The organism is Streptomyces sp. NPDC058308 (genome assembly GCF_042880275.1).
In the GTDB taxonomy this organism is placed as follows: domain Bacteria; phylum Actinomycetota; class Actinomycetes; order Streptomycetales; family Streptomycetaceae; genus Streptomyces.
In genome coordinates this window covers 114079-169834 of sequence record NZ_JBHVZA010000021.1, presented here as the reverse complement: position 1 = coordinate 169834, position 55756 = coordinate 114079, and the positions used below count along the sequence as shown (strand labels likewise).

The following is a 55756-nucleotide window of genomic DNA, read 5'->3' as shown; positions in this document are numbered from 1 at the left end:
GATGAAGGAATCCTTGCGCCCGACGAGGTGCAGATGGCCCAGGGGGTCGAGGCGGGCCACGTCGCCGGTGCTGTACCAGCCGTCGCGGAGGACCCGCCGGGTGGCCTCGGGGTGACCGAGGTAGTGCGTGAACATCGCGGGTGTCCGTACGAGCAGCGAGCCCTCGCTGCCCTGGGGTACCTCGTATCCCCGCTCGTCGACGACGCGGATCCGTACGCCGGGCAGGGGACGGCCCACACCGAGGTCCGCGCCGGGGTCGTCCTCGGGGCGGCGCGCGGCGATGACTCCGGCCTCCGTGCAGCCGTACACCTGCTGGATGTCGAGGCCGAGCCGTTCCTTGGCGCGCCGCGCCACGGCCGGTGGCAGGGCGGCGCCCGAGGAGAGGCACAGCCGCAGGGCACGCGGCGGTCGCGGCGGTGACGATCCGGCGCCGGCCGCCCGCGTCGTCAGGTCGTAGGCCATGGGGGCGGCGACCAGCACCGTGCAGTCGTGCCGGTCCAGGGTCCGCAGGAGCCGCGCGGGGGCGAAGCGGCCGAGGAGGACCAGCTGGGCCCCGGCTCGCAGGGCGGTGACGAGCCCGGCGACCAGGCCGAAGGAGTGCAGCAGCGGGACGGCGGCGAGGATGCGGTCGTCCTCGGTGATGCCGTAGGCGCGCGCGTAGATCTCGCCGCCGTTGGCGAGGTTGTGCTGCGTGTGGACGGCCGCCTTGGGCTCTCCCGTCGAGCCGGAGGTGAACTGGTAGAGGAAGGGGGTGTCGGGCGCGACGGTCGTCGGGGGCTCGTCGCCGGAATCCTCCAGTGGGGCGCCGGAGTCCTCCACGGGGACGAGGACGCAGTCGAGCGGTTCCTCGTCCTTGTCCTCTTTCAGCGCGGAGATTCTCGCTGCGTTCCCCACGACGGACAGGGGGCCTAATTGCCGTGCCTGCGAGGCGAGTTGGGGTCGAGTCGTGCTGGGTTCCAAGGGGGTCACGCGCATTCCGAGGCGTGCGGCGGCGAGGAGGGCGATGACGAAATCCGGGGTGTTCTCCATGAGCAGGCCCGTCGTGCCGGGTCCGGTGAGTCCGAGCGAGCGGAAGCGGCGCGCGGTGGCGCGTACCTTCTCGTGCAGTTCGCCGTAGGTGAGGGCATCGTCCTCACAGCGGAGGGCGACGGCGTGGGGGCGGGCTCGGGAGGCGCTGTCGAGCAGCCCTGCGAGCGTGGCGGGGGCCGGGTTCGCCGTGGTGTCAGACGCGGTGGCCATCGATCACGCTCTCCTCTCGGTCCGGCGCGGGCGCTGCGGACCGGATGTCCGGGGCGTCGGCGGGGTCGTCGTAGGGCTGCTGGTGGCGGAAGTAGCGGTCGTAGAGGTGGCGGTAGGCGCCGCCCCGGGCAAGGAGGGTCGCGTGGTCGCCCTGCTCGATGATCCGGCCGTCGTCGACGACGACGATCGTGTCCGCCTTGCGGACGGTGGGCAGGCGGTGGGCGACGACGATGGTCGTGCGGTCCGCGGCGAGTGCCTCCAGGCCCTCCTGGATCTGAGCCTCCGTCAGGGGGTCGATGCTGGCGGTCGCTTCGTCGAGAATCAGTACGGGGGCGTTCTGGAGGAAGACCCGGGCGAGGGCGACGATCTGCCGCTGGCCCGTGGAGAGGTTGCGCCCGCCGTCGTCGATGGGGGTGTCCAGGCCCTGCGGGAGCGGGAGGAGCCAGTCGCCGCCCGCCACCGCGCGCGCCGCGGCCTCGATCTCGTCGCGCCCGGCGCCCGGCCGCCCGCGGGCGATGTTGTCCGCCACCGTCCCCGAGAAGAGGAACGGCGTCTGGGTCACCACGCCGAGGCAGCGCAGGTACTGATCGAGGTCCAGGGTGCGTACGTCGAGGCCGTCGACGTCGATGCCGCCCTTCTGGAATTCGTACGCGCGCATGATCAGCCGCACCACGCTGGACTTGCCTGCCCCGGTGTGACCCACGAGCGCCACGGTGTGGCCTGCTGGCACGGTGAGGCTCACACCGCTGAGCACGGGATGCCCCGCGTCGTAGCCGAAGTGGACGTCGCGCAGCGTGATCTCGCCGCGCAGACGTGGCACCGGGACCCGGTCGCGCTGGCGCACCGCCGACTCGCGGTCGACGAGCGCGAAGACCCGCTCTCCCGCGGCCAGTCCCTGCTGGAGCTGGCTCCAGAAGGAGGCGATGCTGGTGAGGGGCGACCAGAACAGGGCCAGGGCCTCCAGGAAAAGCACCCACTCGCCCGCCGACACGGAGCCCGCGTCGACGCCGTGGCCGCCCACCAGGACCACCGCGACCGTGCCCAGCCCTGTCAGGGAGATCAGCAGCGGGAAGATGCCGCTGAACAGGCGGTTCAACCGCACACTGGCCCGGAACCACTGGTCGTTGACCTCGTGGAGCCCGGCCTGCGCGGACTCCTGGTGGCTGTGATTGCGGGCCACGGCGATGCCCCGCAGCGTCTCCTGGACGTATCCGTTGACCTCGGCCAGCGCCTGCTGCTGCCGTAGCGAGGCGCTGCGCGCGGCGCGCCGGAAGGCGAGGCTGACGGCGACGATGACCGCGGCGACCAGAGCCGTCACCAGGGCGAGCGGCACATTGATCACGAAGAGGGCGGTCAAAAGCAGCCCGATCATGAGTACTTGGCCGAGCAGGCTGAGCATCAGGCTGATCAGCGTCGCGAACGCCTGGGTGTCGTTGGTGACGCGGCTGACCACCACACCGGTGGCGTGGGCGTCGTGGAACGCCATGTCCTGGCGCATGACCGCGGCGAACGCCCGCTCCCGCAGTGCGAGCACCACGTCACCGGCCAGCGTTCCGCTCACGCGCTCCTGGAGAAGGGTGAGCAGCCAGGCGGCGACGCCCGCGACGAGGATGGCGGTGACCAGCAGCGCCAGCCGGCCGTCGCCGTCGTCCTCCAGGGCCGAGTCCACGGTCCGGGCCAGCAACAGGGGTACGGCGCTGCCCGCCGTCGCGGCGACGATCACGGCGACGACCACGAAGGCGACCGCCTTGCCCCGGCCGCGGAAGAACGGGGCGATGCGGCGGGCCAGTTCGCGGTCGCCGTACCGGCGCCCGTAGTCGTCCGGCTCGATGCCCTCCAGCAGATGGGCCATCAGTGGCTCTCCTCCTTGGCGCCCGAGGCGTCCGGTCCTGCGGGTGCCTGCTTGCCCAGGTAGGGCGCGAAGATCCGTCGGTAGAGAGGGCAGCCCCGCAGGAGCTGTTCGTGACTGCCCTGGCCGGCGATCCGGCCGGCGTCCAGAACGATGATGTGGTCGGCCGCCCGGATGCGGGACAGCCTGGGGGTGACCAGGAATGTGGTGCGCCCGTCCGATGCCTGGCGCATCGCGCGCTGCACCTCGTACTCGGTGGCGCTGTCGACGGCGCTGGTCGCGTCGTCCACCGCGAGGATGCGCGGGTCGGCGACCAACGCGCGGGCGATGGCGAGGCGTTGGCGCTGCCCGCCGGAGAGGGTGACGCCGCGTTCGCCGATGACGGTGTCGTAGCCGTTCTCGGTCGCCGTGATGAAGTCGTGTGCCTGGGCGATACGGGCCGCGGCCTCCACGTGGGCGCGGTCGGTGCCGTGGTCCGAACCGAGGCTGAGGTTCTCCGCGATGGTGCGGGAGAAGAGCACCACGTCCTGCTCGATGACCGAGATGCGCGAGCGCAGCGACCCGGTGTCCCAGTCGGTGGTGGCGACGTCGTCGATCAGGACGCGCCCCTGGTCCGGCGCGTAGGTGCGGTTGAGGAGATGCAGCAGGGTGGACTTGCCGCTGCCCGTGGCGCCGACGATGGCCACGGTGGTGCCCGCGGCGACACGGAACGACACGTCGTGCAGCACCGGCCTGTCGGGGTCGTAGCCGAACGTGACGCCCTCCATGGCGACTTCACCGCTGATGGGCGCGGTGTGTTTGCCGCCCCGCTCGTCCTCGCCCTCGGGGTCGTCGAGGACCTCCTTGATGCGCTGGGCCCCCGACATGCCGAGGTAGATGAGGCCGAGGCTGAAGGAGGCCAGCTGGGTGGGGGCTCGCAGGGTTCCCATCAGCCCCAGGACGGCGACGAGTTCGCCGATGCTCAGGGAGCCCGCGCGCAGCAGGATCACGGCGTGCACCAGGGCGCCGACGGTGGCGAGGGCCAGCAGCAGCGGGGAGAGGGCCAGCGCCTGGGTGCGGATCTGGCGTACGGAGGCGTCCCGGTACTCCCTGGCCAGCGCGGCGAACCGGGTGCGTTCCTGGTCGGCGCCGCCGGTCGACCCCACCACCTCGATCCCGGCGATGCTCTCCGACGCCTGCGCCGTCATGGCGCCGAAGCGCTCGCGTGCGACGTCGGACACGGGTTCCAGGCGCCGCCCGTGTTCGGCGAGGGCCACCGCGAACAGTACGACGAAGGCGACAGGGGAGAGCAGCAGCCGCGGGTCCACCAGGGCGATGAAGACGATCGGCATCAGGATGTTCAGCGCGAGGTCGACCGCCAGGTCGAAGCCGGGCGACACCATCAGGTTCAGCGATTCCGCGTCGCCGGTGGCCCGGGCGGAGAGGTCGCCGACCCGCCGCCGGTTGAAGTAGCCCTGGCCCTTGCGGAGCAGACTGGCGAAGACCTGGGAGCGCGCGTTGCGTTCGAGTCCGCTGGCGAAGGACTCCAGGCAGTACGTGGACATGATGCCGCCGAGCGCCCGGACGACCACGAGGGCGAGGAGTCCGGCCACGGTGGCGTGGAAGGCACCGAAGTCCGGCGACCCGCCGTCCTGGTCGAGCACGGCGTCGAAGGCCAGCCCGGTCACCAGGGGGATCGCCGCGTTCAGCGACTGCCAGGCCAGGCTGCCGAGCAGGAACAGGGCGATGTACGGCCTGAAGGGCCGCATCTGCGCGAGCAGCCAGCGGGGCACGCTGTCCGATGCGACAGCGCCGGGATCGGGCCGGGGCGGGGCCGTCGGGCCGGCCGGATCCTCCCTCTCCGGGATGGTCTCGGCGGTCATCGGCTCTCCTTCTCCGTGTCGGGGGCCGTAGCGTCCGCCGGCCCGGAGAGGTCCGGAAAAGACAATCGACGCATGGTTTTCGGCCACAATTCATCGAATTTCTGGGTGTGCGGCGCACAGGGCTTTCCGGCCCGGCGTGAATTCAGCAGGGCAGGCGGCGGAGTACCGCTGGAGGCGGTTGCCGACAGGTGCGTTCGCGGGCATGCCACGGGCGCGGGTCGGGCAAAGGAATCACGCGCCGGCCGGGGTGCGGCCGCCGCGGATCACCGGGCGCGCAGCTGGGCGGTGTGACCGAGGAGGCCGCGGGCGAGCGGGGGCGGATGAGGGTCGTCCCTGCTCAGTATGGTCTTGCGGGGGTCGGAGGCGGGGTCTGCGGCATCGTGGATTCCTGGCACGCAAACAAGCCGATGGCGTGCCGTGGCATGGAAGCTACTTGTTTTCACGCGAAAACGAAAGTCTGCCTCTGGTCGCACAAATAGCCGTTTGTTGAAAATTAAATCCCAGGACTTTGGGTCGCCTGCCCGAACGGGCGTTGCCAAGTTGAATGGTTGATCTCGCTGGAATCGTCTGGGTACTGTGACGAGCGTCCAGTGCTTTAACGGGCGTTCAAGTGAACCGCTATTGCATGTATGCCGTGGCGGTCGGCCACAGCCTGCCGGCAGACGGTGCGGGGCGGCGTCATTGCTCCGCGCTGGACACGCCTGGGCGCGTGGCGACAGTGAAGAGGAGTACGAGTGAACCAGACGCTGTGCCACCCCCCGTTCCAAGGAGAGCAGCTCGTGGTGACCACCCTGGTACGCAACGGCTTTCTGCAGCTCGGGCTGCGGGCCGTCCTGTCGACCACACCCTTGGTGAGGGAGGCCAGACACTGCGGTGACTGGAGCGAGGTGGAGGACTCTTTAGGCGCCGACAAGGTGGACGTCCTGTTCCTGCACGAGAAGGACTACAGCCCGACTCGAGGCGTACTCGCCGACGTTCCGCACCGACGTCCGAAGGTGCTGCTGCTCCTCAGTGGCACCGCCGTGTCCGAGGAAATCCTCGCGGGTCCCTCGGTTCCCGATGGATTTCTGGTCGAGAGCGAGTTGACGGCCACCGCGGTCGAGGACGCGCTCCAGCGAATGGTGGCGGGGGAAGTGCCCATGCCCACCTCCGTCACGCGGGCGTTGCTGCACCGGGTCCGTGAGCCGGAACAGCGGCGCCGGCAACGCGACGTCTCACTGACGGGCCGTGAGAACGACGTACTGCCGCTGCTCGCCCAGGGTCTGAGCAACAAACAGATAGCCCGGCGCCTCGGCATCTCCAGCCATGGAGTCAAACGCATCGTCGCCAGTCTGCTGCTCAAGCTCGGCGCGCCCAACCGGACGGCCGCGGTGGTCACCGCCATGCAGAACGGCCTCATCCCCGACTGAGTCATTCCCGGCTGACCGGCCCTCTCCTCCGCGGGCCGCGATGCCGCCGCCCGCCGGGTGGCCCGCGCCGCTCCTCCCGCGGCGCTCGGCCACCCCTGCACCGCGCGGCGTCGGCGCGGTGCGTGGGAGGACTCGCATGTGTCGATGCTCGTCGTGCCCGAGCTCTGTGGGAAGCGTCCGGTGGGCGCCCGTTCGGGGTGACCGAACGGGCAGCCCCCAAGAGCGCGGGTGACGCGTCCGCGGAGCCGCCACTACGGTGAATTCGGTCCGGCCGGACAGCGCACCGCACACCCCCACCTCCTCTGCCCATGCCTCAAAGTGCTGGAAAGGAGCGAGCCGTGGCGGAATTCGTCCGGCACCGTATCCCCTTCGAAGGACGGCGGGCCGTCACGGCGCCGGCCACCTGCGCACAGCGCCACATCTGGAAACTGATGCAGAGTCAGTTACCGGACGCCGCCTTCTACGACGTGTGTTACTGGACGGCTCTGCCCGGCCACGGCACCGTGCAGGACCTGCTCGATGTCCTCGCCGAACTGTTCAGGCGCCACGAGTCGCTGCGCACCGGTTTCCGCTGGGACGCGGACGGCGGCCTGTTCCAACAAGTGGTGGACTCGGGCGAGTTCGTGGCCGAGGTGTGGAGCCTCCACCGTGACGAGGACCCGGACAGCGTGCTGCGGGCCTGGCGGAGCCGGATGCGGCACACCCCTTTCGAGTCCGCGCGGGCCCCGCTGATCCGGTTCCTGGTCACCGTCGTCGACGGCGCACCCGTGCTCGCCGGGTTCTGCGTGTCCCACCTCGTGGCGGACCTGACCTCCCTGCGCCTGCTGGCCGACGAGGTGCCCCGGCTGCTCGACGCCCGCGTGGCCGGCCGCTCGCTGCCGCCCGCCGTGCCGTCGCGACAGCCCGTGGAGCAGGCGCGGTTGGAGCATTCGCCGCGCGGCCGGGCCCTCCTTGCGCGGGCACGCACCTACTGGGAGCGCCAGCTCGCGAGCGCGCCCGCCACTTTGTTGCCGCCGCGCGACGGGGCCGACGGAGCCGACGGAGTCGACGGGGCGGATAGAGCCCACGGAGTCGACGGTCAGGCGGTACCGGTCCGCTACAGCGCCGTCATGGACTCCCGGGCGGTGGGCCTCGCGGTGCCGGTCCTCGCCCGGCGCTGGCGGGTGAGCACCTCCGCGGTTCTGCTCACCGTCGTGGCGAAGCTCCTGGGCCGCCGCGCCGGGCTGCCGACGTGCGCCCTGCGTCTGCTCAGCGCCAACAGGTCGGACCCGGAACTGCGCGCCACCATCGGCAATCTGCACACGGAGGTGATCGTGACGATCGGCCTCGAAGGCGACCGGATCGAGGACGTGGCCCGCCGCGCCTTCGCCGCGTGCACCACCGCGTACGCGAACGCTCTCCACGACCCCGACGACGTGGCGGAACTGATCGCCTCCGCCCACGGCCCCGGTGTGCCCGTCGACCTCTCGTACTGCTTCAACGACGTCCGGGAGGCACATGCCCTGCCGGACGCGGCCGAGGGGCGGGGCCGGGCGCCCGACGACGCCGCGCTCCTGCGGGCCGCGATGGCCGACACCGTCGTCGCGCCGGGCGAGTTCGAGGAGGGCGAGACCTTCTTCCTCGTGATCGACGACGAGGACCCGGGCTGGATCCGCCTGGTCCTCAACGCCGAACGCCGGGCGCTCACACCGTCCGAGGTGCATGGGTTCCTGTACGAGGTGGAGCGCTCGCTCGTCGAGTACGCCGGAGCCGCCGAGCGCATCGGGGAGGAGGAGGCCGGGGGCGTCGGGTCACAGGCCACGGTGGCCTAGGGCCTTCTGACGGATCCTGGAGCCGCCGGGGGCGGACGGACCACGTCGGACGTCAGGGAGGCGCATCCCTCTTCGCGAGGGGTGCGCCTCCCTCTTCATGAAGCGTGCGCCACCCCTGTTCGTGCTTCGGCGGGGCCGGGCGGGGCCCTCGCAGGAGGCCGGAAGGAGAGGCCGTACGCTCGATGTTCCCCCGGGGCCGCCGCACCCGCCATGCGCATCCGGCCGGGCGTTTGGTGTAGCCGATCGACTCTAGCCCAAAGTGGGGGTGTTCGATCACCGGGGCCCCGGTGAGACTGGTTTCCGGTCCACTTAGCCCACGGTAGGCGCAGCGGACGGCAGCCGGACGCCGGACGTTCGGAGAGCGCTCCCGGCGCCCCACCCCTGCCTGCCCCTCTCACTCCCTCCGTTCTCACCCGCTCCTTTCAGCAGTCGGCAACCACCCCTACGCGACCCCCTCGTGACGGGAAGACATGTCCGCATTTGTTGATCAACTCGCCCCCTGCACCGCCGGGTCGGCCCGGTGAGCGCCCCTGTCGTCGGGTCGACGGCCACGGCCCCCGGCCACCCCGGAGCCGCCCGGTACGGACCGAGGCCGGTCGAGAATCCCGCGCTCGGTGAGGCGTTCGCCCAGGCCCCGGGGTGCACACCCGAACAGCTCGACGGGGTCATCGACGACGCGGCCCGAGCCTTCCCCGGCTGGGCGGCGACACCCCTGGACGCCCGCCGTGAGCGGCTGCTCGCATGCCATCGGGCCCTGCTGGCCGCCGTGGAACCGGTGGCCGGACTGCTCACCCGTGAGCAGGGCAAGCCCCTGCGGCACGCCCGGGCCGAAGTCCGCCTGGCGGCCGACTGGTTCGCCCACACCGCGCGGCTGGAGCTCGCGCCGGAGCGGCTGGTCGAGGAGCCCGCCGCCCGCGTCGGCCTGGAGCGGGTCCCGCACGGCGTGGTCGCCGCGATCGCGCCCTCCAACTACCCCGTCCTGCTGGCCGTCTGCAAGATCGCCCCCGCCCTCCTGGCCGGCAACACCGTGGTCCACAAGCCCTCCCCGGACACGCCGATGTCGAGTCTGATGATGGGCCGGATCCTGAGCGAGGCCCTGCCGGCCGGTACTTTCGCGGTCGTGGACGGCGGCGCCGAGCTGGGTGCCCGGCTCACCGTCCATCCCGCCGTTCGGCTGGTCTCGTTCACCGGATCGGTGGACGCGGGCCGGGCCATCGCCCGGCAGGCCGCGGCCGACCTCAAACGGGTCGTGCTGGAACTCGGCGGGAACGACCCCGCCGTCGTCCTGCCCGGCACGGACGTGGCGTCCGTGGCACGCGACCTGTTCGCCGGAGCCATGACCAACAGCGGGCAGTTCTGCGCGGCGGTCAAGCGTGTCTACGCCCCCCGGACCGAGCATCGCCAACTCGCCGATGCCCTCGCGGAGATGGCGCGGTCGGCCGTCATGGGGGACGGGCTCGACCCGGCCACCGAGTATGGGCCGCTCGTCAGCCGCGCCCAGCTGGAGCGGGTGGCGGGCATGGTGGACGAGGCCGTGGCCGGTGGGGCCCGCGTCCTGGCCGGCGGACGGGTCCTGGACCGGGCGGGCCACTTCTATCCGCCCACCGTCGTCACCGGTCTTGCGCCCGGGAGCCGCCTCGAAGTGGAGGAGCAGTTCGGGCCGGTGATCCCCGTCATCCCGTACGACGACGACCCGGAACAGGTCATCGCGCGGGCCAACACCTCGCCGTACGGGCTGGGTTGCTCTCTGTGGGGCGACGAGGGCCGGGCGCTGGTCCTGGCCGGACGGCCCGCGTGCGGAACCGTGTGGATCAACACCCACGGCGCCCTGCGGCACGACGTGCCGTTCGGCGGTCACCGGCACTCGGGGATCGGTGTCGAGTACGGCGCCTGGGGTCTGCGGGAGTACACGCAGCTCAAGGTGCATCACATCGCGCTTCGCCAAGCAGATCGGGAGATGTCATGACTGACAGCACGGTGGCCGGCGTCGACGGGACGGAGGGCATCGACCTGACGGGCGTCAGCGTCTTCGTCGGCGGCCCCATCCAGCACGCGATCCGTGACGACGGATTCCATCAACCGCTGCGGCACGCCATCCGGGACGTCATCGGTGCCGTCTCGGCCGTGCACGGCACGGTGTTCTCCGCCCATGTCGTCGAGAAGTTCGGCGTGGACACACCGCTGTACTCGCCCGACGAGGTCAGCGTGCGGGACTTCGACTGGATGCGCCGCTGCGACGTGTTCGTGCCGGTGCTTCCCGTGGACGTGGCCGGTGAGCTGATGCGCACGGACGGCACCCACGTCGAGCTCGGCTGGGCGTCCGCGCTGGGCAAGCCCATCGTCGTCGTCACCCCGATGCCGATGGCGGCCAACGCCAGCCACCTGCTGCGCGGGCTGCCCTCCGTCGCCGACGTCACCGTCTTCGACCTGGCCGAGGCGGCCGCGCACCCCACCCAACTGCTGCGGCTGCTTGAGAAGCTGGGCCAGGAAGTCGTGATGTCGAAGTGAGGAGCACCAAGGACGGGGGAAACTCCCCCGAGGGTGCCGATGCCGTACGGGCAGGGCCAGGGTCAAGGCCAGAGGCAGGGGCAGGAACCGGAGCCGGTGTCAGGTCCGCTCCAGCAGCCGCGCCCGTTCCCGCTCCCGCACCCGTGGAGATGCTCGGGCTGCGCCTGAAGTCCCCCGTCGTCGTGGGCTCCGGTCTCCTCACCGACCAGGAGCGCAACATCCGTCGGCTCCTTGAGGACGGGGCGGGGGCCGTGGTCACCAAGACCATCCACCCCCACCCCGGCCCCTCGGGCGACGAACGCCTGCTCCGCCTGCCCACCGGCATGCTCAACAGCACCACGTACTCCCGCAGGTCCGTGGACGACTGGTGCGCGATGCTGCGCCGGTTCGCCGAGGACGGGCTGCCGGTGATCGCCTCCGTGCACGCGGACTCCCCGGCCGGGCTCGCCGACCTGGCTGAGCGCGTGACCGTCGCGGGCAGCGCCGCCCTCGAGCTCGGCATCTCGTGCCTGAACGAGGAGGACGACGGCCCGGCGGACACTCCGGAGCGCGTCGCCGCGTACACCGAGGCGGTGCGGCGCCGTACCCCGGTGCCGTTCAGCGTGAAGCTGGCGATCGGAGAGCGGGTGCGCGAGCGCATCGACGCCGCCATGGCCTCGGGCGCGGACGCGATCACCCTGAGCGACACGATCGCAGGCCTGGCCGTTGACGCGGACACCGGTGAGGTGCGCCTGGGAGGCGCCTTCGGCTACTCGGGGCCCGGCATCAAGCCGCTGGTGCTCGCCGAGATCTTCGGGCTGCGCCGCGACGGGGTGACCGTGCCGGTCATGGCGAGCGGCGGGGTCAAGGAGGCCGCCGACGTGGCGGAGTACCTGAGCGTGGGCGCCGAGGCCGTTCAGGTCTACACCGCTCTGCACCGGAACATGCACGCCACCCTGCGCGGGATCCGCCAGGACTTCGACGACTGGCTGGCCTCGCACGGCGGCACGGTGGCGGACCTGGTGGGACGGAGCATCAAGAGGCCATGAGGTGAAGGCGATGCGGCAACGCACCACGAACGTACCCCGGTACGGCGACCTGACCAGTCCGCAGGTGCCCGGCGCCATGGCGGGCGCCACCCTGGTGTGGCCGGTGGGAGGGCTGGAGCAGCACGGCCCCCATCTCCCGCTCTCCGTCGACATGGACATTCCGGAGGCTCTGGCCCGGCAGGTGGTCGCGGAGACCGGCGGTCTGCTGCTGCCCGGCCAGCCGGTCTCGGCCAGATCGCTGCCGCAGAGCGGCGGCGGACCGCACTTCCCCGGCACCGTGCACATCGGCGGCAGCACGTTCATCGACTACCTCACGGACTGCCTGCGCGGCCTCTCCCGCCTCGGCCCCGGCCGGCTCGTCGTGGTCAACGGGCACTACGAGAACGAGGGGTTGCTCTTCGAGGCGATCGACGGCTGCACCGAGGCCGCCCTGTTCGCCGACGTCGAGGTGGTCGCGTTCAGCTGGTGGAGCCTGGTCACCGATGACTGGCTCGGCGAGCACCTCCCGCGGTTCCCGGGGTGGCACGCGGAGCACGCGGGCCTGACCGAGACGAGCCTGATGATGTATCTGCGCCCCGACGTCGTCCGCCCGGAGCGCCCGAGCCATACCGGGCCACCGCCCGCGGGGGTGTACCGGCACCCCGTCGACGCGGCCGAGATCTCGAACCAGGGCGTGCTGTCCTCCGCCGTCGGCGCCTCCGCGGAACTGGGGGAGCGGCTGTTCTGGCACCTGGTCGACGGCGTCGTCGAACTCCTCGGCAAGCCGCCCGGCGACACCTGTACGTGAATCGATCCACCGGCGTTTCCACCTTCCCCCGCCACCTCCAGGGAGCTATGCCAATGCCATCGATCAGGCCGTACGAGGACTACGACGTGTGCGTCGTCGGGCTGGGCTACGTCGGCGTCACACTCACCGCCGCGCTGCTGACCACGGGCAGAAGCGTGCTCGGCTACGAGACCAACCCCAAGGCGGCGGACGAACTCTCCCGTGGCGTACTGGAGTTGGCCGAACCGGGCGTCGAGGAACAGATCAAGGGCGCGGCCGGGAGTGGCGCCCTCGCCGTCACCACGGACGTCGGCGGGCGGAAGCTGCCGCCCGTCGTGATCATCTGTGTCGGCACCCCGATCGAGGCCGGCGGCACCACGCCGGACCTGAGCCATCTGCGGGCCGCCACCGAGACGATCGCGGCGGGCGTCGACGAGACCACTCTGGTCATCGTGCGCAGCACGGTGCCGGTGGGCACCTCGCGGAGCCTGGTGCTGCCCATCCTGCGCGGCACGACCGACGAGCCGCTGCTCGCCTACTGCCCGGAGCGCACCATCCAGGGCCAGGCCCTCGCGGAACTGCTGTCCCTGCCGCAGATCGTCGGCGGCCTGACCGACGAGGCGGGCAAACGGGCGGGCGCCTTCTTCGAGACGCTCTGTGACCAGGCGGTGCCCGTCTCCTCACTGGAGGCCGCCGAACTGGTCAAGCTGGTGTGCAACTGCCACACCGACCTGATCTACGGTTTCGGCAACGAGATCGCGCTCATCACCGAGAAACTCGGCCTGGACGCACGCGAGGTCATCGACTCCGCCAACCTCGACTACCCCCGGCCCAAGCTGCACAAGCCCGGTTTCGTCGGCGGCAGTTGCCTGACCAAGGACCCGTACCTGCTCGCGCACTCGGTCGCGGCGCACGGCCACACACCCCAAATGATCACAGCGGCGCGCACGCTCAACGAGTCCATGCCGCGAAGGGTCGGCGAACGCGTCCTGGCCGAACTGCGGGAGCGGGGAACGGACCCGGCCGACGCCAGGATCCTGATCTCGGGCTTCGCCTACAAGGGCCGTCCCGAGACCGACGATCTGCGCGGAGCGCCGTACGAACGGCTGCTGCCGTTCCTCAAGGGGCGCGTCAAGGAAATCGTCGGCCACGACTTCGTGGTGCCGTCGGACCGGATCGCCTCCCTGGGCGTCCGGGCGGTCGGCCTGACGGAGGGCTTCACCGGCGCGCACGCGGCCATCCTCCTCAACGACCACGCGCGGTACGGCGACGTCGACGCCGCGGGCCTGGTGGCGCGCATGGCCGACCCGGCACTGGTCTACGACACCTGGCGGGTCCTCCCGCCCTCGACGAAGGCGATGAGGCTCGGCCGTGCGTAAGAAGATCCTGATCACCGGAGGAGCGGGCTTCATCGGCCTGCATCTGGCCCGCCGCGCGGCGGCCACCTGCGACGTCACCCTGCTCGACGACTTCAGCAGGGGCCGGTCCGACGCGGAGCTCGCCGCCCTGCTCGGCCCGGTCGAACTCGTCGAGCACGACCTGACCACCCCCGTGCCCGACGGACTGCTCGCGGACGACTTCGCCGAGGTCTACCACCTGGCCGCAGTCGTCGGCGTCGCCGAGTCCAACGACAATCCCCGGCGGGTGCTGCGCACCAACCTGCTCACCACCGTCCACCTCCTCGACTGGTTCTCCGGACTGACCGGCGCCACTCTCTGCTTCGCCTCGTCCAGCGAGGCCTACGCGGGCAGCGTGGAGGCCGGTATCGCGTCCGTCCCCACCGGCGAGGACGTGCCGCTGATGGTCCCCGACCTCACGGTGCCCCGGTCCTCGTACGGCTTCAGCAAGATCAGCGGAGAGCTGTTGTGCCGCACCTACGCGCGCACCCACGGCTTCGCCCTGCGCATGGTGCGCTTCCACAACGTCTACGGCCCCCGCATGGGGTACGACCACGTGATCCCGCAGTTCATCGAGCGGCTGCTCAGCCGCGTGGACCCCTTCGAGATCCACGGCGCCGACCAGACACGCGCGTTCTGTCACGTCGATGACGCCGTCGACGCCATCACCGCGCTGACCGCCCTGCCGACCAAGGAGCCGCTCCTGGTCAACGTCGGCAACGACCAGGAGGAGATCCTCATCAGGGACCTCGCCCTTGCTGTCTTCGACGCGATGGGCCGGCACCCGGCCGTCGACGTCCACCCCGCGCCCCCGCTCTCGCCCGCCCGGCGCCTGCCCGACCTCTCCCGGCTGCGCGAACTGACCGGGTACAGCCCCGCGGTGCCCCTGAGCGAGGGGCTGCGCCGAACCTGCGAGTGGTACGCCCAAAACCCCCGGAACCCCCGGGACACAGCGGCTCGCGGAAGCGGAGCGTGAGCGGCGTGCGCGTACGGTACGTCCACCGCGGCTACTTCCCGGCGCGTGCCGGAGCCGAACTGATGACGCAGTACCTCGCCGCGTCGATGAGCCGGCTCGGCTGGGAGGCCGGCATCTACTCGAACCCGGTCGACGAGGACACCGCCGCGTTCATGCGGGGCGCGGGCGTGAGCATCCAGCCCCTCCCGGCCACGCCCGACGACACCGACCGGGCGGACGTGGTGCACGCCTTCGACGCCTTCCACCCGCAGGACATCGCGGCCGGTCTCGACCTCGCCCGCGCCTGGGGCGTGCCGTTCGCCGTCACTCCCGCGTCCGCCCCCGACGTCTGGCCGGACCGCGAGACCGTACTCGACGGATGCCGGCACGCCGACGCCGTCTTCGCCCTGTCCGTGGCGGAACGGGACATGCTCCGTGACGCCGGCGTCGACGCGGCCAGGCTGCACATCATCGGCCAGGGACCGCACCTGCCCGGCATCCCCGACCCCGACCGGTTCCGCCGCGACCACGGCATCGAAGGACCCGTGGTGCTCTTCCTCGGGCGCAAGACGCGGTCCAAGGGCTACGTCACGCTCCTGGAGGCGGCCGCACACGTCTGGGAAAAGCACCCGGACACGTCCTTCGTGTTCCTGGGACCTCGCTGGGACGACGACTGCGCCGAGCGGTTCGCCGAGCACGCCGATCCCCGCGTCATCGAGCTCGGCATGGTCGACGAGGACGTCAAGCACAGCGCCCTGGCCGCCTGCGAGCTGCTGTGCGTGCCCTCCACCGTCGACCTGTTCCCCCTCGTCTACGTGGAGGCGTGGGCCTGCCGCAAACCCGTCGTGGCGTCCACGTTCCTCGGCAGCGGCGAGGTCGTCGCGAACGGCCGGGACGGCCTGCTGGTGCGCCCCACCGCCAAGCCCGTCGCCGACGCGGTCAGCCGGCTCCTCGCCGATCCGTCCGAACGCCGCGCGATGGGAGAGCACGGCTACGACAAGGTGCGCCGTGAACTCGGCTGGGACGCGGTCGCCGACCGGGTCCATACCGTCTACCGCACGCTGATCGCCGCCCGGAAGCAAACGGAGAAGGCCCGATGAGAGCAGTGGTACTGGCCGGAGGTGAGGGCCGTCGGCTGTGGCCCACCACCCTGAGCATCCCCAAGCCCCTCGTACCCGTCGACGGCATACCGATCCTGCATATCATCCTGACGCAGCTGAAGAGCGCGGGCTTCACCCAGGTGTCGCTCTCCCTCGGCTACCGGGCCCACATGATCAAGGCGAGCTTCGCCGGGGACCGCTGGGCCGGCCTGGAACTGGACTTCTTCCAGGAGGAGGAGCCGCTGGGCACCGCGGGTCCGCTCGCGCTGCTGCCGCCCTTCGAGGACTCCACCCTCGTGATGAACGCGGACCTGCTCACCGACATCGACTTCGCCGACCTGGTCAGGCGCCACAAGAAGTCGGAGGCCGCCGCCACGGTCGCCCTCAGCCGCCAGGAGATCGACATCGCGCACGGAGTGGTGGAACTCGACGAGGAGCGGCGGGTGACCGACTTCCGCGAGAAGCCCCGCTTGAGCTACCTGGTCAGCGGGGGCATCTACGTGCTCGAACCCTCCTTGCTGCGGCTGCTGCCGCCCCGTGGCCGGCACGACATGCCCGCCCTGCTCGACCGTGCGCGGGCCGAGGGCGAGTGCGTCGAGGGCCATGTCATCGAGGGGGACTGGCACGACATCGGCACGCCCGAGCAACTGGACCTCGCCGCCGAGGCGTTCCGCGCCGACCGGGCCCGCTACCTGGGCCGTCGCGGCGCGGCCGAGCTGTGCGCGGGCACCGGCGCCGCCCAGGAGGTGGTCGGCGGATGACGGCCTTCGACATCGCGCTGTACCGGCCCCGGATCGGGCAGGCCGAGATCGACGCGGTCACCGAGGTCCTGCGGTCCGCATGGCTGTCGGCCGGGCCCGTCACCGAGGACTTCGAGGGCAAGTACGCCGCCGCCCTCGGCGTCGAGTCCGCGGTCGCCGTGAGCAGCGGCACCGCCGCCCTGCACCTGGCCTTCCTGGCCCTGGGACTGGGGCCGGGCGACGAGGTCGTGCTGCCCTCGCTGAACTTCGTCTCCGCCGCCGCGACGGTCGCACTGTCCGGCGCCACCCCGGTCTTCGCCGACGTCAAGGGCGCGCACGACCTGTGCATCGACCCCGAGGACGCCGCGCGCAGGATCACCCCGCGCACGCGGGCGATCGTCGCCATGCACTACGGCGGCCACGCCGCCGACCTGACGGCCCTCGCCCGGCTGGCCCGTACCCACGGGCTCGCCCTGATCGAGGACTGCGCCCACGCCCCCGTCACCGACTCGGCCCACGGCGTGCTCGGCACGGTCGGCGACATCGGCTGCTACAGCTTCTTCGCCACCAAGAACCTGGCCATGGGCGAGGGCGGCATGGTGGTCGCCCGCGACCCCGCCACGGGCGACCGCGTCCGGCGGCTGCGCTCCCACGCCCTGACCGTCAGCGCCCAGCAGCGCCACCGCGGCGGCCCCTCCCTGTACGACGTCGACGCCCTGGGCCTCAACTGCCGCCCCACGGAGATCGGTTGTGCCATCGGGCGCGTCCAGCTGGACGCCCTGCCCGCCGCGCAGGCCCGTCGGCAGGACGCGGTCCGGATGTACCGCGAGCAACTGGCCTCGCTGCCCGGGCTCACCGTGCCGTACGCCGACCGGCCCGTCGAGGAGGGCGCCCACCACTTGTTCGCGGTGGTGCTGCCCGAGGGCGCCGACCGGACGGCGTTGCAGGAGCGGCTGCGCGCGGCGCGGATCCAGAGCGGCGTGCACTACCCGCCCACTCACCTGTTCACCGCCTACCGGGAGCGCCAGCAGGGCGAACCGTGCCGTCTGCCGGTCACCGAGGACGTGATGGAGCGTCAGCTCTCGCTGCCGCTCCACCCGGGCATCGGCGCGGCCGAGGTGCGGCGGGTCGTCGAGGCACTGGGCGACGCATGGCAGGAGGCGGCGTGAACGGCGGCCGTGTCACGCTCGCCGACGGCGCCCTGCACCGTGCAGGCCGCCCCTTCGTCGGCGTCGGTGTCAACTACCATCCCTCGCCGACCGGGTGCGACTACTGGCGGGAGTGGGACGGCGCCAGGATCGACGACGATTTCCGCCGGATGGCCGCCGCGGGCCTGAACACCGTACGGATCTTCGTCTTCTGGGGCGACTTCGAACCCAAGGAGGGCGCCTACGACCCCGTGATGACGGACCGGCTGCGCGAGCTGGCCGGGACCGCGGGGCGGCACGGCCTGAGCTGCCTTCCCTCGCTCCTGACGATCTGGATGAACGGCCAGCGGTTCGACCCGTCGTGGCGCGAAGGGCGGGACCTGTGGCGGGACGCCGATATGAGGGAGCGGCAGCGGGCCTTCGTCCACCACATCGCCACCGAGTTGCGGGACGCGCCGAACATCCTCGCCTATGACCTGGGCGACGAGGTGATCCACGTCGATCCCACGTCGTCCGCCGCCCTCGGCGCCGAGGAGGTCCGCGCGTGGTGGGGGACGCTCGCGGGAGCGATCCGCGCCGCCGACCCGGACGCGCTGGTCCTCCAGGCCAACGAGGCGTCCGCGGTGCTCGGCGGCCATGCCTTCCGCCCGGAGCACGCGCTCCCCCTCGACATGGTGGGGCTGCACGGGTTCCCGGTGTGGACGCCGTTCCACATCGAGTCCGTCGCGGCCCGCAAGGCCACCGCCTTCCTGCCCTACCTCGTACGCCGTGGCAGCGCCCACCGGCCCGTGTTCGTCGACGAGATGGGCAGCTACGGCTGCGACGAGAGCACCGCCGCGCAGTACTTGCGGGCGGCGGCCCACTCCGCCTTCGCGGCCGGCGCCGTCGGTACCGCCGTCTGGTGCTGGCAGGACTTCACCACCGAGCGCAAGCCCTACGCGCTGCGGCCCAACGAGCGGCACGTCGGCCTGCTCGGCGCGGACGGCCGCGAGAAACCCGCCCTGGCGGAGTACCGTACGTTCGCCCGGCGCGTGACGGGCGAGCTCGCCGGATTCAGGCCGCTGCCCGCCCCGGTGGGCGTCTTCGTCCCCGAGGCGGAACCGCAGAACGAGGCCGGCTACCTGACGCCTTCGGGCAGCGACGCGCCCGCCGCCTTCTACGCCCATCTGCTCCTCCAACAGGCGCACCTGCCCTACGAGTTCACGAGCCGCGACGCGGACCTGGAGCGGTACGCGCTGGTGATCTGCCCCTCGGCACGGCAGCTGTCGTTGCCCGACCGCCACCGCCTGGCGCAGTACGTCACCTCCGGTGGAGCGCTCCTGTACTCCACCGGCAGCCTGCTGGACGCCGCGGGCGACGAGGAGCTGTTCGGCGTCCGCGTGCGGGACTTCATCCGGGCCGACGACACCCACGCCCACTTCACCTGGGCGGGCGTCCGCTTCCCGTTGCGCTGGGAACCGGGCCCGATCCCGGTGATCGACACGGCCGGCGCCGAGACCCTGGCCGCGTTCGCCGACGGCTCGCCCGCCCTGACCCGCCACCGCCTGGGCGAGGGAACCGCCTACTACCTCAACGCCCCCCTGGAAGCACAGCTCAACGCCCCCTACCGCCTCGAAGAGGCCTCCTGGCACCGGCTGTACGAGGCGGTCGCCGAGGATGCGGGCATCCGTGTGCCGCTGACCGCGGACGACCCGTCGGTAGAGGTCACCGTGATCGGGCGCGGCGACGAACGCTGCGGCGTGGTGATCAACCACGCCCCGGAACCGGTCCGCACGACCCTGCGGAGCCGTCAGGGGGACGGCATGCCGGAGACCGCAGAGCGCTTGCAGCTCGAACCCAAGGAGGTGCGCCTGCTGTTCTGGCACGGCAACGCCCCTGCACATCGCCTCAGTTCACGGGAGCGGACCGAGGAGGGGCAACCGTGATCATCGACGCGCATGTGCACGCGGGGGAGTACTACCGCCACTACTCGGCCCGCTTCGCCGAGCAGATGACGGCCACCACCGACCTGGCGCCCGAGGACCTGTCCGCGCCCGAGGCGAAGCTGCTCGGCGAGATGGACGCCGCCGGTGTCGACCGCGCCGTCCTGCTCGCCTTCGACGTACGCCGCGTCGAGGGGTTCTCGGTGCCGAACGAGTTCGTCGCCGAACTGTGCGCGCGCCACCCCGACCGGCTGACCGGCTTCGCCTCCGTGGACGCGGGCACCCCGGGCGCCGCCGGACGCCTGCGCGAGGCCGTGACCGGCCTCGGCCTGCGCGGACTCAAGACCGCCCCCTGCTACCTGCGGATGTCACCCGCCGACCGCCGGTGGTACGACGTGTACGAGACCGCCCTTGACCTCGGCATCCCGGTACTGATCCACACCGGGTACACGCCCTCGCGCAACGCGGACGCCCGGTTCTTCTCCCCGCTTCTCGTCGAGCAGGTGGCCCGGGACTTCCCCCAACTCCCGGTGATCCTCGCCCACCTCGGCACGCCCTGGACCCGGAGTTGCGTCGACCTGCTCGCCCGGCACGCCAACCTCTACGCCGACCTGTCCATCTTCGGCTCCTACCAGCCGCCCGCGACGGTGGCCAGGGCACTGGCCCACGCCCGCGAGAGCGGCGTCCTCGACCGGCTCCTGTGGGGCACCGACTTCCCCTTCGCGACCATGACGGCGGCCGCGACCCGCATGGCGGCGCTGGCCCAGGACCCCGGGCCGTGGCCGCCCGGCAGCGACCCGCTCTCGCCGCGCGAGTACGAGGCCCTCATGGGAGGCACCGCGGCGCGGCTGCTCGCCCTGGCCGCACCGAACGCCACGCCGGTTCCCCGTCCGACCCGATGACTCGAGGTGTCATGACCTTCTCTTCCGGATACGAGTTCGACGCCATGTCGCGCCGCCCGCTGTACGGCGACGTGACCCAGCGCCTGGTCGACATCTGCGAGGCCCCCGACGGCGGCGGCGTCGCCGACGTCGGCTGCGGCTCGGGCCTCGCCACCGAACTGCTCCTGGAACGTTCCGCCCACGTCGGCGCCATCATCGGCATCGACCCCTCGGAACACGAACTGGCCATCGCACGCCGGAGGTTGCGCGACCCCAAGGTGCGCTTCGTGCAAGGGCGCGCACAGGACGTCGAGTCCCTGACCGGGCCGGTGGACGTCGCCGTCCTGAGCAACGTGATGCACCAGATACCGGCGGCCGAGCGAGGCCCCGTGCTCGCCGGCTGCCACCGGCTGCTCGCACCGGGCGGGCGCTGCGTCCTCAACACCCTGTTCTACGAGGGGGCCGTGCTCCCCGAGACCCGGGCCTTCTACGCACACTGGCTGCGCGCCACCCGTGACGTCCTGCGGAAGAGGGGCGAGGACCTCGTCCTCGCGCGCGACAAGCCGGTCGCCCTCCAGACGCTCACGCCGCGCCGGCACGAAGAGCTGTTCACCGAGGCGGGGTTCTCCCAGACCAAGTCCGAGGAAGCCGTGTACGCGTGGACGCTCCAGGACTGGGAGGCCCTGTGCACGTACTCGGTGTTCGTGGAGGGCGCCACCGGGATCAGCGAGCTGGCCCTCGGCTCCGAGGCGCTGATCGAGGGCCTGCGGACCACCTTCGAGCGGCTGGAGCTGACCGAGGTGCCCCGGCGCTGGCTCTTCGCCTGGGGCGTCAAGTGACCGTGGGCGAGGGGGAGGAGGGCGACGCGCCCCTCTCGTACGCCCAGCAGAGCGTGTGGTTCCTGGAGCGGCGCGCCGGTCGCACACGGTACGCCGACCCCATGACGTTCCGTCTCGTCGGTGAGCTGGATGCGACGGCCCTGCGGGCGAGCATCGAGGAACTCGTCGGCCGCCACGAGGCGTTGCGCACCCGCTTCCCTGTCGTGGACGGCCTGCCCGTCCAGCGCGTGTCCGCGCGGGCCGACGTGCCCCTGCCGCTGACCGACCTCACCGCACGTCCCGCCGCGGAACGCGAGGAGACGGCCGACCGGTTCCTCGCCGAGGAGCTGCGGCGGCCGTTCGATCTGGCCCGCGGGCCCGTGGTGCGGGCGGTCCTGCTCAGGATCGCGCCGCGCGAGCACATCGTGCGGATCACCCTGCACCACCTGGTGTCCGACGCCTGGTCGTGGTGGGCGGTGCTGTTGCGCGAACTGGAGCAGCTCTACAGCGCACACCTGCACGGGCGCGCCTCGCCGCTGCCGCCCGTGCCCGCCCAGTACCGGGACTTCGTGCGGCGACAGCGCGAGTGGCTCGCAGGACCGGCCTACCCCAAGCAACTCGCCTACTGGGAACGGGTATTGGCGAACGCGACCCCGCTGCCGCCGCTCACCCTGGCGTCCGCCGCCCCGCAGCGGACCGAACAGCCGCCACGGACGCGGTGGTCGGACATCCCCCCGCCCCTGTACGAACGGCTGCGGGCGGCCGCCCGGCGCGAGCGCGCCACCCTGTTCATGCTGTTGCTCACCGCCTCCACCCGGGTGCTGCGCCGCTACGTGGACACCGACGACATCCTCGTGGCCACCCGCGGCGGATACCGTACCCGGGCCGAGTTCGAGAAGGCCGTCGGCTTCTTCGTGAACCTGCTGCCCGTACGGACCCGGGTGCCCGCGGCCGGAGACTTCCGCGGCCTGCTGCACCAGGTCCGCCGCAACCTGATCGGGGTGTACTCCCACCGGGACGTGCCGTTCGAGCGGCTGGCCACCGACCTCGGACTGTGGCGGCCCGGATTCGGGTCGGCGATCAGCGTATGCGTCTCCTTCCAGACGACGCCGGAGGTGCCGCCCGCCCTCGAAGGACTCGACGTGACACCGATCAACCACGACCCCTTCTCGCCGTACCCCCTGGACCTCGGCTTCTACGAGGACGGGGGCGTGCTGCGCGCCCTGCTGATCCACCACCCCGGCCAGTACGACGACACGGCCGCCGCCCGGCTGCTCGACGACCTGCACCAGGAACTCGACGCCGCCTGCCGCGAACTGGAGCGGGACGCCGGGGACGACGCGCCCGCGCCCGCCGTCGGCGCGGCGGCGTCGCGGGGAGACGCATGAGAGCGCTGCAGTGGCACGGCACACGCCGGGCGGCCGTCACGGACGACGCCCCCATGCCCCGTATCGAGGAACCGCGCGACGCCGTCGTCCGCGTGGTGCGCAGCGCCATCTGCGGCACCGACCTCCACCCGTACCGCGGCGAGATCGACGGGTTCAGGCCGGGCACGGTCACCGGCCACGAGTTCACCGGTGTCGTCGAGGAGGTGGGGCCCGAGGCGCGGGGGCTTCGGCCCGGTGACCGGGTCGTCGCCTCGGACATCATCGCCTGCGGGCGCTGCAGGGCCTGCCGTCGCGGCTGGCACTACCAGTGCGCCCGGGTGGGCCTGTTCGGCTACGCGACCGTGGTGGGCACACAGTCCTACGCCGGGGGACATGCCGAGTACGTGCGGGTGCCCTTCGCCGACACGGTGCTGCTCCCGATCCCCGACGACGTCGGCGACGAGCGGGCCCTGTTCGTCGGCGACGTGCTCGCCACGGGCTACGCGTGCGCGGTGGGCGCCGAGGTGCGTCCCGGGGACACGGTGGCGGTGGTGGGCTGCGGTCCGGTGGGCCTGCTCGCCCTGGAGGCCGCCCGGCTCCTCGGCGCCGCCCGGGTGCTCGCCATCGACCCGCTGGAGAGCCGGCGGAAACTGGCCGCCGAACGCGGCGCGTGCCCGGTGCCCGGCACGTCCGACGCCGCACAGCAGGTCGCCGACCTGACCGAGGGGCGCGGGGCGGACGCCGTCCTGGAGGCCGTGGGCACCGACGCCTCCCTGCTGACCGCGCTGAACGTCGTACGGCCGCGCGGAGTGGTGTGCGCCGTGGGCGCCCATGCCTCCGAGGCCATGCCCATGCCGACCCGGCTCGCCTTCGCCAAGGAGGTCACCCTCCGCTTCGCCGTCGGCGATCCCATCAGGGACTCCGAACCCCTGATGAACCTGGTGCGCGCCGGCCGCGTCGACCCCACCTTCCTCATCTCGCACCGGATGCCCCTGTCCGAAGCCGCGGAGGGGTTCCGGCTGTTCGACTCCGGCGAGGCCAGCAAGGTGGTGCTGATCCCGTGACGACGTCCACGACCGCCAACGCGCCGCCCACGCACATTCCTGTCCCTGTCCCCGGCGATCAGCCGTACATCGTGACCCATGGAGGAACCGTGACGGACAACCTGACCGATCCCAAGCCCCAGCTCGCCGTGGACGCGGCGGAAGTGGTGCGCCGGATCTGGGCGGAAGTACTCGAAGTGGAAGCCGAATCCATCGACGTGCATCACAGCGACTTCTTCGAAATGGGCGGATATTCGCTGCTCGCCCTCCAGGCCATAGGGAGGATTCTGACGGAGTACGGGGTCGACGAAGTCGAATCGGTGGAATGGGAGGGAGAACTCCTGAACCGCCTCTTCGACAACGCCACGCCCATGGCCCAGGCGGAATTCCTGGCGGAAAAGGGCTGCGGCGTTCCGAGTGCGGGCCGTCACACCTCGGGGACCGCGCGGTAGGGCAGCTGCCGAATCGGCTCGCAGCAGCGCACGGAACAGCGCCTGGCCGGTGGATCGAACACCGGCCAGGCGCTATTGGGAGTTCAGACGCGGCTGCCCGCCGTCGGCCTGGAGACGGCGGAAGGCGCGCCGGCCACGGCGGCGTTGACCGCCCGGTGTGCCTCGTCGGCGATGCGCTCGGCCTCCGCCCCGCTCCCGGCGCAGGCGACGATGCCCAGCGAGGGCCGGTGCCCGCCGAGTGCGCGGACGGTCGACGGATAGGCCCGCACCCCCCGCGCCCACAGTTCCTCGAACACGGGGCGGACGTGCGCCGTGTACGACGCGGCGCCCGGGAGCCGCAGCGGCAGGGCGTCGTGGACGTAGGCGACCGGGCTTTCGTCGGCCCACCGGTGGGCGAGCGCGACCGCGTGCATGGCGCCGGAGCGCCGGGCGTTGATCTCGGTGACGTAGAGGTCCCCGTCCAGGCCGAGGAGGCAGTCGACCGTCAACCAGCCGCGGTACCCCAGGGACCGGGCGAACGCGTGGACGGCCGTGCCCAGTGCACGGAGCCGCCCCTCCAGCCCGGAATCGAGCACCCCCGGACCGAGGACCAGGCTGCGGTACCGCAGCCCGTCGACGCCGAGCGCGCTGAACTCCATCCGCGGTTCCTCGCCGTCTTCGACGAGGACGTCCACGGCCGGGACGTCGGCCGCGTGCTCGACGTAGTCCTGCACGATGAGCGGGAACGTGCCGAAGAAGGGTTCGCGCCGCAGGGACTGCCAGAAGCGCCGGACCGTTCCGTCGGCCTCGCTCTGCGCGACGGCGGAGCCGTAACCGCCGACGCCGTACATGCTCTTGACCACGGCCCGGCCACCCTGGCCCGCGATCGCCGTGACCGCGCCCTTGAGCTGCTCCCAACTGGCGACCGAGATGCCCCGGGGCACGCGGAACCCGGGGAGGTGCGAGGCGAGATCGACGCAACTCGTCTTGGATTCGAGGTACTCGCACGACCAGTAGTGCTCCGGCTCTGCGACGTCCAGCCGCACGTCCCGCCCCTGGCCGCGGACCAGCGCGGCCAGGGAGTACAGCTCGGGGGAGGCCCCGAAGGACACGAACCGCACCACGCGCGCTCCGGCGGTCGCGGCGTGCAGCGCGGCGAGCGCCACGTCGTCATGGAGCAGGTCGTGGACCAGACGGCCGGTGCGCGGTACCGGCGACACCACAGGAGGGACGGAGCCGCCGAGTCCGGCGTGCACGTCGGCGAGCCACTCCGGGGACCAGCCGGCCGGCAGCACGAGCACGCGGTTCTCGGTGCTCCAGAAGACGCACTGGTCGGTGAGGCCGGTGCCGTGTTCGACGAGGTCGCTCTCCACACCCGGGTCGAAATCCAGCAGTTCGCGCTTCAGGTTGAACTCGACGACGTTCGGGATCACCAGGTCGATGGTTTCGGGCATGCTGTCCTGCCTTCCCTGAGCCCCGGTCTGCTGCCCCCTAGTAGCTGGAGTGCACACCGGGCGTGAGCAGGTGCCTCTCCGGACCGAGCAGGGCCGGCGTGAACACGCACATCAGCGTCATGCCGTCCTGCGAGCGCAGCACGTGCGGTTCACCCGTGCCCGGGGCGTACAGCATCCCCGGCTTGATGTCGAAAACGCCGTCCGCCGTCTCCACGGAACCGGATCCGGACACGCAGTAGCAGACCTCCTGGTGGTTGTCGTACCGCAGGTACGACTCGCTGCCGGGCTGCACATAGGTCTCGGTCAGGCTGAATCCCAATTCATCGGCCTGAACGAGTAATCGTCGGCTTGTCCCGTTACCCCAGTCAACGTCGCATTCGCTTCCCACGACATCTTCAACCGCGCGCACCAGCAAGGGTCCACCTGCCCAGGAGTCATTTTTTCTGTCAGGGTCGGGCATCGAGTCTATGGAATACGGGGCCGGTATTCCACGGGAAGTACGGGTATGCCCACGTGGCTATACCTGTCGGTGCGCGGTCCAATATTCCTGGCTGGGTTTCCCTGACTTATTCCCTCACTACGTGGTGCTGCGGGCGGCCGTCGCGGGCTCCGCGGGGTGGCCGTCCCGCAGGTGGTACACGTTGAAGGCCTTGCGGATGACGGGCTGGGCGACATTGCGCACCGGAACGCCACCGCTGGTCATGCCGTGTTCGGTACCCGCGTGGGCGTGCCCGTGGACGGCCAGATCCGCGCCCGCCGAGTCGACCGCCTCCGCCAGCAGATAGCTGCCGAGAAAGGGATAGATCTCCAGGGGCTCGCCCGCGAGGGTGTCGGCCACCGGCGCGAAGTGTGTCAGCGCCACCCGTGTCTCGCAGCCCTGCTCGGCCAGTTCCTCCAGGGAGGTCCGCAGGCCGTCGGCGCAGCGCCGGGTGTAGCGGATGAACTCCTTCATCAGCGGCTCGCCGAACTCGCTGCCGCTGCGGCCGACGAACCCGCCGCCGAATCCCTTGGTGCCCGCGATGCCCAGGCGCGCCCCGTCGACCTCGACGACGGTGCCCTGCCCTTCGAGCACGCGCACGCCCGCCTCACGGAGGACGGCGGTGACCTCGTCGGGCCGTTCGTCGTGGTGGTCGTGGTTGCCGAGCACGGCCACGACCGGCACCGGCAGACCGGTCAGCTCCCGGGCGACCACCCGCGCTTCGTCCGGGGTGCCGTGGCGGGTCAGGTCTCCGGCGAGGAGTAGTACGTCCGCGCAGTCGTCGAGCGTCTCGAAGGCGGGCCGGAGCACCCCTTGGCTGTCCGGCCCCATGTGGATGTCCCCCACGGCCGCGATGCGGATCATGTCACTTCCTCCGAGTGGTCCGGGGCCGTCGCGTCGGCCACCGCGACGTCGAAGTGGACTGTCTGGCCGTCGAGTTCCTCGTGAACGGTGCGCAACAGCTCCTCGCGGCACTGCGCGGTGGGCACCGTTCCGACGACGGCCACGGACGATCCGCGGGCCTCGACACGGATGCCCAGTTCACCCAGTTCCTCCGCGGCGAGCCGCTCCTTGAGATGGGCGATGCGGTACTCGACGTTGGCTGGGTCGTTCATCGGTCTCCTCCTCGCGGCGCGATGACTTCCAGGCGTTCCAGCAGGAAGAGGAAGGCGGCCGGCATCGGTGTGTTCCCGTACTCGTCGCGCAGCGCCTCCCAGTCGACCATCTCGCGCAGCTGCCGCGCGATCGGCAGCACGGCGCCGAAGTCGCAGTGGTGCTCGGAGAAGGCGGCGAGCAGGGCCCGCACCAGGTCGGTCGGCGACAGGACCGGCATGTGCACGGAGTCCACCGGCAGTTGCGATGCACGGCCGAGAAGATCCGTCGTGACCGGCTCGCTGGCCAGTTGGAAGATGAGGTCGATGTCCTGGCCGAGGCACTTGGCCTTGAGCAGCCAGTCCTCCGGCGGCGCGTACACCGGCAGCCCCGCCTCCTCCAGCGAGGCCGCCACCGCTTCGGCGTCCTCGGGCCTGATGCAGAAGTCGGCGTCGTGCTGGAGGTTGCCGGTCCCGCCGTGGGCGTGGACGGCGACGCTGCCGGCGAGGGCGAAGTCGTGTCCGCGTCTCTTGAGGATCGCGGCGACCTGCTTGGTCGCCTCCAGGATGGCCTGGTTGAGGTCGGGCGGAAGTTCCGCCGCGCACACCTCGTGGTGCGGGGAGCCCCCGGCCGGGGCTCCCGCCGGACGCGGCCCGGTGCCCGGCCTCGGTGCGTCGTCCGGCGTCGTGTCGTGTGCGTTCGGGCTCACCTGCTGCTCCGTTTCCGGACGCCGGCTGCTGCACTGACCGCGCAGGCTGCCGGTCACCGACGATCCCTGCTTCAGGTAGCACCGGTACCCGGGCCTCCGGGTTCGACACGGGCCAGTTGCTGTACGGGTCGCCCTTCCCTTATACCGCAGGCCGAACCGGGCCACCTCTCCGGACGACCCGGCCCCGCGCCCTCTCAGTCGAGGTCGTCGGGAGCTGCGGGCAGGTCCTCGTCGGGGACGACGTGCACCGCCGCCTCCTCCGCGGCCGCCGCGCCGCCGTCGATGCCCTGGTCCGTGGCGACGGCCTCCTTGGTGGTGTCCGCGTGGGCGCCCTCGTCCGGAGCCAGCAGACGGCCGGCGCGGTCCGCCCCGGCCTCGGGGTCCACGGGTTCGCCCTCGCCGTCCGGCAGGTCGCCCACGCCGTCCCCGTCGGGCGCCTGGGTGTCAGGCACCTCCTGCCGCAGCCGCTCGTCGAGCGACTCGCCCTCGTGCTGTTCCGCCGCCGTGGTGCCGCTCTTGTTCACGCCCAGGGGCTTCTCCGGCGGGGAGTAGCCCTCGTCGAGCATGTCGTCGTACGTGCGCTCGTCCAGCGCGTCCTGGAGGTCAAGCGGCGTGGCGTCCTCCTGCTCCTCGTTGTCACCGGTGGGCTGGTAGGCGTCGTCCGCCATGTTCTGTTCGCTCATGACTGCCTCGCGCTTCTCGGGGTGTGGGGTGGTCGCGCTTGCCCTTTGATGGTCGCGCGTCGGCCCATCGATGTGCCCGCGACACACGCTCCCAAACGATCTCTCCCGAGGTCCGTGGGCTCGTGCCGGGGTCGCGTTTCTCACGTCGCCTGGGTGCGGCGCACGCACTCGGCGATCACGGCGCTCAGGCTCCCCGTCCGGTCGAGGAGGTCCCGCTGGACGCGGGCGCCGTTGCCGTGTTCCAGCAGATCGTCGATGGCCGTGCGCACCAGGCCGAGGTCGCCGCTGTCCTCCAGGGCGTCCCGCAGGTGGTCGACGAGGGCTTGCAGCACCTCACGGCTCGGCGCCGGCCGCATGGTCAGGGGGTGGAGCAGGGTGTCGTCAAGGGCGGACCGCGAGGCCCGCCAGGCGGCGAGCCTCAGCAGGCCGGTGCTGTGCGCCGCCGGTGGCCGGCCCGCCCGCCATTCGCGCGAGGCCGTCTCGACCAGAGCCCGCGCGAGGGCCGCGACCAGGACGGTGGACGAGGCCTCCAGACAGACGTCCGCGACGCGGATCTCGACGGTGGGGTAGCGGTGGGAGAGCCGGGCGTCGAAGTAGACCATCCCCCGGTCGCGCAGCACCCCGGAGTCGACCAGGCCGCGGACCTCGTCCTCGTACCGCTCGGCGGAGCCGAAGATCTCGGTCGGGCCCGCCATCGGCCAGCGGCCCCACACCTGGCTGCGGTAGCTGCTGTACAGGCTGTCGTGTCCCTGCCAGAAGGGCGAGTTGGCGCTCAGGGCGACCAGGAGCGGGAGCCAGGGCCGGATGCGGTCGATGACGGCCACGCCCTCCTCGTCAGACCCGACCGACACATGGACGTGGCAGCCGCAGGTCAGCTGCTCCTGGGTGGTCAGCCCGAACTGCTCCTCCATCCACTGGAAGCGGCTGCCGGTGTTGACCGACGGGCTCACCGGCAGGGGAGAAGTGGCGAGGGCGGCGACCGTGGCGCCCACGTCACCGGCGTGCCGCGCCGCGTCGGCGCGCCACCGCACCACCTCGTCCGCGAGGCTGTCCATGCTCTCCCGCGGTTGGGTGGCGAATTCGAGCTGCTGCCCGTGCAGTTCCCGCTCGAAGGCCTCGTCCTCGGGCTCGCGGTAGTCGCTCTCGTGCTTCTCGGTGTCCGGGTTCTCCGCGGTGTTCTTGGCCGCTCGCGCCAGGACCGCCGAGGAAAGGGCCCGCGGCTCGCCGCTGCTGCGGTCGATCAGGAGGAGTTCTTCCTCCACTCCTACGGTGCGCAAAGGTGGCTGCCTCTCTGTCCGTCCGTGGCTGGTGGTTCCCCAATACCCCCGGCACCGGATCCCAGCCGCTCGCCGACCCGTTCGACCGTAGGATGTTTCAGCGGAGGCGATTCGGCAAACCGATCACTTATGGTGCAAATCGGCTACACAATGATGACCGAGCAGACCGGACCGCGCGCGCTCGTCGACGACCTGGTCGCGGCGGAGAAGGCGGGCTTCGACTTCTCCGTCACCTCCGACCACTACTTCCCGTGGCTGGACTCGCAGGGACACTCCCCGTACGCGTGGAGCGTGCTCGGCGCGGCGGCGCAGGCCACCTCGCGCATCCCGCTCATGACGTACGTGACCTGCCCGACGACCCGGTACCACCCCGCCGTGGTGGCGCAGAAGGCCGCCACGATGCAGCTGCTCTCCGAGGGCCGCTTCCGGCTGGGACTCGGCTCGGGTGAGAACCTCAACGAGCACGTCATCGGTGGCGGCTGGCCCTCGGCACGGGTCCGCCTCGACATGTTCGAGGAGGCGGTCGGGATCATCAAGGCGCTCTTCACGGGTAAGAACATCAACCACGAGGGCACCCACTTCGACGTGGCGAACGCCCGCCTGTGGGACCTGCCCGACGAGCTGCCGCCCATCGGCATCGCCGTCTCCGGCGAGCGGTCCTGCGCGCTGGCCGGGAAGTACGCGGACCTCGTCATCGCGACCGAGCCCAAGGCCGACCTCGTCGAGTCCTTCGAGCGGCACGGAGGCGCCGGCAAGCCCCGGGTGGGCCAGCTGCCCGTCTGCTACGACACCGACAAGGACGCGGCGATCGCCCGCGCCCACGACCAGTTCCGCTGGTCCGTCGGTGGCTGGCCGGTCAACTCCGAACTGCCGGGCCCCGCCGCCTTCGCCGGCGCCACGCAGTACGTCACCCAGCAGGACATCGCGCAGCAGATCCCGTGCGGGGACAACGTGGACGACTTCGTCGAAGCCGTCCGCCCCTTCGCCGAGGCGGGCTTCACGGAGATTGCCCTCGTCCAGGTCGGCGGCGACCAGCAGCGCCCCTTCATCGACTGGGCCGAGAAGAAGCTGCTGCCCGCGCTGCGGGAACTGTGACGCGCCGGGCGCCCATGACCCAAGGAGACACCGTGCACCACACACCGACCCCCGCCTCACCCGCCCAGGACCCCCGGTCCCACCCGTCCGCGGAGCTCGTACAGGTGGTCCTCGGCGAGTGCTCGGTGGCCGACGCGGACACCGTCTTCACCGTCCTGCGCGCCCACTTCCCGTCCGACCGCGGGGTGGACGCGCCCCGCCAGACCGAACAGGAGTCGCCCGCCGTCTGGACCGGCGAGTTCCGCGTCGCCGGGAGCCCCGGTCCCGCCCGGGGCGTCCTGCTCGCCGGCCCGGTCACCGCCGACCTGCAGGGCGGTCCTGTCGCGGTGGCCCACCTGCGCGAGGCGCTCGAAGCGGCCTTCGTCGTCTCGCCCGTCGGCACCGTCTCCGGCGACCAGGAGATCGAGGTACAGCTCCGCCTGACCGGCGCCGAACACGGCGCGCCGCCCGGGGACGCCTGACCGGGTGCGCGCCGATCGGGCGCATGCCCGCGTGTCGGACCGGCAGGTTCCGTCCGCCGGGGCGGGATGCCGCATCTTCGGAGGGACCCGTACGCGCCCGGATCGCCGGCGCCGTGCGGTGGCCACCGACCGACGGGGCAGCGAAGGAGCGCGGAGCCGGTGCGCGGAACAGGGCAGGGCGTGGCCGTGGCGCTGCTGTGCTGCGCACTCGCCGGGTGCGGTGGCGTCGCCGCACGCGAGGACGCCGCCGCACGGGCGGTGAACCGCTTCGAGGCGAGTCTGCGGACCTCGGACACCGCGCGCGGCTGCGGGGCGCTCGCCCCCGGCACCCTCGACGAACTGGAGCAGTCCGCCGAACTGCCCTGCGCCCGGGCGCTGCCCGACGCGGCACTGCCCACGGCCGCCGAGGTGCGACACGTCGATGTGTACGGGCGCCAGGCACGCGTCGTGACCGACCGCGACACGCTCTTCCTGTCGTCCTTCCCGGGCGGCTGGAAGGTCACGGCCGCCGGCTGCACCGCACGCCCCGAGAAGCCGTATCAGTGTCTGATCAAGGGCGGTTGACGGATGCGGACGATGTTCCTGCTGTATCTGCTGACCGTGACGGCCGGGCTGGCCTACTGTCTGGCGCTGGGGCTGACGCAGCGGTGAGCCGGGCGCGGCGCTTTCTGCGCGAGAACAGCCTCACCCTGGCCTTCGGCGCGGGGTTCCTCCTCACCCTGGCGGGCCAGGCGATCGCCGGGCACGCCGAATTCAACAACCAGCTCGTCGCAGGCGACCTGGCCCCGATGAGCTTCGGCGGTTACCTCCTGACCTCCGACTTCGCCGTGGACGTGACGGAGAACTGGCAGTCCGAGTACCTGCAGTTCTTCCTCTACATCTTCGGCACGGTCTGGCTGCTCCAGCGGGGCTCGCCCGAGTCCAAGGAGGTCGGCAAGGCGGGCCCGGAGTCCGACGAACGGCAGCGGGTCGGCGCGCACGCCCGGCCGGACTCGCCGCGCTGGGCCGCCGCGGGCGGTGCGCGTCAGGCCTGGTACGGCCGGTCGCTCGGCATCCTCATGTGCACGCTGTTCCTGCTCTCGTGGCTGGCCCAGTCCGTGGCGGGCGTCGCCGCGTACAACGAGGAGCACCTGCGCGAACTCCAGGCGCCCATCGGCTGGTTCGAGTATCTCGGGGCCGCCGAGTTCTGGGGTCGCACCCTGCAGAACTGGCAGTCCGAGCTGCTCGCCGTGGGGTCGATGGCCATCTTCTCCGTCTATCTGCGCCAGCGCGGATCTCCGGAGTCCAAGCCGGTCGGCGCGGCGCACGACGCCACCGGCGTGGAGGGTGGCTGACCGCTCAGCCGGGCGCGCCCGGCGCGTCGGCCAGAGGGATGCGCAGGGCGCTCCGCCCCCGCCGCCACGCGTCGAGCAGCCGCTCGCCGAGGCGGTCCTCCAGGAAGCCGGTGGCGTGGACGCCGAAGGCCACGTCCGCTGCGAGCCCGGGCTCGGCGGCCAGCAGCCCGCCGACGACATCGCGCCGCACCACCTGCTCGTGCACGGCGTCCGCCTCCACGTGTTCGTCGTAGAACCGCTGCGCCGCGGGGCCCGCGCCGGTCCGGCGCAACGCCGCGGCGAGCCGCCGCGAACCGGGCGACGAGGTCACCTCGACAGCGGCGAAATGACCCACCAGCGCACCGCGCAGGGCACGGTGCAGCCCGAACAGGGACATCAGGTTCACGGTGGCGAGGGCCTCGGCGGGGGCCGCGTCGACATAGTGGCCGTACGCCGTCTCCAGACCGAGGTCGGCCATGAGCTCGGCGAACAGCCGGGCGTGGATGTCCTCGGCGCGCCCCGCCCCGAACTCGTCGTACTCGATGGCCACCATCGCCGCCTTGGCCCGCCCGTGCAGGCGGGGAATGACCCAGGCGTGCGGGTCGGCCTCCTTGAGGTGGTACAGGGAGCGCAGCGCCGCGTACTCCCGGAGCTGCCACGCCTCCCCGTCGCGCTGGAGGTGGTGGCTGACGCTCGCCGGATCGTGCCCGACGGGTTCCACGAGGAGCGCGCCCAGCGCCTCCCCGGCGTCCTCGCACCGGGGCACGTCGGCGTGCAGGGCATCGAGGAACCGCCGCTCCAGCGCGCGCCGCAGGGCCAGCAGGCCAGGGTCCCACTCCCACCCGTCGGCCACCCCGGAGAAGCCCTGGTAGTGGAGTTCGTAGAGGACGTAGAGGGTGAGCTGGAGATCGTCTCCGTAGGCCTCGGCCCGCTCCGCCTCCGCCAGGCCGGGAACAGGGCCTTCGCCGCGCAGCGCGGTCAGGACGCCACGGGACAGCCCGCCGCGGGCGGTGGGGGGTTCGGGGCTGTGGTGGCGCGGTTCGACGTAGGTGGTCGCTTCGGCGGGGGCGGTCATGACGAGGCCTCCGGCTCCTCGGTCGTGGACGGGTCGGCCGTGGACGGCTCCTCCTGGCGCTTCACCCGCCGCCGCCGGTGGCTGGTGTCGCACCAGGGGTATGTACGGCTGCGCCGGCAGGTGCAGACCGCGACGGTGAAGCGCCGCGAGACGGAGACGGTCCCGTCGTCGGCGACCACCTCGACCGGGCCCTCCACCAGGAGCGGGCCTTCCGGGTCGACCGTGACGCGGCGCGGGCGGTCAGCGGCGTTCGGCACGGACCACCACCAGTTCCTCGATCGTCTCGTCGGCGCCGAGAAGATGGCGACGGCGCAGCCAGGCCTGGCGCGAGCGCAGCACGGGCCCGAACGGGATGAACCGCCGGTCGGTGACCTCGGTGTCCATGCCCCGCGACGCCAGCCGCTCCAGCGTGACGTCCACATCGCAGAGCGCGGAGTGCACCATCAGCAGGACGCCCCCGGGGCGCAGCGCCCGTGGGGCCGTGTCGCAGACGCGGTCCACGACCAGTCGGCCGGCCGGTCCGCCGTCCCACGCGCGCGCCGCGCCGCGCCGGGGCAGCCGCGGTGAAGGAGAGGGTACGTAGGGCGGGTTGCTGACCACCAGATCGAAGGGGCCGGACGACGCCCCGGTGGTCAGGTCGCCGTGGCGCACGGCGACCGACTGCCCGCTGAGCCGCGCGTTGAGCCGGGCGGTGAGCACCGCCCGCCAGGAGATGTCGAGGGCCGTCACCCGGGCCCCGCGCCGGGCGGCCGCCACGGCGAGCGCCCCGGAACCGGTTCCCAGGTCGAGCACGGAGGTGCCGTCATCGATGTCCTCGCGGTCCAGGGCCCGGCACAGCAGCGCGGTGTCGTGCTGCGGCGCGTACACGCCGGGCAGGGTGAACAGCGGCGCCGGGGGTACCGGCGCCGGCATCGGTGTGCGTGCGTGCGTGGTCATGCGGCTTCTCCCGTCGGCAAGAACTCCACGAGGGCGCTCCTCCTTCCACGCTCCGCCGGTTCGCGGTCGGCCACCACTCGAACAGTGACAGCTGGTGACATGTAGTGGCAGATGGTGACTTATCGCGAACAGAGCGGACTTCGCTGCCTTGCTTCGGTCCTGAACCTGGGTGCCCCGGGTCCGGTGATCCACACCTGCGGGACGGCCGTGGCCCGCGGGGCGGCAGAGAGCGGGACACGCCGCCTCTCTGCCGGGACGGCACGCCGTACTTTCCGGATGACCGCCGTCGTCGTGGGGGCCGGACCGGCCGGACTCACCGTTGCCGCCACGCCGCCACGCCGCCACGCCGACACGCCGACACCTGAGCGTCGCGCGTGCGCGGGCCCGGTCAGTCCGGTGTCGTGTGCCGGTGCCGCGCCCACGCGGGCAGCACGAACCAGCACAGCAGGTACCAGGAGACGACGACGCCCACCAGCCAGGGCACGACGGTGTTGTCGGTGGCGACCCGCAGGATGAGGAGGAGGGCGGCGGTCAGCGTGCCGAGCAGCAGGACGAGCCCGAGGAACGTCAGCCTGGACGCCCACACCACCGCATGCGGCTTGATCTTGCGGCCCGAGACGATGCGATGGAACGACACCGGGGCGATCAGAGCGCCCGTCGCCGTCGAACCGAGGATCACGGTCACCACGTAGATCGTCCGGTCGGTGTCGCTCAGCTCCTGGAACCGCGGCGTGAAGGCGACCGTCAGGAGGAAGCCGAACAGGATCTGCACGCCGGTCTGGGCCACCCGCACTTCCTGGATCAGTTCGCTCCAGCGGCGGTCGGCGCGCTCGGTCTCGGTCTCGCGGCGGCCGTCGCTCCCGGCGCGGGGGGCAGGCTTGTCGGCAGGGTCGTCCACGGGGTCGTCTCCGGGCTCGCTGTTCGACGCGTCCACATCATGAGTGTGCCCGCGAACCACCCACTCGACAAACGCGAACGCCGATGCTGATTCGAGTGGTCGCGGGCGGGCAGGCGGGGTGTTGAGTGATCGTGGAACCGACCCCAGGGAGACTCCGTGCTGCTGGCCCACCCCGTCGTACTGGAAGACCTGCTGGAGCGCTACAAGGCCCTCGCCCTGCTCCGCGCCGATCAGGGAAGTGCCGAGAGCCGACAGGCGTACGAGGACGTGGCGTACAGCCTGTGCCTGGCCACCGGCACCAGCGACGTCGACGCCGCCGTCGTCGCTGCGGGCCACCGGCTGCCTGGCGCCAGGACTCTGGACGACTCCTTGCTGACGGCTACCGGAACCGTGGGCTGACGGTCTGAGGCAGGCTCACTTCTGCGCGCCGTGCCAGACGGTCGTGGCGTTGCAGAATTCGCGGATTCCGTGGCCCGAGAGCTCCCGTCCGTAGCCGGAGCGCTTGATGCCGCCGAAGGGCAGGCCGGGGTGGGAGGCGGTCATGCCGTTGAAGAACACCCCGCCCGCCTGGAGATCCCGCACGCACCGCTCGACGTCGGCGTCGTCGCGGGTCCACACGTTGGAACTCAGGCCGAACGGCGTGTCGTTGGCCAGCGCCACGGCTTCGTCCAGGTCCGCGACGCGGTAGAGCGTGGCCACCGGGCCGAACGCCTCCTCGCGGTGGATCCGCATCCGCGGGGTGATGTCCGCGAGGACGGTCGGGGCGTAGTACCAGCCCCGGTCCCGCTTCTCGGGGCGCTGCCCGCCGCACAGTGCCGTGGCGCCGTGGGCCAGCGCGTCCTCGACGAGTTCTTCCAGGTCGTCGCGGCCCTGCTCGGTCGAGAGCGGGCCCACGTCGGTGTCCTCGTCCATCGGATCGCCGACGGTCAGCTCCCGCATACCGGCGACGAACCGGTCGCGGAAGGCGTCGTAGACGTCGGCGTGCACGATGAAGCGCTTGGCGGCGATGCAGGACTGCCCGTTGTTCTGCACCCGGGCGGTCACCGCGGTCGTCGCGGCGCGCTCCACGTCGGCGCTCGGCAGCACCAAGTAGGGGTCGCTGCCGCCCAGTTCGAGGACGGTCTTCTTGATCTCGTCGCCCGCGGTGGAGGCGACCGAGCGTCCCGCGGGTTCGCTGCCGGTGAGCGTCGCCGCGGCCACCCGCCCGTCGCGCAGGATGTCCTCGACGGCGTCCGAGCCGATCAGCAGCGTCTGGAAGCAGCCTTCCGGAAAGCCGGCGCGGGTGAAGAGGTCCTGGAGGTAGAGGGCGGTCCGTGGCACGTTCGACGCGTGCTTGAGCAGGGCGACATTGCCCGCCATCAGGGCGGGGGCGGCGAAGCGTACGACCTGCCAGAGCGGGAAGTTCCACGGCATCACGGCCAGGACGACGCCGAGCGGGCGGTAGCGGACCACCGCCCGCGAGGCCCCGGAGTCGGTCACGTCCTCCTGCGCGGGATGCTCGTCCGCGAGCAGCCCCTCGGCCCGCTCCGCGTACCAGCGCATGGCCTTGACGCACTTCGCCGCCTCGGCCCTGGCCGCCTTCACCGGCTTGCCCATTTCCGTGGTCATGGTGCGCGCGATGTCTGGCGTGTCTTCCTCCAGGAGGTCAGCGGCGCGGTTGAGCAGCCGCGCGCGCTCGGCGAAGCCGGTGGTGCGATGACGGGCGTAGGCGCTCTCCGCCGTCGCCAGCCGGTGCTGGATCTCGTCGGCCGTGAGCGGTTCGAACGTCTGGAGTGTCTCCCCGGTGGACGGGTCGACCGTGGCGATGGGCATACGGTTCCTCCTCGGGGTCCTCGGTGCCCAGGTCCTGGTGCGGCATGCGGTGCTGCCCCGGGAATTTCAGCCTAGGCGGCGGAGGAGGAAGGGGCATGCGGGGATTCGGCCCCGCTGCCCGGTGTGCCGCCACTCAGAGGCCGAGTTCGGTCAGACCGGGGTGGTCGTCGGGGCGGCGGCCGAGCGGCCAGTGGTACAGGCGGTCGGAGTCCTGTACGGGCAGGTCGTTGATGCAGGCGTGGCGCACGCTCATCAGGCCGTCGTCGTCGAACTCCCAGTTCTCGTTGCCGTACGAGCGGAACCACTGCCCGGAGTCGTCGTGCCACTCGTAGGCGAAGCGCACCGCGATGCGACGGCCGTCGTGCGCCCACAGTTCCTTGATCAGCCGGTAGTCGAGCTCGCGGTCCCACTTGCGGCTCAGGAACCCGACGATGGCCTCGCGCCCGGTGACGAACTCCGCGCGATTGCGCCAGCGGGAGTCCTCGCTGTACGCGAGGGCCACCTTCTCGGGATCGCGGCTGTTCCAGCCGTCCTCGGCCAGGCGGACCTTCTCGATCGCGCTCTCCCGGGTGAACGGCGGGACCGGGGGGCGGGCAGCGACCGGGGGACGGGCAGCGGTGGTCATGGGGTGCTCCAGGGTGGTGGGCAGGGCGGACCGAGCGGGGAGAACGTGCGTTCTCCTCTGGCGGCCACCCTAGGAGAACGAGCGTTCTCCCGCAATGACGCGCGGCCCCGGTGGCCGTAGTAGCGTAGGAGAACGCACGTTCTCGATCGGGTGGGAGCCCTCATGGATCACGTGGAGGCGGAGGCCAGACTCCTCGACGCCGCCGAGGCGCTCTTCTACGAGCGCGGCATCCAGGCGGTCGGCATGGACCAGGTCCGCGCCGGATCCGGCGTCTCGCTCAAGCGGCTCTACCGGGTCTTCCCGTCCAAGTCGGAGCTGGTCCGGGCCTGTCTGGAGCGCCGGGACCGCCGCTGGCGCGAACGCCTCGCCGCCTACGTGGACGGCAAGGACGGCGGCGACGAGCGCATCCTCGCCGTCTACGACTGGCTGTACGACTGGTTCAGCGAGCCGGACTTCCGCGGCTGCGCCTTCGTGAACTCCTTCGGCGAACTCGGCGCGGTGGACCCGGCGGTGGCCGATACCGTCCGGGCCCACAAGGATGCCTTCAGGGGCTACATGGCCGCTCTCGTGGCCGACGCGGGGCGCCCGCGGAGCGCCGTCGGGCCGCTGGTCCTGCTCGCCGAAGGGGCCATGACCGCCGCCGCCATCGCCGGTTCCCCGTACCCGGCCCGCCAAGCCCGCGACGGCGCGGCCCAGTTGCTGGCCGCGCCGTAAGCTCCGACGTGGTCGAGCTCGGCCCCGCGGAGAGTGTGCCGGGCCCACCCGGGGGTGCCGGTCCGGGGTGCCGTCCGGTCGGGTGCCGTGTCAGCAGCTGAGGTTCGAGCCCGGTGTGGTGCCCAGGATCTGGGTGAAGGCCTTGTAGCGGTCGATACGGCTCTGGACCTGGCCGGGGTTGCCGCCGTCGCACTCCAGGCTGCCGTTGATGGCGCGGATGGTCTCACCGAAGCCGGCGCCGTTGACCATCGCGTTGTGCGGGGTCATGGTGCCGGGGCCGTTCTGGGTGTTCCAGTACCAGAGGCCCGTCTGCCAGGCGATGGCCGGGTTCTGCTCGACGAGGTAGGGGTTGTTGAGCAGGTCGATGCCGAGCGCGTCGCCCGCGGCCTTGTAGTTGAAGTTCCAGCTGAGCTGGATCGGGCCGCGGCCGTAGTAGGCGGCCTGCCCCGCCGGGCAGCCGTAGGGCTGGTTCCTGTCGCAGTAGTGCGGGTAATTGGCCTGGTTCTGCTCGACCACGTGCACCAGGCCGCCCGTCTCGTGGCTGACGTTGGCGAGGAACGCCGCCGCCTCCTGTCGCCTGACCGTGTCGCTGCCGGTGTTGGCGAAGGCCGGGTAGGACTTGAGCGCGTCGGTCAGGCCCTTGTACGTGTAGAACGAGTTCCGGCTCGGGAACATCTGGTTGAACTGGGCCTCGCTGACGACGAAGCCGGACGGATCGGGGTTGCCCGGGTCCGTACCGCCGCCGCACGAGCCCTGGTCCGACCAGACGTCGGCGCGGCCCGGGGTCTCGTTCTGGGTCCACCACTTGGCCGTCCAGTTGTGGCCGTCGTACGAGGCCGACCTGCCGCCCGTGTAGACCGACGAGGAGTTCCACGGCGCGGCGCACTCGGCGGCGGACGCCGAGACGGCGGCCGGGCCCAGGACGATCATCGCGCCGAGTGCGGCGAGCGCGGCCGCGAAGCTGGTGATGCGTCGGAACATGCCAACTCTCCTTATCGGCGGCGCGGTTGCGGGGGTCGCGCCGCCATGGGGGTGCCCGCGACTCAAGCGAAATGGTCTGAACCTGTCAAGGTCTAGACCAGGGGGTGAAGGTAAAACCTCGAACGGTCCAGCGGGCCTCGACGCGCACCTTGATCATTTGGCAGCGATCATTTGACAGCAGAAAACATGGGATGTTCCCATGTCCGCGATACATGGGATGTTCCCATGTGTGGCGCCCTTGACTCCAGGGACGCCCCGAGAAAGAAGGTGCCGCCCGATGCCGTTGCGCAGCGCAGCCCGGACCAACCTCGTCGACCTCGTCATCGCCCAGATGGAGAGCCTCATCACCGACGGTGAGTGGAGGGTCGGCGAGAAGATCCCCGCCGAGCCGCTGCTCGTGGAGCAGCTCGCCGTGGGCCGCAACACCGTGCGGGAGGCGGTCCGCGCCCTGGTGCACACCGGCATGCTCGAACCCCGTCAGGGCGACGGCACCTACGTACGGGCCGACAGCGACTTCGGCGCGGCCGTGCAGCGGCGGCTGCGCAGGGCGGGGGTTCTGGAGGCGTACGAAGTCCGCGCCTGCCTGGAGCGGGACGCCGCCCGGTACGCCGCGGAGCGCAGGACGGACGAGGACCTCGCGACCCTGCGGGCCGCCCTCGCCGAGCGCGACGCGGCGTGGCGGAGCGGGAACACGGCCGCGTTCGTCGACGCGGACCTGGCCTTCCACCGCACCGTCGCCGAAGCGGCGCACAACAGCGTCCTCGCCGAGCTGTACGGACACCTCAGCGACGCCCTGCGCTCCACGGTGCAGTCCGTGATCGGCGCGCCCGTCCCCGACTCCGTACGCCACCAGTTCGCGGCGCACGAGGCGATCGTCGACGCCATCGAGGCGCGCGACGCCGAAGCCGCGGAGGCCGCGGTGCTCGCCCATCTCGCCGAGGGCATGGCCGCACTGCGCGAGCAGCCCCTCGACGGCTCGGACGACGACAGCGGCGAAGCGGGGGCCGCGCACGAGAAGCGAGCGGGCCGTACATGAGCAACAAGCAGAACAAGAGCCGAAAGCAGCAGCACATGAGCAAGACAGCAGCGTCGGCCGCCGGCGAGGCCGCACACGACCGCACCGCCACCACCCCCGAGCCCTCTGCGCCCCCCGTCCCGATGGCCGGGCGCCGCGCGCTCTACCTCGCCCTCGGCGTCGTACTCCTCGCGCTCAACCTCCGCCCCGCCCTCGTCGCCGTCTCCCCGCTCGCCGACACGATCCGCGACGACAGCGGCATGTCGGCCGCCGCGACGAGCCTCCTCACCGCGCTCCCGCTGCTCTGCTTCGGCCTCCTCGCGCCCATCGCGCCGCGGCTCGGCCGCCGCCTCGGTATGGAGCGGGCGCTGCTCGCCACCATGGTGCTGATCTGCGCGGGCACGGCCCTGCGCCTGGCCGACTCGGTGATCGCGCTCTTCGCGGGCACCGTCGTCATCGGCGCGGGCATCGCCGTCGCCAACGTCCTGCTGCCCGGCCTCATCAAGCGCGACTTCCCCGCGAAGGCGGGCCTGATGACCGGCCTGTACTCGATGTCGCTGTTCGGCGGCGCCGCGCTCGCGGCCGGCGTCACCCTCCCTGTGCAGCAGGCCAGCGGCATGAACTGGCGTACCACTCTCGCCTGTTGGGGCGCCCTCGCCGTCATCGCCCTGTTCGTGTGGCTGCCGCAGATCCGGTCGCGCACGCGGGTGAGCGCGGCGGCGGCACGACAGGCCGCCCACCCCGTACGCGGCCTGTGGCGCTCCCCGCTGGCCTGGCAGGTCACCGCGTACATGGGCCTGCAGTCCCTCAACTACTACGCGGCCGCCGCGTGGCTGCCCACCGTCTTCCAGGACGCGGGGATGGCCCCTGGCGATGCCGGCTGGATGCTCTCCTTCTCCTCGCTGCTCGGCATCGCGGGCTCCTTCCTCGCCCCGGTGATCGTCGGCCGACGGCTGCGCGCGGGCACCCTCGCCGCGCTCGGCGCCGTGCTCTGCGCACTCGGCTTCGGCGGCCTGCTCGCCGCGCCGGTCGGCGGCGCCTACCTGTGGATGACGCTGCTGGGCCTCGGCCAGGGCGCGGCCATCAGCCTGGCGCTGCTGTTCATCGTGCAGCGGGCCCCCGACGCCCGGCACGCGGCGCAACTCTCCAGCATGGCCCAGTGCTTCGGCTACGTCCTCGCGGCCACCGGGCCGACCCTCCTGGGCGCCGTCCACGACGTCGCGCACAGCTGGACCGTGCCGCTCGTCCTGCTGCTCGTCCTGCTCGTGCCGCAGGTCGTGGTGGGATTCGGCGCCGCACGCGACCGGCATGTGGCGGGCATCGGCTGACGCCGGGTCGGGCAGGATGCATCCGGTGCGGTTCTCGACGGCGCACCGTCCCGGATGGAGAAGGGTGCAGCGATGACGGATTCGGCCGGGCAGTTCGCGGTCTCACGGGCGACGCTCGACGACTGGCGAGTGGTGACGGGCTGGGCGGCGGACGAGGGCTGGAACCCCGGCCTCGGCGACGCCCCCTCGTTCTTCGCGCAGGACCCCGAGGGGTTCTTCCTGGGGCGGATCGACGGCGAACCGGTCTCCGCGATCTCCGTGGTCAACTACGGGGACAGCTACGCCTTCCTCGGTTTCTACCTCGTCCGCCCCGACCAGCGGGGCCGCGGCCTCGGCCTCGCCACCTGGCGGACCGGCCTCGCCCACGCCGAGGGCCGGACCGTGGGCCTGGACGGAGTCCCCGCCCAGCAGGGCAACTACCGGCGTTCCGGCTTCGAGCTCGAGCACGGCACGCTGCGCTACATCGGCCCGCTGCCCGCGGTCGACGTGCCCGACCGGCACGTGCGTCCCGTCGAGGCGGCGGGCCTGCGGGCGCTCCTGGCGTACGACAGCGCGTGCCTGCCCGCGGATCGGCGCCGCTTCCTGGAGTCCTGGCTCGCCGCCCCCGGGCACCGCGCCCTCGCCCGCATCGTCGACGGCAGACTGACCGGTTACGGGGTGCTACGCCCCGGCCGCGACGCCCGGCGCGTCGGGCCGCTGTTCGCGGACACCCGCGCCGACGCCGAGGCACTCCTGGACGCACTCGCCGTCGAGGCGGACGGCGACCTCGTCGCGATGGACGTGCCCGAGACCAACCGGGAGGCCGTGGCGCTCGCGGAGGCACGCGGCATGAAGCCCACGTTCGACACGGCCCGCATGTACACCGGCCCGATCCGCGCCTACGCCCGGGAACGGGTCTTCGGCGTCACCTCGCTCGAACTCGGCTAGGTGTGCTGTCCGGCGGAGTGCCTGACGTTCTCCCGTCGTGCCATCAGCCACGCAGGGCGTCGACGAGGGCCGCGGTGTCCATCGCGCCGCCGCCCTCCGCGACACGGCGCCGCATCAGGGCGAAGACCGGGGCGAGCAGCTCGGTGCTCACGCCGTACTGCTCGGCCGTGCCCGTGAAGGTCGGGACGCCCGCGGCCTGCATGCCCAGACCGGAGACCACGCCGGTGGTGTAGTCGCCGCTCTCCAGGCGGGCCGCCGTGTCGTGCACCATGCCGCTCATCGCGCCCAGCCAGCCGGCGAGCAGCGGAGCGAACTCGGAGGGCTTGATGTCCTGTTCGCCGCGGATCAGGGCGAACGCGTGGGTGACGCCCGCGAACATGCCGTACATGCCGCTCAGGAGCGCGATGTCGTGCAGGGCGGCGAAACCGGCGTCCGTACCGACGAAGTGGGTGCCGAGCGGGACCGCGAGGGTGTCCCGACGGGCGTCGAACAGGTCGCGGGAGCCGCTGTAGAAGACGTAGCCGCCCGCCTCCGGGACGCCGACCATCGGCGGGACGGCCATGATGCCGCCGTCGAGGAAGCGCGCGCCGCGCCCGGCCGCCCACTTCGCGCGGGCCCGCGCCGAGCCGGGGGTGCCGGTGGTCAGGTCGACCAGGTCCTTGCCGTTCAGGTCGACGCCGTCGAGCGCCGAGGCGACCGAGGCGTCGTCGAGCAGGACCGTCACGATCAGCGGGCCGGCCGCGACGGCTTCGGCGACGCTCGACGCGACCCTCGCACCTTCCTCCGCGAGGGCGGTGGCGCGAGCCGGTGTGCGGTTCCACACCGTCACGTCGTAACCGGCGGCGAGCCATGCGCGGGCGAGGGCGCCGCCCATCGCGCCGAGCCCGAGGAGCGTGACCTTCCGGTCCGTTCCGCTTTTCGTCCCGGTGTTGTTCTTGCTGGTCAGGGCGCTGTTTGTCAGGTTCTCCGTCATGTCGGCAACCCTCGCCCCGCGGGCTCGGACCCACAAGTACGCACTGTGAAGTCACTGGTTACCGGGAGGGAAGCATCCAGCTCCGCGCGGTGTTGCGAGAGTGGGATTTTCCGTACGGGGAGGGTGTGGGGACGATGGCGAGCGAGCGGATGCGGCCGGGGCGCTACCACTGCGGGGTCGATGCCGCGCTCGGTGTGATCGGCGGCAAGTGGAAGGTGCTGCTGATCTGGGCGCTCGACGCGCACCCCGGCATCCGGTTCGGGGAGCTGCAACGGCAGGTCCCGGGCATCAGCGTCAAGGTCCTCGCCTCCCATCTGCGGGAGTTGGAGGAGGACGGCATCGTGCGGCGCGTCGCGTACGACGAGGTGCCGCCCCGCGTCGAGTACTCGCTCACCGACGCGGGTACGCGCCTCAACGCGGCCCTCGCCCCGCTCGGCGCCTGGGGCAGCGACCACATCCTCGGGGGCGGTCACGGCCCGCGGCCGGAGTACGCCGCGGCCACGACCTCCCCCCAGGACCCCTCCTTCTAGGACCCCTCCTTCTGGCACATCACCCGGTCCACGAGGCCGCTGATGGCCTTCTGGGTGTGCTGGTCGCCGTCGCCGGTGGCGAGCACCACGGCGGTCCGGGTCGCGTCCGGCGAGACACCCACCCATGTGCGGTAGCCGGACACTCCGCCCGGGTGGGTGAAGTAGCTGCCGCCGCAGGACAGCGGGAACTTGCCGAGCCCGAGTCCGTACTCCGCGCCCAGCGCCGGGGCGGGCACCGTGGTCGTCATCTCGTCGAGTTGCGCCGGTTCCAGGAGCCGGCCGTCGAGCAGGGCGGTGTAGAACCGGCTCAGGTCGCCAGAGGTGCTGATGATGGACCCGGAGGCGTCGACCGCACTCGGGTTGAACCGCGTGACGTCGGTGGTCGTGCCGGTGCCGAAGGCGCGGTAGCCGTGGGCGTGCGGGCCCGGGAGGCCGGGGACGGTGCCGGGCGCGCTGGTGCCCGCCAGGTCCAGCGGGTCGGTGATGCGGGCCTTCACCTCTTTCGCCCAACTCCTGCCGGTGACCTTCTTGATGATCATCCCGGCCAGGATGTAGTTGGTGTTGGAGTACGACCAGCGGGGGGCGTCGTCGGGGGTGGGGTGCCGTAGCGCCAGTGCCACCAGTCCCTGCGGGGTGTAGGTGCGGAACCGCTCGGCCCGGTAGCCCTCGGCGGTGTTGAGCGCGGGGATGTCGCCCAGCACGTCGGGGATGCCGCTGGTGTGCTGCAGCAGTTGCCGGACGGTGATCAGCCTGCCGTCGTGACCGTCGCCCCGGACCACCCCCGGCAGCCAGTGCTCGACGGTGTCGTCCAGGGACATCTCGCCCTCGGCCACGAGTTGCAGCACGACGGTGGCCGTGAAGGTCTTGGTGGCGCTGCCTGTCCGGAACGTGCCGTCCCACGGCACCGGCTTTCCCGTGCTCAGCTCGGCCCTCCCGGCGCGTGCCCTGTCGCGCCCGCCCGGCGACCTCACCTCCGCGAGCACCCCGGCGGTCCCTGTCCGGTGAATCGCGTCCACCTCGTGCTGAAGGGGATCGGCCGGCCGTGGCGCCGCCGCTGCCGCCCCCGCCCGGGCGTCGGAGTCGGCGTCGAGCGAGGCCGCGGGCCCCGACGATGCGGCCAGGAGGGTCGCAGCGAGCCCGATCGGGACGAGCAGCCCGCGCCGACGTCTACCGGATAGCCGACGTCTATCGGATACATGCATGGTGGTCCCCAGTTCTGTGCAAGCCGTCCGTGCGTGCAGGGATCGCTCCGGCCGTGGTCCGCGGCGGTTTCCGCGTCCGAGGGCCGGGGTCGGTGTCCATCCCAGCAGCGGAGGGCGGGCCGTCCCATCCGGCTGTCCCCCGGCCGGGCCGTGGGTCACCCTCAGGCAGGACCTATGGCCAACCCCCGTACAGCGCTTGGGCCTTGGGAGTATGAAGGTCGCACGGCGCGGCGCGCGGGCGGCCTCGCGGGCGGCGAGGATGGGGTGAAAATGCGGCCCGAGCCTTGACCTCAAGTTTAGTTGAGGTTCTAACGTTATCCCCATGAGCATGGAAACGACGGCATGGACGCAGATGTACAGCGTCATGCATGCCCAGCAGGACCGCCGCCCCTTCGCCCGGGCCACGCTGCGCCGCATCGGCGTCTTCGCCCGGCCCCACCGCCGACGCATCTGGCAGTTCGTGCTGCTGAGCGTCGTCACCGCACTGCTCGCCGTGGCGACACCGGTCCTCGCCGGGTACGTCGTCACCGCCATCGTGTCGGGCGACGACTCCTCGACCGTCGTACGCTACGCCCTGCTCATCGCGGGCATCGCACTGGCCGAGGCCGGACTCGGACTGCTCAGCCGCTGGCTGTCGGCGAACCTCGGCGAAGGGCTCATCCTCGATCTGCGGACCGCCGTCTTCGATCACGTACAGCGCATGCCCGTCGCCTTCTTCACCCGCACCCGCACGGGAGCGCTGGTCAGCCGCCTCAACAACGACGTGGTGGGCGCGCAGCGGGCGTTCAGCAACACCCTGTCCGGCGTCGTCGGCAACATCGTCACGCTGCTGCTGACCCTCGTCGTCATGATGACGCTCTCCTGGCAGATCACGCTGCTCGCGCTGGTACTGCTGCCGATCTTCATCGTTCCCGCCCGCCGGATGGGCTCACGCATGGCCCGGCTCCAGCGCGAGGCGGCGCACCACAACGCCGCCATGGGGACGCGGATGACCGAACGCTTCTCGGCGCCCGGCGCCACCCTCATCAAGCTCTTCGGCCGGCCCGGCGACGAGTCCGCGGAGTTCGCCGAGCGCGCCCACCGGGTGCGGGACATCGGCGTACGCACCGCCATGGCGCAGTCCGCGTTCATCACCGCGCTCACCCTGGTGTCGGCCCTCGCGCTCGCCCTCGTCTACGGCCTCGGCGGGTACTTCGCCCTGGAAGGCACGCTGAAGGCGGGAGCCGTCGTCTCGCTCGCCCTGCTGCTCACCCGGCTGTACGCGCCGCTCACCTCGCTTGCCGGTGCCCGCGTCGAGGTCATGAGCGCGCTCGTCAGCTTCGAGCGGGTCTTCGAGGTGCTCGACCTGAAGCCGCTCATCGAGGAGAAGGAAGCGGCGGTACCGGTGCCCGACGGGCCCGTCGCCGTCGAGTTCGACAACGTACGGTTCGCCTACCCCTCCGCCGACAAGGTCTCCCTCGCCTCCCTCGAAGAGGTCGCCACGCTCGACACCCGCGGCGGCGACGAGGTGCTGCACGGACTGTCCTTCCGCGCCGAGCCCGGCCAGACCGTCGCCCTCGTCGGATCCTCGGGAGCGGGCAAGTCGACCATCGCGCAACTGCTGCCGCGCCTGTACGACACCGACGAAGGCACCGTGCGGATCGGGGGCGTCGACGTACGGGACCTGTCCGCCGAGTCCATGCGGGCCACCCTGGGCATGGTCACGCAGGACGGCCACCTCTTCCACGAGTCCGTCCGCGCCAACCTGCTCCTCGCCCGGCCCGGCGCGAGCGAGGACGAGCTGTGGGACGTCCTGCGGCGAGCCCGCCTCGAAGACCTCGTACGCTCCCTGCCCGACGGTCTTGACACGGTGGTGGGCGAGCGCGGCTACCGCCTCTCCGGCGGTGAACGGCAGCGGATGACCATCGCGCGGCTACTCCTCGCCGGACAGCGGGTCGTCATCCTCGACGAGGCGACGGCCCACCTCGACAACACCTCCGAGGCCGCCGTCCAGGAAGCACTGAACGAGGCGCTCGAAGGCCGCACCGCCATCGTGATCGCCCACCGGCTCTCCACGGTGCGCTCCGCCGACCAGATCCTCGTCGTCGAGGCGGGACAGATCGTGGAACGCGGCACGCACGACGAACTCCTCGCCCTGGGCGGGCGGTACGCGGAGCTGTACCGGACGCAGTTCGCCAAGGGGACGGAACCGGCCGACGCGCCGGAGGTCGTGGAGGCCGCCTAAGGAACAGCAGTCCCGCCGCGGGGGGTGGGGCTGCCGCGGCTCGCGCCACCCCAGGCGCGAGCCGTGTCCATTCGTCCACCAGGAGTTCATCGGTTCCCCACCATCGTCACGCACTCCCGTGAGAGAAACCCTCCATGTGCGACGACGAGCTGATACCGCCGAGCGCGGATCTGACCGAGGACCAGTGGCTGCAGGCCGATCCGGCCCTGGCCGAAGGGCCGGTGGGGGAGCGGGTCAGGGAGATGCGGGCGCCGCGGCGGCGGACCGTGCTGGGCGGTGTGGTGGCCGGAGCGGCCGCCCTGACCGTCCTGCCGGGCGGGGCGTCGGCCCCCGCGGCCGCCGCGGCCCGCACCGGCAAGTTCCCCCTGCCGACCGCCCCGAACCGGTCCGGGGAGTACGCGGTGCTGCTCACCGGCGACGCCGGCACGGGCGAGGAGGCACAGCACGCGGTGGCCGCCGCCGCCCGCGAGGTGTGCCGCGCCGAAGGCGTCGGCCTCGCGGTCGGCCTCGGCGACAACATCTACGAGAACGGCCCCGAGTCCGCCGACGACTCGGAGTTCCGCACCAAGTTCGAGGACCCCAACTCCGGTCTCGACATCCCCTGGTTGATGGTCCTCGGCAACCACGACTGCTCCGGCCTGATCCCGGGCAGCGGCGGTGACCCCTCGCGCGGCGACCGCGAGGTCGCCTACGCCACGGGCTCCCGGCGCTGGTACATGCCGAGCCGCTACTACAACGTGGCCCTGCCCGGTGCCGACGGCGACCCGCTGGTGGAGTTCTTCGCCCTCGACACGAACCCCGTCTCGTCGTACGTCACCCAACTCGACCCGCACTACCGGTGGAACGGCCCCTACATGCGCGAGCAGCGCAGGTGGCTGGACGGCGCCCTCACGGCGTCGCGGGCGCGCTGGAAGATCGTGCTCGGCCACCACCCGTACCTGAACAACGGCCAGCACGGCAGCGCCGGATCGTACGACGGCTTCGTGATCGGCCACTACACCAGCGGCATCCACCTCAAGGAGCTGTACGAGGAGGTGGTGTGCGGGCGGGCCGACGTGATCCTGTCCGGTCACGACCACACGCTGCAGATCCTGGAGCCCACGGACCGCACCCGCGGCACCCGGCAGATCGTGTGCGGCGCCGCGGCCAAGTCCGGGGACGGCACGGCCCACTTCGACCACCCGTCGACCTGGCAGAACTTCTCCGAGCACGGCTTCATGGTGCTGAAGGTGTCCGAGCGGGCGATGACGGTCGAGGCCTACACGGTCGACATCGCCACGCGCACGGCCCGCCTCGCACACCGCACGCGCACCCGCTCTCCCCTGCGCGACGGCGCCGACGCGCTCCGCTGACCGCTCTCCCGGGGTGCCGCCGGGGCTGGAGTGGCGGCCGCCGGTGTGCTGGCCGATGCTGTAGATGCTGTCGTCCGCCCGCCGAGCCGCCGCCGACGGCCCGCGGGCGGGCGCGGGACGCACACGGGCAGCCCCGTTCCGGCTCCGCCCGGCGCCGGTCGACGGTTTTGAACGGGATCTTCCGGATACCGGCTGAGCGTCGACGTCGTCGAGGATGCAGGAGGCCCCCGTGATCACCACGCCCCCCGAGCTGCCCGAACACCTGCGGCCGCCGGGCGCTCCGGAGCGGCGCACCGCGGAGCTGTTCGCCCGCTTCGTCGCCGAGGAGGCGGCCGATGTGCCGCTGCCCGGCCGGTCGACGGCCCGCCGGTTCGCCGCCCTCACCGCGCTGGGGCGGCGTGACCTGTCGCTGGCACGGCTCGCCGAGGGGCATCTGGACGCGGTGGCGATCCGCCACGAAGTGGAGGGTTCGTCGCCAGGGCCGGGGGAGCGGTGGGGGGTGTGGGCGGCGCGTCCGCCGGGCCCCGGCGTGCGCGCGGCACGGACCGGCCGGGGCTGGACGCTCAGCGGCCTCAAGCCGTACTGCTCCGGCGCCCGTGCCTGCACGCACGCACTGGTGAGCGCGGACGCGGACGACGGCTACCGGCTCTTCGCGGTGGCACTGGAGCACCCCGGCGTGACGCCGGTGCCGGGCACGTGGCCCGCGATCGGCATGGCCGGCAGCGACAGCCTGGACGTGTCGTTCGCCGACGTACCCGCGCGGGCCGTCGGCGAGGTGGACGCCTATCTGGAGCGGCCCGGTTTCCTGCACGGCGGCGTCGGCGTCGCCGCCTGCTGGCTCGGCGGCGCCCACGCGGTGGCCGCGCCGCTGTACGAGCGGGCCGCGGCGGGGCGCCTCAACGATCACGCGGCGGCCCATCTGGGCGCCGTCGACCTGCTGCTGCACACCGCGGGCACCCTGATGCGGCAGGCCGGCGAGGACATCGACGCCGACCCCCTCGACGCGCGCGGGGAGGCACGGGTGCGCGGCCTGCGGGTACGGGCGCTGGTCGAGAAGGTCTGCACGGAGGTACTTGAGCGCGTGGGACGGGCCACGGGAGCCGGACCGCTCTGCCACGACGAGGAGCATGCCCGCGCGGTGGCGGACCTGACGGTCTACGTCCGCCAGCACCACGCGGAGGCGAACCTCGCCGAACTCGGCCGCCTGAGCACCGCGGAGGCCGTGGGAGCCGAGCGATGAGCACGCCGCGCACCGCGAGCCCCGCGCGCACGAGACGGGCCGCCGCCGCGGCCATCGACGCGCGGGGGACCGACGAGACCGCGTGGCGGGCGGCGCGCCTGCCGGAACGGCTGCCGCGCCTGGACCTTCCGACGGGGCCGGTCGTGGTGGTGGCGGCCCACCCCGACGACGAGGTCCTGGGGTTCGGCGGCACCATCGCCGCCCTGCGCGCCACCGGCGTCGAGGTCCGCACCGTGTGCCTGACCGACGGGGAGGCGTCCCACGGCCCCGCATCCGGCTCTGCCCAGGCCGAGTTGGCGGCGCGGCGCAGGGGCGAGCTGGCCGCGGCCCTCGCCGAACTCGGACCGCTGCCCGAGCCCGTGCACGCCGGGCTGTCCGACACCGCACTCGACGCGTACGAGGACGACGCGGCGGCGCTGATCGGCGCGTTCCTGGACACGGTCGGGGCGGCCGTGTGCGTGGCGCCGTGGGAGGGCGACCTGCACAGCGATCACGAGGCCGCGGGGCGGGCCGCCAGGCGTGCCTGTCTGCGTACGTCGGTCCCGCTGTGGTCGTACCCGGTGTGGATGTGGCACTGGGCCAGCCCCGAGGACCCCCGCGTGCCGTGGCACCGCCTCGGCGTCCTGCCGCTCGGCGACGTCGCGCTCGGCCGGAAGAAGGCGGCCGTCGCGCGCTTCGCCAGCCAGCTGGAGCCCCGCGGACCCGGCATCGCGCCCGTCCTGCCGCCGGGGGAGATCGCCCACCACACCCGCGCCTTCGAGACGGTGATGCGATGAACACCCCCGCCGGCTACTTCGACGACCAGTACGCGCGGGCCGCCGACCCCTGGCACCTGGGCGAGCGGTGGTACGACCGCCGAAAGTACGACCTGACCGTCGCGGCGCTGCCCCGCCCCCGCTATGCGCGGGCGTTCGAACCCGGCTGCTCGGTGGGCGTGTTGACCGAACTCCTTGCCGCCCGCTGCGACCGCCTGCTGTCCGCCGACCGCGCCGCCCCGGCCGTCGACATGGCCGCGCGGCGCACCACCGGCCTTGAGCACGTCAGCGTGCGGCGGATGACCGTGCCCGAGCAGTGGCCCGAGGAGACCTTCGACCTCGTCGTGCTGTCGGAGCTCCTCTACTACTTCGACGCCGGCACCCGTGCACAGCTGCTCGACCGCAGTGTGGCGGGCCTGAGCGCGGGTGGCCACCTGGTCACCGTGCACTGGAACCACCCCGTCGCCGAACACAGCTGCACGGGCCGGGACATCGCGGGCCACCTCGACACCCTGACCGGCCTGAACCGGCTGGCCCGCTACGACGACCCCGACTTCACCCTCACCGTCCACGAACACCGCTCGGACGGGGGCCCGGTGCTCTCGCCGGCCCGCGCGGAAGGGCTTGCGTGATCCCCGCGGCCCTGGCCGTCGTGGTCCCCGCGCACAACGAGGAGCGCCGCATCGAGGCCTGTCTGCGCAGCGTGCACCGGGCCGCGGCGCGGGCGGCACCGCTCCCCGTGCTGATCGTGGTGGCCGCCGACGCCTGCACGGACGCCACCGCGACCCTCGCGGCGGACGGCGGGGCCGAGGTCGTGAAGGTCGAAGGACACAACGTCGGAGCCGCGCGGGCGGCCGCCGCAGGGCGCGCGATGGAACTGCTCGCGGACACCGCACCGGACGTGTGGCTGGCGGTGACGGACGCCGACACCACCGTGCCCGAGAGCTGGCTCACCCACCAGATCGCCCTGGCGCGACGCGGTTACGACGTGGTCCTCGGCACCATCCGGCTCGCCACGACCGCGTCCGGCTCCCTCATCGTGGCGCGGCACGACGCCGACTACTTCCGTACCCGGCCGTCGGCGGGTGCGGGCACGGCATGGGAGCACCCGCACGTCCACGGCGCGAACATGGGCCTGTCGGCCACGGCCTACCGGCGGGTGGGCGGCTTCGCCGCGCTGCCCACCGGCGAGGACCGCGACCTCGTGAGACGCCTTGCCGCGAGCGGCCACCGCATCGCCCGCACCGACCGTCACCCCGTCCACACGGCGGCCCGCCTGCGCGGCCGGGCCCCCGGCGGCCTCGCCGACCTGCTCGCCGCGCTGCGTCCCGCGGCGCGGAACCGGACGCTCAGTCCAGGGACCGGTGGGTCATGACGTGGTCGGCGATCTGGTGGAGCGGCTGGTCGTGGCGGAAGGCGCTGGCCCGCATGCGGGCCAGGGCGTCGTCGGGGGCCAGCTGATACCTCTCGGCGAGGACACCGGCGGCCATGTGGACGCTGGGCGGGTAGCCCTGCGGTCCGGGCCGGGAGGGGCGGTGCTGGGCGGTGAGCAGGTGGGGGTGTTCGTCGAGGGCGAGCAGGGCGAGGACACGGGCGTAGGCGTACGCCATGGCCTTGTGGCGGGCGTCGAGCACGCCCGGTGCGGCGCGGTAGAGGTCCAGGGCGCCGATGCGCAGGTGGCCGGTGGTGAGGGGCAGGGCTGACACGGAGCGCATCCGCTGTCCGGCGGCGACCTGGCCGAAGGCGGGCCACCGGTCGTACGCCCGGTCCAGGTCTGCCTCTTCGACCAGGGCGCGCTGTACGAAGGCGTCGGTGCAGGGGCCCTCTCCGGTGGTGAGCTGGGCGTCCTCCAGGCGCCGGGCGCGCTCGTCGCTGGCGTAACCCAGCAGGCGCAGCTCTCCGGTGACGATCAGGGACACGCCCAGGCTGTCGGCGCCCGTGTCCACCGCGCAGGCCCGACAGGCCGTGGCGAGGGAGATGTTCCCGGCGGTGGCGCCGATCCGGCGCCAGGCGGCGGCGTGTTCGTCCTCATGCATGGCGTGTTCCAACGGGGGTCATGGAGCTGCCGTATTCCGGTCGAAGGGCGGTCAGGGGAAGTGTAGGGCGTCGGCATCGACGTCACCGTCGACGAGTTGGCGGCACAGCAGGACGAGGCCGAGCCGGTGCGAGCGGGCGTGGCGGCGCAGGGCGCCGAAAGCGGTGTCCACGTCGGTGTTCCAGTGTTCGGCGAGGATGCCCTTGGCCTGCTCGATGACGACGCGGCTGGTCAGGGCGGCGTGCATCTGGGCGCGTCGCTGGTTGGCGTGGGCGGCGGTGCGGTGCTGCAGGATGGCGATGGTCACCACGTCCGCCAGGGCCTGCGCGACCCGTGCGTCGGCGGGGACGAGGTCCTGCGGGCGGGTGCCGAAGAGGTTCAGGGCGCCGATGACTTCGTCGCGCAGACGCAACGGCAGTGCGTGCGTCGCGCGGAACCCGGCCTGGCGGGCCCGAGCCGCGAAGACCGGGAAAGGGGCCGTCTGTTCGGGCGAGGTGAGGTCGACGTTCAGCCGCACCGCGCCGCTGCGATGGCACTCCACGCAGGGGCCCTGGTCGTGCTGGAGGGCGAAGAGTTCCAGCAGCCTGGTGTGTTCGTCGGAGGCGGCTATCAACTGGAGTGTGCCGCCCGGGTCTTCGAGCATGACACCGACCGCCGACACATCGAGCAGCTCGGTGCAGCGATCGCACAGCGTGTGCAGGAAGTCGATCAGATCGAAGTCGTCGACGAGCGTGTCGACCGCGTCGATGACGGCCGCCAGCAGGCGTTCTTCTCGAGTCATGGCCCTTCAGTCCCTCTGCCGGCCATACGCGCCCGGCTCGTCTCCATCATCCTGGCGAAAACGCACCCGCCGGGCCACCACGTCCTCGGCGACCTCGACCACCGGCAGGCCGTTGCGGAACGCGTGGGCACGCAGCAGGACCAGCGCCTCGGCCAGGGGCACGTCGGCCTGCACACTGATCATCCCGGCGGCCTGGTGCACCGCCGCGCGGTAGAAGTGCGAGCCGTTCTCCCCGGCGGTGAAGGCGTCCCACTGCTCACCGTCCTGGACCAGCGCGGCGGTCAGGGCGTGCGCGACGAGCAACGCGTCGCCGGGCGGCCGCTCCCGGGGCGGGCCGGGTCTGGCGCGCTGCAGCGTCATGGTGCCCAGGCAGACGGTGCCCGCCCGCAACGGAAGACAGAACACCGCACCGATCCCCAGCGCCAGAGCCTCCGGCAGCAGGGCCGGCCACCGGTCGTCAGGCTCGCGCGTCAGATCCGGCGCGGCGACGGCTCTGCCCGAGGCGGCGACGTCAGGGCCCGGCCCCTGCCCCAGCGTGAACTGCAGGTCCTCCAAGCGGGTGCTGGCGCCGACGGAGGCCCACAACAACTCGTTGTACTGGCCGCCGACCGTCACGGACACCGCCACACCGTCGAAGCCCAGCACGGCGGCGCACCGCGCCGCGTCGGCCCCGACCAGACCTCCGCCGCCGGGAGCCGGGCGCAGGCTCCCCAGCACGGCGGCAAGGTCGCCCTTCGCAGCCACGACCACACACCTCCCGCCTGGCCGAACCATGTCGTCCTGCCCGGCCGAACCCGTCCGGGAAACGGCTCCACAAGTCTATGGCGCCGGGACCCGCTGTCGGCACGGCAGCGCTGCCGGGCGCCGCGGGCGTGCAGATCGATCTGGGCGAAGGGCGACTGGCCCGTAATATCGTGCACGAGGGCCTGCGCCCGCCCGACCGCCGGAGTTCCCCGCAAGCTGAGGCCGCGGGGAACGGGCCTGGTCCGAGCGTCCGCGGGGCCGTTCCCTGACCACCGTCCGTGGCAAGCACGTGCGGGGCATGCGGTGGTGATTCCGGGGTAAGCGGATGGTTGAATGACGACGCTTCGGCAGTGAGGCGAACTGTATGAACCTGGCTGGGCAGAGCGAGGAGCAGCGACTCCTGGCGGGCCGCACCATCGAGACGTCCGCGGCCTTCGACGGCAGCGAAGAGATCGCTGTCGCGCGCGGCATGGCTCGTGACTTCCTGACATCGTTGCAGTCCCTGCACGGGCTGCCGGTGTCGGCAAGGGTGGTCGGCATGATTCAACTTGTGGTGAGCGAGCTGGTGACCAACGCCCGCAAATACGCTCCCGGACCGTGTCTGCTGACCCTCGGGGTCGGTGAAGGAGCGGTCGAAGTGACCGTGTGGGACAGCAGCGCGACGATGCCGGTGGTCCTCGCCCCCGACGCGAGCCGGATCGGCCAGCACGGACTGGAGATCGTCACGGCGGTGTGCCGCAGTTTCGAGGTGCACCGCGAACCCGTGGGCAAGC

At 72.1% G+C, this 55756-nt stretch carries 56 protein-coding genes (2 of these 56 running past the window's edge); 34 read left to right on the top strand and 22 right to left on the bottom strand.

All coding sequences use genetic code 11. The features are described 5' to 3' along the window. The 3 genes in view from ACFVYL_RS26785 to ACFVYL_RS26775 are tightly spaced (each overlapping or abutting the next) and all read right to left on the bottom strand, a layout consistent with a single transcriptional unit that may run on beyond the window. Nucleotides 1–1239, bottom strand: partial view of a class I adenylate-forming enzyme family protein gene (locus ACFVYL_RS26785; protein WP_389720092.1) — the 5' portion only. Its footprint begins 291 nt before the window's first position; only the first 1239 of its 1530 coding nucleotides appear in the window; its start codon is at nt 1237–1239; its stop codon lies beyond the left edge, outside the window. Next, entirely contained in the window at nt 1223–3091 is a 1869-nt protein-coding gene (locus ACFVYL_RS26780) for an ABC transporter ATP-binding protein (RefSeq protein ID WP_389720090.1), read from the bottom strand. Before ACFVYL_RS26780 ends, ACFVYL_RS26785 begins: the two co-directional genes overlap by 17 nt. Continuing rightward, complete coding sequence (locus ACFVYL_RS26775; protein ID WP_389720088.1) at nt 3091–4950, bottom strand: ABC transporter ATP-binding protein; 1860 nt, start codon at nt 4948–4950, stop codon at nt 3091–3093. The genes ACFVYL_RS26780 and ACFVYL_RS26775 overlap by 1 nt, the downstream gene beginning before the upstream one ends. 779 nt (nt 4951–5729) lie before the next feature. Between ACFVYL_RS26775 and ACFVYL_RS26770 the strand changes: the two genes are divergently transcribed. The 17 genes from ACFVYL_RS26770 (at nt 5730) to ACFVYL_RS26690 (ending at nt 24295) form a co-directional block, all read left to right on the top strand. After that, nucleotides 5730–6359 (top strand): response regulator transcription factor, encoded by a 630-nt coding sequence (locus ACFVYL_RS26770; RefSeq protein ID WP_389720086.1) that lies wholly within the window; start codon nt 5730–5732, stop codon nt 6357–6359. A 338-nt stretch (nt 6360–6697) separates the two neighbouring features. Further along, nucleotides 6698–8170, top strand: coding sequence for a condensation domain-containing protein (locus ACFVYL_RS26765; protein WP_389720084.1), 1473 nt, complete (start codon nt 6698–6700; stop codon nt 8168–8170). A 520-nt stretch (nt 8171–8690) separates the two neighbouring features. Continuing rightward, nucleotides 8691–10136 carry an aldehyde dehydrogenase family protein gene (locus ACFVYL_RS26760; protein ID WP_389720083.1) on the top strand — a complete coding sequence of 482 codons (1446 nt, stop codon included), beginning with the start codon at nt 8691–8693 and terminating at the stop codon, nt 10134–10136. After that, entirely contained in the window at nt 10133–10678 is a 546-nt protein-coding gene (locus ACFVYL_RS26755) for a nucleoside 2-deoxyribosyltransferase (RefSeq protein WP_389720081.1), read from the top strand. The genes ACFVYL_RS26760 and ACFVYL_RS26755 overlap by 4 nt, the downstream gene beginning before the upstream one ends. Nucleotides 10679–10827: 149 nt before the next feature. Then, complete coding sequence (locus tag ACFVYL_RS26750; RefSeq protein WP_389720080.1) at nt 10828–11706, top strand: dihydroorotate dehydrogenase; 879 nt, start codon at nt 10828–10830, stop codon at nt 11704–11706. A gap of 10 nt (nt 11707–11716) precedes the next feature. Beyond that, complete coding sequence (locus tag ACFVYL_RS26745; protein WP_389720079.1) at nt 11717–12493, top strand: creatininase family protein; 777 nt, start codon at nt 11717–11719, stop codon at nt 12491–12493. Nucleotides 12494–12546: 53 nt separating this feature from the next. Next, nucleotides 12547–13851, top strand: coding sequence for a nucleotide sugar dehydrogenase (locus tag ACFVYL_RS26740; RefSeq protein ID WP_389720078.1), 1305 nt, complete (start codon nt 12547–12549; stop codon nt 13849–13851). After that, the gene (locus ACFVYL_RS26735) at nt 13844–14845 is read left to right on the top strand and encodes an NAD-dependent epimerase/dehydratase family protein (protein WP_389720076.1); all 1002 of its coding nucleotides are present in this window, start codon (nt 13844–13846) and stop codon (nt 14843–14845) included. Before ACFVYL_RS26740 ends, ACFVYL_RS26735 begins: the two co-directional genes overlap by 8 nt. Nucleotides 14846–14850: 5 nt before the next feature. Then, on the top strand, nt 14851–15924 hold the full coding sequence (locus ACFVYL_RS26730; protein WP_389720075.1) for a glycosyltransferase family 4 protein: 1074 nt from the start codon (nt 14851–14853) through the stop codon (nt 15922–15924). Next, nucleotides 15921–16685 (top strand): sugar phosphate nucleotidyltransferase, encoded by a 765-nt coding sequence (locus ACFVYL_RS26725; protein ID WP_389720074.1) that lies wholly within the window; start codon nt 15921–15923, stop codon nt 16683–16685. The genes ACFVYL_RS26730 and ACFVYL_RS26725 overlap by 4 nt, the downstream gene beginning before the upstream one ends. Beyond that, the gene (locus ACFVYL_RS26720) at nt 16682–17833 is read left to right on the top strand and encodes a DegT/DnrJ/EryC1/StrS family aminotransferase (protein WP_389720073.1); all 1152 of its coding nucleotides are present in this window, start codon (nt 16682–16684) and stop codon (nt 17831–17833) included. Before ACFVYL_RS26725 ends, ACFVYL_RS26720 begins: the two co-directional genes overlap by 4 nt. After that, nucleotides 17830–19737, top strand: a complete 1908-nt coding sequence (locus ACFVYL_RS26715; RefSeq protein WP_389720072.1) for a beta-galactosidase trimerization domain-containing protein — start codon at nt 17830–17832, stop codon at nt 19735–19737. Before ACFVYL_RS26720 ends, ACFVYL_RS26715 begins: the two co-directional genes overlap by 4 nt. Beyond that, the gene (locus ACFVYL_RS26710; protein WP_389720071.1) at nt 19734–20636 is read left to right on the top strand and encodes an amidohydrolase family protein; all 903 of its coding nucleotides are present in this window, start codon (nt 19734–19736) and stop codon (nt 20634–20636) included. The genes ACFVYL_RS26715 and ACFVYL_RS26710 overlap by 4 nt, the downstream gene beginning before the upstream one ends. Before the next feature lie 11 nt (nt 20637–20647). Further along, nucleotides 20648–21454, top strand: a complete 807-nt coding sequence (locus ACFVYL_RS26705; protein WP_389720070.1) for a class I SAM-dependent methyltransferase — start codon at nt 20648–20650, stop codon at nt 21452–21454. After that, nucleotides 21451–22821 carry a condensation domain-containing protein gene (locus tag ACFVYL_RS26700; RefSeq protein WP_389720069.1) on the top strand — a complete coding sequence of 457 codons (1371 nt, stop codon included), beginning with the start codon at nt 21451–21453 and terminating at the stop codon, nt 22819–22821. The genes ACFVYL_RS26705 and ACFVYL_RS26700 overlap by 4 nt, the downstream gene beginning before the upstream one ends. Next, on the top strand, nt 22818–23864 hold the full coding sequence (locus tag ACFVYL_RS26695; protein ID WP_389720067.1) for an alcohol dehydrogenase family protein: 1047 nt from the start codon (nt 22818–22820) through the stop codon (nt 23862–23864). Before ACFVYL_RS26700 ends, ACFVYL_RS26695 begins: the two co-directional genes overlap by 4 nt. Next, nucleotides 23861–24295 (top strand): acyl carrier protein, encoded by a 435-nt coding sequence (locus ACFVYL_RS26690; RefSeq protein ID WP_389720066.1) that lies wholly within the window; start codon nt 23861–23863, stop codon nt 24293–24295. Before ACFVYL_RS26695 ends, ACFVYL_RS26690 begins: the two co-directional genes overlap by 4 nt. Nucleotides 24296–24378: 83 nt before the next feature. On the opposite strand, the gene ACFVYL_RS26685 is transcribed toward ACFVYL_RS26690, so the two are convergent. The 7 genes from ACFVYL_RS26685 to ACFVYL_RS26655 form a co-directional block, all read right to left on the bottom strand. Beyond that, nucleotides 24379–25728: a hypothetical protein gene (locus ACFVYL_RS26685; protein WP_389720065.1), complete on the bottom strand. Its 1350-nt coding sequence runs from the start codon at nt 25726–25728 to the stop codon at nt 24379–24381. 37 nt (nt 25729–25765) lie between these two features. Next, entirely contained in the window at nt 25766–26188 is a 423-nt protein-coding gene (locus ACFVYL_RS26680; protein WP_389720064.1) for an ectoine synthase, read from the bottom strand. 117 nt (nt 26189–26305) lie between these two features. Continuing rightward, a complete protein-coding gene (locus ACFVYL_RS26675; protein WP_389720063.1) occupies nt 26306–27070 on the bottom strand; it encodes a metallophosphoesterase in 765 nt (254 codons plus the stop codon). Then, nucleotides 27067–27321: a hypothetical protein gene (locus tag ACFVYL_RS26670; protein ID WP_389720062.1), complete on the bottom strand. Its 255-nt coding sequence runs from the start codon at nt 27319–27321 to the stop codon at nt 27067–27069. The genes ACFVYL_RS26675 and ACFVYL_RS26670 overlap by 4 nt, the downstream gene beginning before the upstream one ends. Beyond that, nucleotides 27318–28007, bottom strand: a complete 690-nt coding sequence (locus ACFVYL_RS26665) for a nucleotidyltransferase family protein (protein ID WP_389720061.1) — start codon at nt 28005–28007, stop codon at nt 27318–27320. Before ACFVYL_RS26665 ends, ACFVYL_RS26670 begins: the two co-directional genes overlap by 4 nt. Before the next feature lie 194 nt (nt 28008–28201). Next, complete coding sequence (locus tag ACFVYL_RS26660; RefSeq protein WP_389720059.1) at nt 28202–28690, bottom strand: DUF5709 domain-containing protein; 489 nt, start codon at nt 28688–28690, stop codon at nt 28202–28204. 140 nt (nt 28691–28830) lie between these two features. Continuing rightward, the gene (locus ACFVYL_RS26655; protein WP_389720057.1) at nt 28831–29967 is read right to left on the bottom strand and encodes a glutamate--cysteine ligase; all 1137 of its coding nucleotides are present in this window, start codon (nt 29965–29967) and stop codon (nt 28831–28833) included. A 129-nt stretch (nt 29968–30096) separates the two neighbouring features. Between ACFVYL_RS26655 and ACFVYL_RS26650 the strand changes: the two genes are divergently transcribed. From ACFVYL_RS26650 to ACFVYL_RS26635, 4 genes are all read left to right on the top strand, one after another. Then, the gene (locus ACFVYL_RS26650) at nt 30097–31062 is read left to right on the top strand and encodes an LLM class F420-dependent oxidoreductase (RefSeq protein ID WP_389720056.1); all 966 of its coding nucleotides are present in this window, start codon (nt 30097–30099) and stop codon (nt 31060–31062) included. A gap of 32 nt (nt 31063–31094) precedes the next feature. Further along, nucleotides 31095–31523, top strand: a complete 429-nt coding sequence (locus ACFVYL_RS26645; protein WP_389720055.1) for a hypothetical protein — start codon at nt 31095–31097, stop codon at nt 31521–31523. A 159-nt stretch (nt 31524–31682) separates the two neighbouring features. Next, complete coding sequence (locus ACFVYL_RS26640; RefSeq protein WP_389720054.1) at nt 31683–32087, top strand: hypothetical protein; 405 nt, start codon at nt 31683–31685, stop codon at nt 32085–32087. A gap of 83 nt (nt 32088–32170) precedes the next feature. Further along, nucleotides 32171–32857 carry a DUF6766 family protein gene (locus ACFVYL_RS26635; protein WP_389720053.1) on the top strand — a complete coding sequence of 229 codons (687 nt, stop codon included), beginning with the start codon at nt 32171–32173 and terminating at the stop codon, nt 32855–32857. 4 nt (nt 32858–32861) lie between these two features. Here ACFVYL_RS26635 and ACFVYL_RS26630 read toward each other — a convergent pair whose 3' ends face one another. The 4 genes from ACFVYL_RS26630 to ACFVYL_RS26615 form a co-directional block, all read right to left on the bottom strand. Continuing rightward, nucleotides 32862–33911: an iron-containing redox enzyme family protein gene (locus ACFVYL_RS26630; RefSeq protein WP_389720051.1), complete on the bottom strand. Its 1050-nt coding sequence runs from the start codon at nt 33909–33911 to the stop codon at nt 32862–32864. Beyond that, nucleotides 33908–34168 (bottom strand): CDGSH iron-sulfur domain-containing protein, encoded by a 261-nt coding sequence (locus ACFVYL_RS26625; RefSeq protein ID WP_389720050.1) that lies wholly within the window; start codon nt 34166–34168, stop codon nt 33908–33910. Before ACFVYL_RS26625 ends, ACFVYL_RS26630 begins: the two co-directional genes overlap by 4 nt. Next, a complete protein-coding gene (locus ACFVYL_RS26620) occupies nt 34152–34847 on the bottom strand; it encodes a HemK2/MTQ2 family protein methyltransferase (RefSeq protein WP_389720049.1) in 696 nt (231 codons plus the stop codon). The genes ACFVYL_RS26625 and ACFVYL_RS26620 overlap by 17 nt, the downstream gene beginning before the upstream one ends. A 388-nt stretch (nt 34848–35235) precedes the next feature. Continuing rightward, on the bottom strand, nt 35236–35745 hold the full coding sequence (locus tag ACFVYL_RS26615; RefSeq protein ID WP_389720107.1) for a DUF6328 family protein: 510 nt from the start codon (nt 35743–35745) through the stop codon (nt 35236–35238). 156 nt (nt 35746–35901) lie between these two features. On the opposite strand from ACFVYL_RS26615, the gene ACFVYL_RS26610 reads away from it, so the two are divergent. After that, nucleotides 35902–36144: a DUF5133 domain-containing protein gene (locus ACFVYL_RS26610; RefSeq protein ID WP_389720047.1), complete on the top strand. Its 243-nt coding sequence runs from the start codon at nt 35902–35904 to the stop codon at nt 36142–36144. 15 nt (nt 36145–36159) lie between these two features. Here ACFVYL_RS26610 and ACFVYL_RS26605 read toward each other — a convergent pair whose 3' ends face one another. Both ACFVYL_RS26605 and ACFVYL_RS26600 read right to left on the bottom strand, forming a co-directional pair. Beyond that, nucleotides 36160–37557, bottom strand: coding sequence for an NADP-dependent succinic semialdehyde dehydrogenase (locus ACFVYL_RS26605; protein ID WP_389720045.1), 1398 nt, complete (start codon nt 37555–37557; stop codon nt 36160–36162). A 133-nt stretch (nt 37558–37690) separates the two neighbouring features. Next, the gene (locus tag ACFVYL_RS26600; protein WP_389720044.1) at nt 37691–38182 is read right to left on the bottom strand and encodes a DUF1348 family protein; all 492 of its coding nucleotides are present in this window, start codon (nt 38180–38182) and stop codon (nt 37691–37693) included. Between the two features lie 162 nt (nt 38183–38344). Between ACFVYL_RS26600 and ACFVYL_RS26595 the strand changes: the two genes are divergently transcribed. Next, complete coding sequence (locus ACFVYL_RS26595; protein WP_389720043.1) at nt 38345–38896, top strand: TetR/AcrR family transcriptional regulator; 552 nt, start codon at nt 38345–38347, stop codon at nt 38894–38896. Nucleotides 38897–38986: 90 nt separating this feature from the next. Here the strand turns inward: ACFVYL_RS26595 and ACFVYL_RS26590 are convergent, their stop codons facing one another. Further along, nucleotides 38987–39877, bottom strand: a complete 891-nt coding sequence (locus tag ACFVYL_RS26590) for a glycoside hydrolase family 19 protein (protein WP_389720041.1) — start codon at nt 39875–39877, stop codon at nt 38987–38989. 277 nt (nt 39878–40154) lie between these two features. Between ACFVYL_RS26590 and ACFVYL_RS26585 the strand changes: the two genes are divergently transcribed. The 3 genes from ACFVYL_RS26585 (at nt 40155) to ACFVYL_RS26575 (ending at nt 43147) form a co-directional block, all read left to right on the top strand. Further along, entirely contained in the window at nt 40155–40913 is a 759-nt protein-coding gene (locus tag ACFVYL_RS26585; RefSeq protein ID WP_389720040.1) for a FadR/GntR family transcriptional regulator, read from the top strand. Nucleotides 40914–40948: 35 nt separating this feature from the next. Further along, nucleotides 40949–42220 (top strand): CynX/NimT family MFS transporter, encoded by a 1272-nt coding sequence (locus ACFVYL_RS26580; RefSeq protein WP_389720038.1) that lies wholly within the window; start codon nt 40949–40951, stop codon nt 42218–42220. A gap of 72 nt (nt 42221–42292) precedes the next feature. Next, nucleotides 42293–43147, top strand: a complete 855-nt coding sequence (locus ACFVYL_RS26575) for a GNAT family N-acetyltransferase (RefSeq protein WP_389720036.1) — start codon at nt 42293–42295, stop codon at nt 43145–43147. 43 nt (nt 43148–43190) lie between these two features. On the opposite strand, the gene ACFVYL_RS26570 is transcribed toward ACFVYL_RS26575, so the two are convergent. Next, a complete protein-coding gene (locus tag ACFVYL_RS26570; RefSeq protein ID WP_389720034.1) occupies nt 43191–44120 on the bottom strand; it encodes an NAD(P)-dependent oxidoreductase in 930 nt (309 codons plus the stop codon). A gap of 134 nt (nt 44121–44254) precedes the next feature. Here ACFVYL_RS26570 and ACFVYL_RS26565 point away from each other — a divergent pair, with 134 nt between their 5' ends. Then, nucleotides 44255–44650, top strand: a complete 396-nt coding sequence (locus ACFVYL_RS26565; RefSeq protein WP_389720033.1) for a winged helix-turn-helix transcriptional regulator — start codon at nt 44255–44257, stop codon at nt 44648–44650. On the opposite strand, the gene ACFVYL_RS26560 is transcribed toward ACFVYL_RS26565, so the two are convergent. Further along, nucleotides 44647–45852 (bottom strand): serine hydrolase domain-containing protein, encoded by a 1206-nt coding sequence (locus tag ACFVYL_RS26560; RefSeq protein WP_389720031.1) that lies wholly within the window; start codon nt 45850–45852, stop codon nt 44647–44649. The two genes, ACFVYL_RS26565 and ACFVYL_RS26560, sit on opposite strands and share 4 nt — an antisense overlap. A gap of 322 nt (nt 45853–46174) precedes the next feature. On the opposite strand from ACFVYL_RS26560, the gene ACFVYL_RS26555 reads away from it, so the two are divergent. The 6 genes from ACFVYL_RS26555 to ACFVYL_RS26530 all read left to right on the top strand — a co-directional run bounded on the left by ACFVYL_RS26555 (nt 46175) and on the right by ACFVYL_RS26530 (nt 52798). Next, nucleotides 46175–48076, top strand: coding sequence for an ABC transporter ATP-binding protein (locus ACFVYL_RS26555; protein ID WP_389720030.1), 1902 nt, complete (start codon nt 46175–46177; stop codon nt 48074–48076). Between the two features lie 134 nt (nt 48077–48210). Further along, a complete protein-coding gene (locus ACFVYL_RS26550) occupies nt 48211–49428 on the top strand; it encodes a metallophosphoesterase (RefSeq protein ID WP_389720029.1) in 1218 nt (405 codons plus the stop codon). Nucleotides 49429–49660: 232 nt separating this feature from the next. Further along, nucleotides 49661–50668 carry an acyl-CoA dehydrogenase gene (locus ACFVYL_RS26545; RefSeq protein WP_389720105.1) on the top strand — a complete coding sequence of 336 codons (1008 nt, stop codon included), beginning with the start codon at nt 49661–49663 and terminating at the stop codon, nt 50666–50668. Further along, nucleotides 50665–51444 carry a PIG-L deacetylase family protein gene (locus ACFVYL_RS26540; RefSeq protein WP_389720028.1) on the top strand — a complete coding sequence of 260 codons (780 nt, stop codon included), beginning with the start codon at nt 50665–50667 and terminating at the stop codon, nt 51442–51444. The genes ACFVYL_RS26545 and ACFVYL_RS26540 overlap by 4 nt, the downstream gene beginning before the upstream one ends. After that, a complete protein-coding gene (locus ACFVYL_RS26535) occupies nt 51441–52055 on the top strand; it encodes an SAM-dependent methyltransferase (RefSeq protein WP_389720026.1) in 615 nt (204 codons plus the stop codon). Before ACFVYL_RS26540 ends, ACFVYL_RS26535 begins: the two co-directional genes overlap by 4 nt. Further along, nucleotides 52052–52798, top strand: coding sequence for a glycosyltransferase (locus ACFVYL_RS26530; protein WP_389720024.1), 747 nt, complete (start codon nt 52052–52054; stop codon nt 52796–52798). Before ACFVYL_RS26535 ends, ACFVYL_RS26530 begins: the two co-directional genes overlap by 4 nt. On the opposite strand, the gene ACFVYL_RS26525 is transcribed toward ACFVYL_RS26530, so the two are convergent. Genes ACFVYL_RS26525 through ACFVYL_RS26515 form a run of 3 tightly spaced genes read right to left on the bottom strand, consistent with a single transcriptional unit; the run spans nt 52773 to nt 54983 of the window. Next, nucleotides 52773–53459, bottom strand: a complete 687-nt coding sequence (locus tag ACFVYL_RS26525; protein WP_389720023.1) for a GAF and ANTAR domain-containing protein — start codon at nt 53457–53459, stop codon at nt 52773–52775. The genes ACFVYL_RS26530 and ACFVYL_RS26525 overlap by 26 nt on opposite strands. Nucleotides 53460–53510: 51 nt before the next feature. Then, nucleotides 53511–54239 carry a GAF and ANTAR domain-containing protein gene (locus ACFVYL_RS26520; protein ID WP_389720021.1) on the bottom strand — a complete coding sequence of 243 codons (729 nt, stop codon included), beginning with the start codon at nt 54237–54239 and terminating at the stop codon, nt 53511–53513. A 6-nt stretch (nt 54240–54245) separates the two neighbouring features. Further along, on the bottom strand, nt 54246–54983 hold the full coding sequence (locus ACFVYL_RS26515; protein ID WP_389720020.1) for a GAF domain-containing protein: 738 nt from the start codon (nt 54981–54983) through the stop codon (nt 54246–54248). Between the two features lie 364 nt (nt 54984–55347). Here ACFVYL_RS26515 and ACFVYL_RS26510 point away from each other — a divergent pair, with 364 nt between their 5' ends. Next, nucleotides 55348–55756: the 5' portion of an ATP-binding protein gene (locus ACFVYL_RS26510; RefSeq protein ID WP_389720019.1), read on the top strand. It continues 68 nt past the right edge of the window; only the first 409 of its 477 coding nucleotides appear in the window; the start codon lies at nt 55348–55350; its stop codon lies beyond the right edge, outside the window.

Bases quoted from the DNA above. Each gene is read 5' to 3' on its own strand.
- ACFVYL_RS26780 (WP_389720090.1), bottom strand. From the start codon at position 3,091: ATGGCCCATCTGCTGGAGGGCATCGAGCCGGACGACTACGGGCGCCGG.
- ACFVYL_RS26775 (WP_389720088.1), bottom strand. From the start codon at position 4,950: ATGACCGCCGAGACCATCCCGGAGAGGGAGGATCCGGCCGGCCCGACG.
- ACFVYL_RS26755 (WP_389720081.1), top strand. From the start codon at position 10,133: ATGACTGACAGCACGGTGGCCGGCGTCGACGGGACGGAGGGCATCGAC.
- ACFVYL_RS26750 (WP_389720080.1), top strand. From the start codon at position 10,828: ATGCTCGGGCTGCGCCTGAAGTCCCCCGTCGTCGTGGGCTCCGGTCTC.
- ACFVYL_RS26745 (WP_389720079.1), top strand. From the start codon at position 11,717: ATGCGGCAACGCACCACGAACGTACCCCGGTACGGCGACCTGACCAGT.
- ACFVYL_RS26740 (WP_389720078.1), top strand. From the start codon at position 12,547: ATGCCATCGATCAGGCCGTACGAGGACTACGACGTGTGCGTCGTCGGG.
- ACFVYL_RS26725 (WP_389720074.1), top strand. From the start codon at position 15,921: ATGAGAGCAGTGGTACTGGCCGGAGGTGAGGGCCGTCGGCTGTGGCCC.
- ACFVYL_RS26720 (WP_389720073.1), top strand. From the start codon at position 16,682: ATGACGGCCTTCGACATCGCGCTGTACCGGCCCCGGATCGGGCAGGCC.
- ACFVYL_RS26705 (WP_389720070.1), top strand. From the start codon at position 20,648: ATGACCTTCTCTTCCGGATACGAGTTCGACGCCATGTCGCGCCGCCCG.
- ACFVYL_RS26695 (WP_389720067.1), top strand. From the start codon at position 22,818: ATGAGAGCGCTGCAGTGGCACGGCACACGCCGGGCGGCCGTCACGGAC.
- ACFVYL_RS26685 (WP_389720065.1), bottom strand. From the start codon at position 25,728: ATGCCCGAAACCATCGACCTGGTGATCCCGAACGTCGTCGAGTTCAAC.
- ACFVYL_RS26680 (WP_389720064.1), bottom strand. From the start codon at position 26,188: ATGCCCGACCCTGACAGAAAAAATGACTCCTGGGCAGGTGGACCCTTG.
- ACFVYL_RS26675 (WP_389720063.1), bottom strand. From the start codon at position 27,070: ATGATCCGCATCGCGGCCGTGGGGGACATCCACATGGGGCCGGACAGC.
- ACFVYL_RS26670 (WP_389720062.1), bottom strand. From the start codon at position 27,321: ATGAACGACCCAGCCAACGTCGAGTACCGCATCGCCCATCTCAAGGAG.
- ACFVYL_RS26660 (WP_389720059.1), bottom strand. From the start codon at position 28,690: ATGAGCGAACAGAACATGGCGGACGACGCCTACCAGCCCACCGGTGAC.
- ACFVYL_RS26650 (WP_389720056.1), top strand. From the start codon at position 30,097: ATGGTGCAAATCGGCTACACAATGATGACCGAGCAGACCGGACCGCGC.
- ACFVYL_RS26630 (WP_389720051.1), bottom strand. From the start codon at position 33,911: ATGACCGCCCCCGCCGAAGCGACCACCTACGTCGAACCGCGCCACCAC.
- ACFVYL_RS26620 (WP_389720049.1), bottom strand. From the start codon at position 34,847: ATGACCACGCACGCACGCACACCGATGCCGGCGCCGGTACCCCCGGCG.
- ACFVYL_RS26605 (WP_389720045.1), bottom strand. From the start codon at position 37,557: ATGCCCATCGCCACGGTCGACCCGTCCACCGGGGAGACACTCCAGACG.
- ACFVYL_RS26600 (WP_389720044.1), bottom strand. From the start codon at position 38,182: ATGACCACCGCTGCCCGTCCCCCGGTCGCTGCCCGCCCCCCGGTCCCG.
- ACFVYL_RS26595 (WP_389720043.1), top strand. From the start codon at position 38,345: ATGGATCACGTGGAGGCGGAGGCCAGACTCCTCGACGCCGCCGAGGCG.
- ACFVYL_RS26590 (WP_389720041.1), bottom strand. From the start codon at position 39,877: ATGTTCCGACGCATCACCAGCTTCGCGGCCGCGCTCGCCGCACTCGGC.
- ACFVYL_RS26585 (WP_389720040.1), top strand. From the start codon at position 40,155: ATGCCGTTGCGCAGCGCAGCCCGGACCAACCTCGTCGACCTCGTCATC.
- ACFVYL_RS26580 (WP_389720038.1), top strand. From the start codon at position 40,949: ATGAGCAAGACAGCAGCGTCGGCCGCCGGCGAGGCCGCACACGACCGC.
- ACFVYL_RS26575 (WP_389720036.1), top strand. From the start codon at position 42,293: ATGACGGATTCGGCCGGGCAGTTCGCGGTCTCACGGGCGACGCTCGAC.
- ACFVYL_RS26570 (WP_389720034.1), bottom strand. From the start codon at position 44,120: ATGACGGAGAACCTGACAAACAGCGCCCTGACCAGCAAGAACAACACC.
- ACFVYL_RS26565 (WP_389720033.1), top strand. From the start codon at position 44,255: ATGGCGAGCGAGCGGATGCGGCCGGGGCGCTACCACTGCGGGGTCGAT.
- ACFVYL_RS26560 (WP_389720031.1), bottom strand. From the start codon at position 45,852: ATGCATGTATCCGATAGACGTCGGCTATCCGGTAGACGTCGGCGCGGG.
- ACFVYL_RS26555 (WP_389720030.1), top strand. From the start codon at position 46,175: ATGAGCATGGAAACGACGGCATGGACGCAGATGTACAGCGTCATGCAT.
- ACFVYL_RS26550 (WP_389720029.1), top strand. From the start codon at position 48,211: ATGTGCGACGACGAGCTGATACCGCCGAGCGCGGATCTGACCGAGGAC.
- ACFVYL_RS26540 (WP_389720028.1), top strand. From the start codon at position 50,665: ATGAGCACGCCGCGCACCGCGAGCCCCGCGCGCACGAGACGGGCCGCC.
- ACFVYL_RS26535 (WP_389720026.1), top strand. From the start codon at position 51,441: ATGAACACCCCCGCCGGCTACTTCGACGACCAGTACGCGCGGGCCGCC.
- ACFVYL_RS26525 (WP_389720023.1), bottom strand. From the start codon at position 53,459: ATGCATGAGGACGAACACGCCGCCGCCTGGCGCCGGATCGGCGCCACC.
- ACFVYL_RS26520 (WP_389720021.1), bottom strand. From the start codon at position 54,239: ATGACTCGAGAAGAACGCCTGCTGGCGGCCGTCATCGACGCGGTCGAC.